The 56,068-nt window shown below is 69.9% G+C and carries 52 protein-coding genes (1 of these 52 running past the window's edge); 30 read left to right on the top strand and 22 right to left on the bottom strand.

Translation table 11 applies throughout. The features are described from left to right. Positions 1-2,732: the 5' portion of an Ig-like domain-containing protein gene (locus tag QRN40_RS03805; RefSeq protein WP_285114151.1), read on the bottom strand. It extends 1 nt beyond the left edge of the window; 2,732 of the gene's 2,733 nt are visible here — the first part of the coding sequence; the start codon lies at positions 2,730-2,732; the stop codon is cut by the window's left edge — 2 of its three bases fall inside, at positions 1-2. Between the two features lie 110 nt (positions 2,733-2,842). On the opposite strand from QRN40_RS03805, the gene QRN40_RS03800 reads away from it, so the two are divergent. The 3 genes from QRN40_RS03800 (at position 2,843) to QRN40_RS03790 (ending at position 5,965) form a co-directional block, all read left to right on the top strand. Then, complete coding sequence (locus QRN40_RS03800; RefSeq protein ID WP_285114150.1) at positions 2,843-3,694, top strand: SDR family NAD(P)-dependent oxidoreductase; 852 nt, start codon at positions 2,843-2,845, stop codon at positions 3,692-3,694. 67 nt (positions 3,695-3,761) lie between these two features. Then, a complete protein-coding gene (locus QRN40_RS03795) occupies positions 3,762-4,184 on the top strand; it encodes a RidA family protein (RefSeq protein ID WP_285114149.1) in 423 nt (140 codons plus the stop codon). Beyond that, entirely contained in the window at positions 4,181-5,965 is a 1,785-nt protein-coding gene (locus QRN40_RS03790) for a DEAD/DEAH box helicase (protein ID WP_285114148.1), read from the top strand. Before QRN40_RS03795 ends, QRN40_RS03790 begins: the two co-directional genes overlap by 4 nt. A 58-nt stretch (positions 5,966-6,023) precedes the next feature. On the opposite strand, the gene QRN40_RS03785 is transcribed toward QRN40_RS03790, so the two are convergent. Next, the gene (locus QRN40_RS03785; protein WP_285114147.1) at positions 6,024-7,571 is read right to left on the bottom strand and encodes an MFS transporter; all 1,548 of its coding nucleotides are present in this window, start codon (positions 7,569-7,571) and stop codon (positions 6,024-6,026) included. Between the two features lie 70 nt (positions 7,572-7,641). Here QRN40_RS03785 and QRN40_RS03780 point away from each other — a divergent pair, with 70 nt between their 5' ends. The 6 genes from QRN40_RS03780 to QRN40_RS03755 all read left to right on the top strand — a co-directional run bounded on the left by QRN40_RS03780 (position 7,642) and on the right by QRN40_RS03755 (position 11,675). After that, entirely contained in the window at positions 7,642-8,268 is a 627-nt protein-coding gene (locus QRN40_RS03780) for a TetR/AcrR family transcriptional regulator (RefSeq protein ID WP_285114146.1), read from the top strand. A gap of 32 nt (positions 8,269-8,300) precedes the next feature. Next, positions 8,301-8,786, top strand: a complete 486-nt coding sequence (locus tag QRN40_RS03775; RefSeq protein ID WP_285114145.1) for an MSMEG_6728 family protein — start codon at positions 8,301-8,303, stop codon at positions 8,784-8,786. Between the two features lie 86 nt (positions 8,787-8,872). Continuing rightward, positions 8,873-9,883 (top strand): aldo/keto reductase family protein, encoded by a 1,011-nt coding sequence (locus QRN40_RS03770; protein WP_285114144.1) that lies wholly within the window; start codon positions 8,873-8,875, stop codon positions 9,881-9,883. Positions 9,884-9,938: 55 nt separating this feature from the next. Continuing rightward, on the top strand, positions 9,939-10,520 hold the full coding sequence (locus QRN40_RS03765; protein WP_285117435.1) for a DUF1349 domain-containing protein: 582 nt from the start codon (positions 9,939-9,941) through the stop codon (positions 10,518-10,520). Next, on the top strand, positions 10,484-10,849 hold the full coding sequence (locus QRN40_RS03760; protein ID WP_285114143.1) for a hypothetical protein: 366 nt from the start codon (positions 10,484-10,486) through the stop codon (positions 10,847-10,849). Before QRN40_RS03765 ends, QRN40_RS03760 begins: the two co-directional genes overlap by 37 nt. Before the next feature lie 52 nt (positions 10,850-10,901). After that, on the top strand, positions 10,902-11,675 hold the full coding sequence (locus QRN40_RS03755) for an SDR family NAD(P)-dependent oxidoreductase (RefSeq protein ID WP_285114142.1): 774 nt from the start codon (positions 10,902-10,904) through the stop codon (positions 11,673-11,675). 6 nt (positions 11,676-11,681) lie between these two features. Here the strand turns inward: QRN40_RS03755 and QRN40_RS03750 are convergent, their stop codons facing one another. Beyond that, on the bottom strand, positions 11,682-12,524 hold the full coding sequence (locus QRN40_RS03750) for a helix-turn-helix transcriptional regulator (protein ID WP_285114141.1): 843 nt from the start codon (positions 12,522-12,524) through the stop codon (positions 11,682-11,684). 103 nt (positions 12,525-12,627) lie between these two features. Between QRN40_RS03750 and QRN40_RS03745 the strand changes: the two genes are divergently transcribed. Together QRN40_RS03745 and QRN40_RS03740 are read left to right on the top strand one after the other, a co-directional pair. After that, positions 12,628-13,311: an SDR family NAD(P)-dependent oxidoreductase gene (locus QRN40_RS03745; protein WP_285114140.1), complete on the top strand. Its 684-nt coding sequence runs from the start codon at positions 12,628-12,630 to the stop codon at positions 13,309-13,311. A gap of 65 nt (positions 13,312-13,376) precedes the next feature. After that, on the top strand, positions 13,377-13,940 hold the full coding sequence (locus QRN40_RS03740; protein WP_285114139.1) for a GNAT family N-acetyltransferase: 564 nt from the start codon (positions 13,377-13,379) through the stop codon (positions 13,938-13,940). A gap of 39 nt (positions 13,941-13,979) precedes the next feature. Here QRN40_RS03740 and QRN40_RS03735 read toward each other — a convergent pair whose 3' ends face one another. Then, positions 13,980-14,546, bottom strand: coding sequence for a TetR family transcriptional regulator (locus tag QRN40_RS03735; protein ID WP_350224751.1), 567 nt, complete (start codon positions 14,544-14,546; stop codon positions 13,980-13,982). A 147-nt stretch (positions 14,547-14,693) separates the two neighbouring features. On the opposite strand from QRN40_RS03735, the gene QRN40_RS03730 reads away from it, so the two are divergent. After that, positions 14,694-16,124: a purine-cytosine permease family protein gene (locus tag QRN40_RS03730; RefSeq protein ID WP_285114137.1), complete on the top strand. Its 1,431-nt coding sequence runs from the start codon at positions 14,694-14,696 to the stop codon at positions 16,122-16,124. Continuing rightward, entirely contained in the window at positions 16,121-17,749 is a 1,629-nt protein-coding gene (locus tag QRN40_RS03725; RefSeq protein ID WP_285114136.1) for an amidohydrolase, read from the top strand. Before QRN40_RS03730 ends, QRN40_RS03725 begins: the two co-directional genes overlap by 4 nt. Here QRN40_RS03725 and QRN40_RS03720 read toward each other — a convergent pair. After that, a complete protein-coding gene (locus QRN40_RS03720; RefSeq protein WP_285114135.1) occupies positions 17,746-18,249 on the bottom strand; it encodes a MarR family winged helix-turn-helix transcriptional regulator in 504 nt (167 codons plus the stop codon). The genes QRN40_RS03725 and QRN40_RS03720 overlap by 4 nt on opposite strands. 89 nt (positions 18,250-18,338) lie before the next feature. On the opposite strand from QRN40_RS03720, the gene QRN40_RS03715 reads away from it, so the two are divergent. Next, a complete protein-coding gene (locus QRN40_RS03715; RefSeq protein WP_285114134.1) occupies positions 18,339-19,274 on the top strand; it encodes an NADP-dependent oxidoreductase in 936 nt (311 codons plus the stop codon). Between the two features lie 5 nt (positions 19,275-19,279). Here the strand turns inward: QRN40_RS03715 and QRN40_RS03710 are convergent, their stop codons facing one another. Continuing rightward, on the bottom strand, positions 19,280-21,154 hold the full coding sequence (locus QRN40_RS03710) for a potassium transporter Kup (RefSeq protein WP_285114133.1): 1,875 nt from the start codon (positions 21,152-21,154) through the stop codon (positions 19,280-19,282). A gap of 136 nt (positions 21,155-21,290) precedes the next feature. Further along, positions 21,291-22,319 (bottom strand): LacI family DNA-binding transcriptional regulator, encoded by a 1,029-nt coding sequence (locus tag QRN40_RS03705; protein WP_285114132.1) that lies wholly within the window; start codon positions 22,317-22,319, stop codon positions 21,291-21,293. A 316-nt stretch (positions 22,320-22,635) separates the two neighbouring features. Between QRN40_RS03705 and chvE the strand changes: the two genes are divergently transcribed. The 4 genes from chvE to QRN40_RS03685 all read left to right on the top strand — a co-directional run bounded on the left by chvE (position 22,636) and on the right by QRN40_RS03685 (position 27,556). Next, complete coding sequence (chvE, locus tag QRN40_RS03700) at positions 22,636-23,760, top strand: multiple monosaccharide ABC transporter substrate-binding protein (protein ID WP_285114131.1); 1,125 nt, start codon at positions 22,636-22,638, stop codon at positions 23,758-23,760. A 69-nt stretch (positions 23,761-23,829) separates the two neighbouring features. Continuing rightward, the gene (gene mmsA / locus QRN40_RS03695; RefSeq protein ID WP_285114129.1) at positions 23,830-25,374 is read left to right on the top strand and encodes a multiple monosaccharide ABC transporter ATP-binding protein; all 1,545 of its coding nucleotides are present in this window, start codon (positions 23,830-23,832) and stop codon (positions 25,372-25,374) included. Further along, positions 25,371-26,546 carry a multiple monosaccharide ABC transporter permease gene (gene mmsB, locus QRN40_RS03690; protein WP_285114128.1) on the top strand — a complete coding sequence of 392 codons (1,176 nt, stop codon included), beginning with the start codon at positions 25,371-25,373 and terminating at the stop codon, positions 26,544-26,546. Before mmsA ends, mmsB begins: the two co-directional genes overlap by 4 nt. Positions 26,547-26,632: 86 nt before the next feature. Continuing rightward, the gene (locus QRN40_RS03685; RefSeq protein WP_285114127.1) at positions 26,633-27,556 is read left to right on the top strand and encodes an NADP-dependent oxidoreductase; all 924 of its coding nucleotides are present in this window, start codon (positions 26,633-26,635) and stop codon (positions 27,554-27,556) included. Positions 27,557-27,569: 13 nt separating this feature from the next. Here the strand turns inward: QRN40_RS03685 and QRN40_RS03680 are convergent, their stop codons facing one another. From QRN40_RS03680 to QRN40_RS03670, 3 genes are read right to left on the bottom strand one after another with little or no spacing between them, the layout of a single operon-like run. Then, on the bottom strand, positions 27,570-27,899 hold the full coding sequence (locus QRN40_RS03680) for a carboxymuconolactone decarboxylase family protein (protein ID WP_285114126.1): 330 nt from the start codon (positions 27,897-27,899) through the stop codon (positions 27,570-27,572). Next, a complete protein-coding gene (locus QRN40_RS03675) occupies positions 27,896-28,303 on the bottom strand; it encodes a (R)-mandelonitrile lyase (protein ID WP_285114125.1) in 408 nt (135 codons plus the stop codon). Before QRN40_RS03675 ends, QRN40_RS03680 begins: the two co-directional genes overlap by 4 nt. 23 nt (positions 28,304-28,326) lie before the next feature. Continuing rightward, positions 28,327-29,349 (bottom strand): zinc-dependent alcohol dehydrogenase family protein, encoded by a 1,023-nt coding sequence (locus QRN40_RS03670; RefSeq protein WP_285114124.1) that lies wholly within the window; start codon positions 29,347-29,349, stop codon positions 28,327-28,329. A gap of 125 nt (positions 29,350-29,474) precedes the next feature. Here QRN40_RS03670 and QRN40_RS03665 point away from each other — a divergent pair, with 125 nt between their 5' ends. After that, positions 29,475-30,362 carry a helix-turn-helix transcriptional regulator gene (locus QRN40_RS03665; RefSeq protein ID WP_285114123.1) on the top strand — a complete coding sequence of 296 codons (888 nt, stop codon included), beginning with the start codon at positions 29,475-29,477 and terminating at the stop codon, positions 30,360-30,362. Here the strand turns inward: QRN40_RS03665 and QRN40_RS03660 are convergent. After that, positions 30,331-31,356, bottom strand: coding sequence for a LacI family DNA-binding transcriptional regulator (locus QRN40_RS03660; protein WP_285114122.1), 1,026 nt, complete (start codon positions 31,354-31,356; stop codon positions 30,331-30,333). The genes QRN40_RS03665 and QRN40_RS03660 overlap by 32 nt on opposite strands. Positions 31,357-31,576: 220 nt before the next feature. Between QRN40_RS03660 and QRN40_RS03655 the strand changes: the two genes are divergently transcribed. From QRN40_RS03655 to QRN40_RS03635, 5 genes are all read left to right on the top strand, one after another. Beyond that, positions 31,577-32,866, top strand: coding sequence for an ABC transporter substrate-binding protein (locus QRN40_RS03655; protein ID WP_285114121.1), 1,290 nt, complete (start codon positions 31,577-31,579; stop codon positions 32,864-32,866). Between the two features lie 87 nt (positions 32,867-32,953). Beyond that, a complete protein-coding gene (locus tag QRN40_RS03650) occupies positions 32,954-33,877 on the top strand; it encodes a carbohydrate ABC transporter permease (protein ID WP_285114120.1) in 924 nt (307 codons plus the stop codon). After that, complete coding sequence (locus tag QRN40_RS03645) at positions 33,874-34,773, top strand: carbohydrate ABC transporter permease (RefSeq protein ID WP_285114119.1); 900 nt, start codon at positions 33,874-33,876, stop codon at positions 34,771-34,773. Before QRN40_RS03650 ends, QRN40_RS03645 begins: the two co-directional genes overlap by 4 nt. A 2-nt stretch (positions 34,774-34,775) precedes the next feature. Further along, entirely contained in the window at positions 34,776-36,704 is a 1,929-nt protein-coding gene (locus tag QRN40_RS03640) for a glycoside hydrolase family 127 protein (protein ID WP_285114118.1), read from the top strand. Positions 36,705-36,783: 79 nt separating this feature from the next. Beyond that, positions 36,784-38,388 (top strand): alpha-amylase family glycosyl hydrolase, encoded by a 1,605-nt coding sequence (locus QRN40_RS03635; RefSeq protein ID WP_285114117.1) that lies wholly within the window; start codon positions 36,784-36,786, stop codon positions 38,386-38,388. Positions 38,389-38,573: 185 nt separating this feature from the next. Here QRN40_RS03635 and QRN40_RS03630 read toward each other — a convergent pair whose 3' ends face one another. Both QRN40_RS03630 and QRN40_RS03625 read right to left on the bottom strand, forming a co-directional pair. Then, a complete protein-coding gene (locus tag QRN40_RS03630) occupies positions 38,574-39,497 on the bottom strand; it encodes an aldose 1-epimerase family protein (protein ID WP_285114116.1) in 924 nt (307 codons plus the stop codon). A gap of 74 nt (positions 39,498-39,571) precedes the next feature. After that, positions 39,572-41,023 (bottom strand): PucR family transcriptional regulator, encoded by a 1,452-nt coding sequence (locus tag QRN40_RS03625; protein WP_285114115.1) that lies wholly within the window; start codon positions 41,021-41,023, stop codon positions 39,572-39,574. A gap of 91 nt (positions 41,024-41,114) precedes the next feature. On the opposite strand from QRN40_RS03625, the gene gabT reads away from it, so the two are divergent. Together gabT and QRN40_RS03615 are read left to right on the top strand one after the other, a co-directional pair. Further along, the gene (gabT, locus tag QRN40_RS03620; RefSeq protein WP_285114114.1) at positions 41,115-42,476 is read left to right on the top strand and encodes a 4-aminobutyrate--2-oxoglutarate transaminase; all 1,362 of its coding nucleotides are present in this window, start codon (positions 41,115-41,117) and stop codon (positions 42,474-42,476) included. Beyond that, positions 42,473-43,957, top strand: coding sequence for an NAD-dependent succinate-semialdehyde dehydrogenase (locus QRN40_RS03615; RefSeq protein ID WP_285114113.1), 1,485 nt, complete (start codon positions 42,473-42,475; stop codon positions 43,955-43,957). Before gabT ends, QRN40_RS03615 begins: the two co-directional genes overlap by 4 nt. A 45-nt stretch (positions 43,958-44,002) precedes the next feature. Here the strand turns inward: QRN40_RS03615 and QRN40_RS03610 are convergent, their stop codons facing one another. Continuing rightward, positions 44,003-44,227 carry a three-helix bundle dimerization domain-containing protein gene (locus QRN40_RS03610; RefSeq protein WP_285114112.1) on the bottom strand — a complete coding sequence of 75 codons (225 nt, stop codon included), beginning with the start codon at positions 44,225-44,227 and terminating at the stop codon, positions 44,003-44,005. Between the two features lie 58 nt (positions 44,228-44,285). Between QRN40_RS03610 and QRN40_RS03605 the strand changes: the two genes are divergently transcribed. Further along, positions 44,286-44,978, top strand: coding sequence for a PhzF family phenazine biosynthesis protein (locus QRN40_RS03605; protein WP_285114111.1), 693 nt, complete (start codon positions 44,286-44,288; stop codon positions 44,976-44,978). Positions 44,979-45,211: 233 nt separating this feature from the next. Here the strand turns inward: QRN40_RS03605 and QRN40_RS03600 are convergent, their stop codons facing one another. From QRN40_RS03600 to QRN40_RS03580, 5 genes are all read right to left on the bottom strand, one after another. Then, positions 45,212-46,705, bottom strand: coding sequence for a catalase (locus QRN40_RS03600; RefSeq protein WP_285114110.1), 1,494 nt, complete (start codon positions 46,703-46,705; stop codon positions 45,212-45,214). Between the two features lie 41 nt (positions 46,706-46,746). Then, positions 46,747-47,187, bottom strand: a complete 441-nt coding sequence (locus QRN40_RS03595) for a Fur family transcriptional regulator (RefSeq protein ID WP_285114109.1) — start codon at positions 47,185-47,187, stop codon at positions 46,747-46,749. A gap of 30 nt (positions 47,188-47,217) precedes the next feature. Continuing rightward, a complete protein-coding gene (locus QRN40_RS03590) occupies positions 47,218-47,412 on the bottom strand; it encodes a hypothetical protein (RefSeq protein WP_285114108.1) in 195 nt (64 codons plus the stop codon). Positions 47,413-47,667: 255 nt separating this feature from the next. After that, positions 47,668-49,395 (bottom strand): cation:proton antiporter, encoded by a 1,728-nt coding sequence (locus tag QRN40_RS03585; RefSeq protein WP_285114107.1) that lies wholly within the window; start codon positions 49,393-49,395, stop codon positions 47,668-47,670. A gap of 40 nt (positions 49,396-49,435) precedes the next feature. Next, a complete protein-coding gene (locus QRN40_RS03580; protein ID WP_285114106.1) occupies positions 49,436-50,002 on the bottom strand; it encodes a TetR/AcrR family transcriptional regulator in 567 nt (188 codons plus the stop codon). 155 nt (positions 50,003-50,157) lie between these two features. Between QRN40_RS03580 and QRN40_RS03575 the strand changes: the two genes are divergently transcribed. Continuing rightward, complete coding sequence (locus QRN40_RS03575) at positions 50,158-51,726, top strand: MFS transporter (RefSeq protein ID WP_285114105.1); 1,569 nt, start codon at positions 50,158-50,160, stop codon at positions 51,724-51,726. A gap of 81 nt (positions 51,727-51,807) precedes the next feature. Here QRN40_RS03575 and QRN40_RS03570 read toward each other — a convergent pair whose 3' ends face one another. Next, the gene (locus QRN40_RS03570; protein ID WP_285114104.1) at positions 51,808-52,350 is read right to left on the bottom strand and encodes a GIY-YIG nuclease family protein; all 543 of its coding nucleotides are present in this window, start codon (positions 52,348-52,350) and stop codon (positions 51,808-51,810) included. Between the two features lie 138 nt (positions 52,351-52,488). Between QRN40_RS03570 and QRN40_RS03565 the strand changes: the two genes are divergently transcribed. After that, entirely contained in the window at positions 52,489-52,788 is a 300-nt protein-coding gene (locus tag QRN40_RS03565; RefSeq protein WP_285114103.1) for a WXG100 family type VII secretion target, read from the top strand. Between the two features lie 15 nt (positions 52,789-52,803). Here the strand turns inward: QRN40_RS03565 and QRN40_RS03560 are convergent, their stop codons facing one another. After that, complete coding sequence (locus QRN40_RS03560; RefSeq protein WP_285114102.1) at positions 52,804-53,802, bottom strand: hypothetical protein; 999 nt, start codon at positions 53,800-53,802, stop codon at positions 52,804-52,806. Positions 53,803-53,848: 46 nt separating this feature from the next. Then, positions 53,849-54,529 (bottom strand): YoaK family protein, encoded by a 681-nt coding sequence (locus QRN40_RS03555; protein ID WP_285114101.1) that lies wholly within the window; start codon positions 54,527-54,529, stop codon positions 53,849-53,851. A 148-nt stretch (positions 54,530-54,677) separates the two neighbouring features. On the opposite strand from QRN40_RS03555, the gene QRN40_RS03550 reads away from it, so the two are divergent. Further along, positions 54,678-55,568 carry a DUF5996 family protein gene (locus QRN40_RS03550; protein ID WP_285114100.1) on the top strand — a complete coding sequence of 297 codons (891 nt, stop codon included), beginning with the start codon at positions 54,678-54,680 and terminating at the stop codon, positions 55,566-55,568. The last annotated feature ends 500 nt before the right edge of the window (positions 55,569-56,068 follow it).

The following is a 56,068-nucleotide window of genomic DNA, read 5'->3' as shown; positions in this document are numbered from 1 at the left end:
CAGCGCGTGCCGCGCGGCCGGCGGCGACCGACCAGGGTGGCGGCGACGCCGGTGAGAACGGCGAGAAGGGCCAGTACGAGGGCAGGCAGCACGTCGGACCCCGTCCCCGCGAGGCCGGTGTCCGATCCTCCGCTGTCCGTCCCGCCGCCGTCAGCAGGCGGCGGTGTCGGTGTCGGCGTCGGAACCACCGAGCCGCCGGCCTCGACCGTGACGGTGACCGTCGTCGTCGCGCACAGGTCCGGCTCGCCGACGGCGCAGATCGTGTACTCGAAGACGTCGTCGCCGGTGAAGCCGGCGTCGGGGACGTACGTGGCGACACCGCCCGTGAACGACACCGTCCCGTGCGCGGGCGCCGAGGTCACTACCGGCGGGTCGACGCTGCCCGCGTCGTTCCCGGTGACCTCGATCGCGACCGGGGTGCCCTCGGTCGTGGTGGCCGCGTCGGGCCGGGCGATCGGGAGGACCTCCACCTGCACGACACCGGTGGTGCAGAGCATCGGGTCCCCGTCGTCGCAGACGATCACCGTGTACTGATCCCGTCCGGCGAAGCCCGGCCGCGGAAGGTAGACGACGGTCCCGTCCTGGTCGACCCGCACGGTCCCGGAACGCGGGGGGATGCCGGCGAAGTGCCGGAGAGTATCACCGGCGTTCGGGTCGCTCGTCTGGAGGACGTCGGTGGCCGGCTGCCCGACGGTGGTCGTCTGCGTGAGCGGTTCGACGACCGGCGGGTCGTTTCCGGGCAGCACCGTGACGGTGACCAGAGCCGAGTCGCACAGGGAGGGCGCGGTGGGCGAGCAGATCCGGTATTGGAAGGTGTCCGTCCCGGTGAAGCCCGGAGCCGGCGTGTACACCGCTGTACCGGTCGCGGGGTCGAGCGTCACGTTCCCGTTCGCCGGGGGGCTGACGACGGCCGCGTCGAGCGTTGCCCCTGCTGTGTCGTTGTCGAGCAGGGGGATGGCGACGGCCTGCCCGGCACGAGTCTCCGCGGAGTCGTCGACCGCACGGGGACGGACGTTGATGATCACGTCGGCCGTGTCGCAGAGCACGGGCGACCCGTTGTCGCAGGCTCGGTACGAGAACGTGTCCACGCCGCTGAAGTCGTCGTCGGCGCGGTAGACGAAGACACCGCCTGCACTGAAGTACAGAGTCCCGTGGGCGGGACGAGTGAGCGCGCGGTAGGTCAGCTCCTGTCCCGCGTCCGGGTCGGTCGCCTGCACCCGGCCCACGGCGAGACCGCCGGTGGTGGTGTCTTTGACGAGGTCCGCGGCGACGGGCGGCCGGTTGATCGGGACGGGCGCCGGCACGACCTGCGTGTCGACGGTGCTCTCGCCCGAGGAGCCGTCGTTGTTCGACGGGTCCGGGTCGGGCGTCGAGGTCGTCCCCCTGACGACGTTGTGCAGGACGCTGCCGACGGGAGCGGTCGCCGTTCCCGAGAATGTGAGGTCGACCGAAGCGTCCGGCGCCATAGTGCCCAGCTGCCAGGTCAGTACTCCGCCGGCGACGGTGGCGGTGGTGGATGCGGGGTCGAGGGTGAAGCCGGCGGGGAGGGTGTCGGCGATCACCACGTCCTCGGCGGCGGACGGTCCGTGGTTCGTCGCGGTCACCGTGTACGTGACGGTGCCGCCGGCGGCGACCGCGGCGGGGCCGGCCTTGCTCACCTCGATGTCGGCGGCGTCGCCGGGGTTCGGGTCGGGCACGCATCCAGGAGAGGAGTCGGGGAGGGTGACGGTACCGCGGACGGTGTTCTGCACCGTTCCCGTCTGAACGTCGAAGATCTGTCCGGCAGGCGCCGTGGACTGGACGACGATCGGATCGTCGGCGGAGTCGCCGATGAACGACCCTTGCACGCTCGTCGGGCCGGTGAACCGGTAGCGCCCCAGCCCGGTCACGATGCCATCGTCGCGGAAACCGGCGGCACCGACGACGCCCGAGGAGGACTGCATCCACGCGCCATTGTTGATGAGCGTCCCGGTCGCGATGACCACTCCGCTGTTGCTCGAGGCCGAACCGGTGTTGGTGATGTCGCCGGTGGTGTTGATGATGCATTCGTTCTCCACCACGCCTGAGCCGTTGACAGTGGCCCCGGCAGAGAAGTTCGCCGTCCCCGTATTACTGAAGAACCCGTTGACGGTGGCGCTGCCGAGAACATCCAGTGTGCCCGAATTGGTGAACGAGACGTCGCTGTTCTCGTTGAGGACGCCGTTCACCCGGAACGTCCCCTCGTTCACGAAGACGCCCGCCGCCGAAGACAGCGAGCCGCTCACGGTGAAGACGCCGCTGGGGGCGATGTGCACGCTGCCATTGCCGTTCATCCCGAACCCGGCGGCCGTGACCGTGCCCTCGGCCTGAAGCGAGAAGCCCGTGTTGACGGTGACGGACGGGAGAGCGAGGGTTGCGCCTGCGGCGACGAGCAGCGCACCTGCCGCATTATTGAGGTAGCTGACGCTGAGCGTGGCACCGGATGCGACGCAGAGAGTGCCTCCGGCGGGCAGCGCATCGACCCCGCCCGTGTAGTCGGAGGCGACGAGTACGGTCTCGCCCGCCGTCACCCGGATGGCGGGGTCGCCGGTGTTCACCGTGCGGGTGGGTGTGGAGCACTGCGACGCGAAGTCCGCGTGGGCGGGCGCAGGGACGGGTTCGGCGAGGGTCAGCGCCGCGGCACCGACCAGGATGGCGACGGCGCCCGCGGCCCAGCGCGCCCGAGCCGGGCCAGCCGTCCTCGTGCCGTTCATCTCCCGCCTCCTCCCGGGCTGACCCGGCCACCCTAACCCTCCGCTCCCCGCTGGGAGAAGAGGGAAAAGCCGAGGGCATGGCGGCGCGAACGCGGTGCCACAATGGCGCCATGACCACACCTGTCCTCCTCATCACCGGAACCTCGTCGGGCATCGGCCTCGCCAGTGCCATCGCTGCCGCGCGGGCCGGCTTCTCCGTCGTCGCGACCATGCGGGACACCGCGAAGGCGGGCCCGCTCCGCGAGGCGGCGGCCGCCGCGGGGGTCGAGCTCGACATCCAGGCCCTCGACGTGACGGTCCCCGCCTCCATCGAGGCCGGTCTGGCGCATGTGGTCTCTCAGTACGGCCGGCTGGATGCGCTGCTCAACAACGCAGGAGCAGGACACGTCGGCACGATCGAAGTCGAGGGCGTGGATGCCGTCCGGGCCGTGATGGAGGTCAACTTCTTCGGGGTCGTCGCGCTGACCGAAGCGGCGATGCCCCTGCTCCGGGAGAGCGGCGGCCGACTGGTGACGGTCTCCAGCGTCGGCGGCGTCGTGGGGCAGCCGTTCAATGAGGCGTACTGCGCGGCGAAGTTCGCCGTCGAAGGGTTCATGGAGTCCCTCACCCCGGTCGCCGGGACCGTCGGGGTGGGTGTCACCGTGATCGAGCCGGGCGCGGTCTCGACCGAGTTCGTCGCCAACGTCGGACTGGACGGGCCGCAGCCGATCGAGCAGACGCCCTACGCCCCGGCGTTCGCGGCCTACCTGCGCCGCACCGCCGCGGCCTTCGACCCCGCGAACGCCCAGCGGCCGGAGCAGGTGGCCGAGGTCATCGTCGCGGCGCTGACCGACGACGAGCCGGCGGCGCGCATCCAGACCTCGGAGGCCGCCCGCCGGTTCACAGGTGTCAAGCTCGCCGACCTGGACGGCAGCGCGGTGCAGAACCTCACCTCCGGATGGGTCGCGACGCCGAGCGAGTGACCGCTGCGTCGCCGGGGCGGCATCCTCACGCTGGACGCGACAGTGTCTCCGGAGTCAGGATGCGTGCATGCGTGAAGTCATCTCCACCGGCGACGCCCCGGGCTCGCCGCTGTTCAGCCAGGCGGTCCGGGTCGGCGATCAGATCTTCGTCTCCGGCATGGCCGGGATCGACGTGGGCACGGGCCGCCCGCCCGGGCCGACCATCCAGGAGCAGACACGTCAGTCGCTCGCGAACTGCCGGGCCGTTCTCGAGGCGGCCGGTGCCGGGCTCGACGATGTGGTCGAGGTGGGAATCCTGCTGGCCGACCCGGACGACTTCGCCGGCATGAACGAGGAGTGGGTCCGTTGGTTCCCCACCGACCCTCCCGCCCGCTACGCGGCGCGGCTCGGCCCCGTGCTCCCCGGCGTGCTCATCTCGATCCGGATGACCGCCGTGCGTTCCTCCTCCGGCTCACGCCCGCAGGCCGCAGGGGCTACCGTTGAGGAATGACCCCGCCTGATTCCGTGGACAGCGAGACCGACACCGCCGAGAACGCGACCACCTTCTCCGACCTGGGGCTGGACGCCGCCGTCCTGAAGGCTCTGAAGGACGTCGGCTACGAGACGCCGTCCGCCATCCAGGCGGCGACCATCCCGCTGCTGCTGGGCGGCCGCGACGTCGTCGGCCTGGCCCAGACCGGAACCGGCAAGACGGCAGCGTTCGCCCTGCCCATCCTGTCCCGCCTCGACCTGTCCCAGAAGAGCCCGCAGGCCCTCGTGCTCGCGCCGACGCGTGAGCTGGCCCTGCAGGTGGCGGAGGCCTTCGAGAGCTACGCCGCGCACCTGAAGGGTGTGCACCTCCTGCCGGTCTACGGCGGCCAGGGGTACGGCGTGCAGCTGTCGGCGCTCCGTCGCGGCGTCCACATCGTGGTCGGAACGCCGGGCCGGATCATGGACCACCTCGACAAGGGGACGCTCGACCTCTCCGAGCTCAAGTACCTCGTCCTCGACGAGGCCGACGAGATGCTCAAGATGGGGTTCGCGGAGGATGTGGAGACGATCCTCGCCGACACCCCCGACGACAAGCAGGTCGCCCTGTTCTCGGCGACGATGCCCGCGCAGATCCGCCGGATCTCGAAGAAGTACCTCAAGGATCCCGAAGAGATCACCGTCAAGACCAAGACGACGACCTCGGCCAACACCACCCAGCGCTACCTCGTGGTGTCGTACCCGCAGAAGGTCGATGCGCTCACGCGCATCCTCGAGGTGGAGAACTTCGAGGGCATGATCATCTTCGTCCGGACCAAGAACGAGACGGAGACGCTGGCCGAGCGGCTCCGCGCCCGTGGCTACTCCGCGGCCGCCATCAACGGCGACGTCGCCCAGGCCCAGCGCGAGCGCACGGTCGACCAGCTCAAATCGGGCAAGCTCGACATCCTGGTCGCCACCGATGTCGCGGCGCGCGGACTCGATGTCGAGCGCATCAGCCACGTCGTGAACTTCGACATCCCGGTCGACACGGAGTCGTACGTCCACCGCATCGGCCGCACCGGACGTGCCGGACGCAGCGGCGCCGCCATCAGCTTCGTCACTCCGCGCGAACGCCGCCTGCTCACCGCGATCGAGAAGGCCACGCGGCAGCCGCTCACCCAGATGCAGCTGCCGAGCATCGACGACGTCAACGTCACGCGGCTCGCCCGCTTCGACGACGCGATCACCGAAGCGCTCGGCCAGGAGGACCGCATCTCGCGCTTCCGCGACATCATCGGCCACTACGTGGAGCACCACGATGTGCCGGAGGCGGATGTGGCCGCTGCGCTCGCCGTCGTGGCCCAGGGCGAGGAGCCGCTGCTCCTGAGCGCCGACGACGCGCTCTCCCAGCGGGTCGAGCGCGACTCCCGCGACGACCGCTCCAGCCGTTCGGATCGCGTAGGCCGTGACGACCGCGTCGGCCGCGGAGACCGCGCAGGGCGGCGGGAGCGGAGCGACAAGCCGATGTCGGCGTACCGCATCGAGGTGGGCAAGCGCCAGAAGGTGGAGCCGCGCCAGATCGTCGGTGCGCTGGCCAACGAGGGCGGCCTGAGCCGCGAAGACTTCGGCCACATCCGTATCATGCCCGACTTCTCGATCGTCGAGCTTCCGGCTGACCTGCCGGGTGACACGCTCTCTCGGCTCTCGGGCACCCGCATCAGCGGGAAGCTGATCGAGCTGCGCCCCGACCGCGGGGCCGGCGCTCGCCGCGAGAACTGGTCCCGCGACGACCGCCCGGCGCGGAAGCCGCGCCACAGCTGACTCAGCGAGACAGACGCGGCCGCCGACGCGTGTCGGCGGCCGCGTCTCGTTCCGTGTGTCAGTGCGCGACCACGGGCTCCGGCGCGGGTGACGCGTCGGCCACCCCGTCGCCGCCCGCGGAGCCTGCCGCGGCCGCCCCGTTCTGGAGCGCTCCGCGACGCCGGTACAGCAGCGCCGTCAGCACGGCGCCGAAGCCGAAGAAGGCGGCGCCCCACCAGTACGCGGTCGCGTAGCTGTGCACGGCGGCCTCCGCCGCCACCTGCGGGGTGGGCGGCAGGTGCGCAGCGAGGTAGTCGGCTGCGGCCGTCGCCGCGAGCGTGTTGAGCAGCGCCGTCCCGATGGAGCCGCCCACCTGCTGGCTCGTGTTGACCATCGCCGACGCCACCCCGGCGAACCGGCGGTCGACGCCGAGCGTCGCCGTCTGGATCGCCGCCGGCATCGTGGAGCCCATCCCGAACCCGAGGATCATGAGCGGTGGCAGCAGGTCGACCGCGTAGTTCGCGGTGACACCGAGATGCGTCAGGTAGAGCATCCCGCTCCCGGCGATCGTCATGCCGATCGGGACCATGACCTTCGGCCCGAACCGCGGAACGAGGATGTTGGTGGAGAGCTGCGCGGCGAGCACCAGCATCACGATCATCGGCAGGAAGCCGAGGCCGGTCTGGATGGGCGTGAACTTCAGCGTGGACTGCAGGTAGTAGGTCACGAACAGGAAGATGCCGAACATCCCGGCGCCGGCGATGAGGATGGCGCTGTAGGAGGCGCCGCGGTTGCGGTCGAGCACGATGGGCAGCGGCAGCAGGGGATGGGCGGCCCGTCGCTGCCAGATCACGAAGGCGATCAGGAGCACCCCCGCGGCGGCGAGGAAGCCCCACGAGAGCGGCGAGTCCCAGCCGTGCGACTCCGCGTTCGAGAAGCCGTACACCAGCGAGAACAGGGCTGCGGAGACCAGGATGGTGCCCGGCACGTCGAGCTTCGGACGCGGCCCGGTGCGCGGCACCGTGGTGACGAAGAAGACCGCGCCGACGATCGCGATGATGGCGATGACGACGTTGATGTAGAGGTTCCAGCGCCAGTCGAGCTGCTCGGTGAGCACACCGCCGAGGAGCAGGCCGACCGCGCCGCCGGCGCCGGCGATCGCGCCGAAGATGCCGAAGGCGCGCGCCCGCTCCTTCGGGACGGTGAAGGTCGTGGTCAGGACGGCGAGGGCCGTCGGGGCGAGGAGTGCGCCGAAGGCGCCCTGGAGCGCGCGGGCTCCGACCAGCAGTCCGAAGGTGCCGGCCGCGCCGCCGAGTGCGGAAGCGCCGGCGAATCCGATGAGGCCGATGATGAAGGCGCGCTTGCGGCCGATCAGGTCGGAGAGGCGGCCGCCGAAGAGCAGGAGGCTGCCGAAGGCGAGCGAGTAGGCGGTCACGATCCACTGGCGGTCGGCGTTCGAGAAGCCGAGGTCGGCCTGTGCCGACGGCAGGGCGATGTTCACGACAGTCGAGTCGAGGACGACCATCAGCTGCGCCAGGGCGACGGTGACGAGGGTCCACCAGCGGCGCGAGGAGGGCGCTGCGGCGTCGGGGGCGACGCTCGAAGGGGAGGGGTTGGTCTGAGGCATGGGGGCAGCCTATACGAAACTCAGCAGTTCCGGATCTCTTTTGTTCAGGAATTAACCTAGACTGTCACTGATGGAAACTTCAGCCCTCGCACCGAAGCTCGGGCGCAAACGGGATCACACCCGCGACCCGGAGATCCTCGAGGCCGCCCTCGAGGTCCTCGCCGAGGCCGGCTACGACCGCATGACCATGGACATGGTGGCCGCGCGGGCCAAGGCCGGTAAGGCGACGGTCTACCGCCGCTGGCCGTCCAAAGCGGAACTCGTCGTGGAGGCCGTGGCCTGCATGAAGAAGGTCGACGTCTCTCCCGAGAACCTGCCCGACACCGGCACGCTCCGCGGCGACCTGATCGCGATGATGAAGCCGCACACCATCGTCGACGCCGAGAAGAAGCTCCGGGTCATGGCGGGTCTCGTCTCGATGCTGGCCGAGAACCCTGACCTTGCCGAGGCCGTGAACGCCGCGATCGTCGAGCCGCGCGCCTCCATCAACCGGATGTTCCTGCGCCGCGCGGTCGAGCGCGGTGAGATCCCCGCCGACTGCGACATCGAGCAGCTCGCGCTGGTCGCGCCCTCGATGGCGGCCTACCGCGTTCTCGTACTGCGCACGCCGGTCGACCGCGAGTTCCTGCTCACGATCATCGACGGCATCCTGCTCCCGGCCGTCGGCATCCGGCGGTCGGAGACGACCCCGGCGTAAGGCGGGCAGACCCCGCGGGTACGGTGTGGGAGGTGCAGACCTTCCTGCCCTACCCGTCCTTCGCGGAAAGCGTCCGCATCCTGGACCGAGCCCGCATGGGCAAGCAGCGGGTGGAGGCCCTGCAGGTGCTGCGAGCCGTGACGGTGCCGGGATACGGATGGCGCAACCACCCGGTGGCGAAGATGTGGCGCGGCTACCTTCCCGCGCTGACCAAGTACGCGCTCGAGTCTGCCGACGCGTGGATCGAGCTGGGCCACGCCGACACCGTGAGACCGCAGGTGCTCGAGTTCGCGCCGGAGGTCGCTGACCTCCCTCAGGACGAGCTGGACCTGCCGCCGTGGATCGGCGACCCCGACTTCCACCGCAGCCACCAGTCGAACCTGGTGCGCAAGGACCCGGAGTTCTACGGAAAGCTGTTCCCGGACGTGCCGGACGACCTCCCGTACCTGTGGCCGGGACCCACCCGGGAGGCGGACGGGACGCCGCTTTCCGCCGCCATTGATCGCCCTGACGTGTGAATCCCACAACACATTGCTGTTGGAGTTGCTGAATGGATGGCGCCTACCATCGCGTTGACACGACAACGGCGTGAAAGGGAAAGACTGTGCACTTCAGGTACCTGGGCGACTCCGGCTTCAAGATCTCCGAGATCACTTACGGCAATTGGCTGACACACGGCTCCCAGGTCGAGAACGACACCGCCGCCGCGTGCGTCCGGGCCGCGCTGGATGCGGGGATCACCACCTTCGACACCGCCGACGTCTATGCGAACACGGCTGCTGAGACGGTCCTCGGCGAGGCACTGAAGGGCGAGCGCCGGCAGTCGCTCGAGATCTTCACGAAGGTGTTCGGGCCGACCGGCCCCAAGGGCCACAACGACGTCGGGCTGTCGCGCAAGCACATCCTCGAGTCGATCGACGGCTCGCTCTCCCGCCTGCAGACCGACTATGTCGACCTCTACCAGGCCCACCGCTTCGACTTCGAGACCCCGCTCGAGGAGACCATGCAGGCGTTCGCCGATGTGGTCCGCTCGGGCAAGGCGCTCTACATCGGCGTCAGCGAGTGGACGTCGGAGCAGCTGCGCGCCGGAGCGGCCCTCGCGAAGGAGCTCAAGATCCAGCTCATCTCGAACCAGCCCGAGTACTCGGCGCTGTGGCGTGTGATCGAGGCGGAGGTCGTCCCGACCTCGAAGGAGCTCGGCATCTCGCAGATCGTCTGGTCCCCCGTCGCGCAGGGTGTGCTCAGCGGCAAGTACCGCCCGGGTGCGCCGCTCCCGGAGGGCAGCCGCGCCACGGACCAGAAGGGCGGCGCCGGCGCCGTCAAGCGCTGGCTCACGGATGACGTGCTCACCCGCGTGCAGGAGCTCACGCCGATCGCCCAGGAGCTGAGCCTCACCCCGGCGCAGCTCGCCGTCGCGTGGGTGCTGCAGAACGACAACGTCGCCGCCGCCATCATCGGTGCGTCGCGTCCGGAGCAGGTCGAGGAGAACGTCAAGGCGTCCGGCGTGACGATCCCGGCCGAACTGCTCGGCCGTATCGACGAGGTGCTGGGCGGCGCCATCGAGAAGGACCCGTCGCACACCGCGACCCGTTCGCCGCAGACCCGGGAGGCGTAGCCGGAAGGCATGACGAAGGCGTGACCCTCCGCGCAGCCCATACGATGGCCCGGTGATCGATATCGACGTTCCCTGGTCCGCCGGTCGCTGGACCACCCCTCCGGCCCGCATCGACGAGCAGGACGACCGGCTGGTCGTCACCGCCGTCGAGGGGAGCGACGCGTGGCGGGAGACGTACTACGGGTTCGTCCACGACACCGAGCACGCGCTGCTCGCGCCGTTCGCGGTGGGGACGGCCGTCGAAGTGGAGTTCACGGCTCCCTTCGGCGAGCAGTTCGACCAGGCCGGCGTGTTCGTCCGGGCCGCCGACGACCGGTGGGTGAAGGCCGGCGTCGAGTTCGCCGACGGCATCCTGCAGCTGGGTGCGGTCGTCACCGACGGCCGGTCGGACTGGTCGGTCGCGCCCGTGCCCGAGTGGCTCGACGGCCGCATCCTCGTCCGGGTCAGCCGCGCCGAGGACGCGCTCGTCGTCCGCGCGAGCGTGAACGGGGGACCGCTGCAGTTCGTGCGCCTGCTCCCGTTCGACGGCGCGCTCACTGCAGAGGCCGGTCCGCTCGTGGCCGCGCCGAGCCGCCCGGGCTTCGCGGTGACGTTCACCGCGTGGCGGACGACCGACGCCGACGGAACACTCCACTGACCTCGACCGTGCGCTTCTGCCCCAGCCGCAGCTCCGGCCGGCGGTGCACCGAGCCGCTGGGCCACGCGGGTCTGCACCGCAAGGACGGTCTGATGTGGTCCGACCTGACGGCCGATCCGCCGCGGTGCGACGGCTCCGGTGCGGCAGGATCACCGGCCGCCACCCTGCCGGACGGCTTCCCGGGCGGCCGCGCACTCTGCCCGGTCTGCCTGCGCTTCGTCGGGCTCGACGCGGAGGGTCGCCTCGTCGAGCACGACACGAGCGACGCCTCCGAGTCCGAGCTCGAGGCCGCCCAGGCGCGGGAGTGGTTCAACACCCACGGCTGGTGACGCCCGCCCGCACCCCTAGCCGTGGCCCGGCGGTGTCCCATACCCTCCAGCTGTGGATCTTCACCTCAGCAGCACGCACGCCGTCGTCACCGGAGCGAGCAGGGGGATCGGGCTCGCCATCGTCCAAGCCCTCCTCGCGGAGGGAGCGACGGTCACCGGAATCGCCCGGAAAAGCACGCCCGAGACGGCCGCGCTGCACGAGCAGGGCGGGTTCCGCCTGGTGGAGGCGGACCTGAGCACCGACGACGGCATCCTCGCCGCGGCAGCGCAGCTCGAGGGGCCGGTGGACATCCTCGTCAACAACGTCGGTTCGGCCCCGCCGCGTCCGGGCGGCTTCCCCAGCATCACCGACGAGCAGTGGTCGAACACCTACCAGCTGAACGCGCTCGCCGCGGTGCGGACCACCCGCGCTCTGTTCGACCGCATCCCCGACGGCGGGTCCATCGTCAACATCGCGTCGGAGAACGCCATCCTCGCCGACCCGCTCGTCATGGACTACAGCGCGGCGAAGGCCGCGCTCCTCAGCTTCACCAAGTCGCTCTCGAAGGAGGTCGGCCACCGCGGCATCCGGGTCAACTCCATCAGCCCCGGCCCGGTGGCGACGGACCTCTGGCTCGGCACCGGCGGCGTCGCCCAGACGGTGGGTGCGGCCACCGGAGCCGACCCCGATCAGGTGCGCAAGGGCGCGGAGGACTCCATGGTGACCGGGCGCTTCACCCGGCCGGAGGAGGTGGCCGCTCTCGCCGTCATGCTCGCCAGCCCGTTGCTCGGCAACCTCACCGGCGCAGACGTCGTCATCGACGGAGGACTCCGCCAGACGATGTGACCGCCCTCACGGCTGCACGATCGGGAACCGCTCGACGCCCGTCACGCGCAGCAGGTCGAGCTTCGCCGCATCCTCGCTTCCGGGCACAGCCGTGTAGACGACGATGCGGAGGTCGCCGTCGGGCACCGTGAGGACGTCGCAGTCGACGGTGATCGGCCCGACCACGGTATCCGTCATCGTCTTGCGGCTGGACCGGTGGGCGGCGACGCGTGCGTCGGCCCACCGTCGTTCGAACTCCGGAGAGTCCGCGCGCAGTCGGGCGATGAGGCGGGCGAGGTCCGGGTCGTCCGGGTACCGGCCGTGGGCCTGGCGCAGGTCGGCGACGAGATCGCTGGAGAACTCCTCCTGGTGGATGTCATCGAACTCGACCGTCGAGTGGCCGCGCACGAAGTGCCGCCAGACCAGGTTGCGTTCCAAGCCTGTCAGTTCGGACGGGTCTTTCAGGAGGGCAGCCCACAGCGGGTTCCAGAGCAGGAAGTCCCACGAGGCGCTGAAGACCGCGAGCGGCACATCCCCGATCCGGTCCAGGATGCGCTGAACACCGGGCGTGAGATGGCGCGGCATGCGGGCATCGGGCGACGGCAGGGCGCCCGCGACGCGGAAGAAGTGGTCCCGCTCTTCGCGGGTCAGCCGCAGCGCCCGGGCGAGCGCGCCCAGGAGTTGAGGCGACGGATTCGTGGCCCGGCCCTGCTCCAGCCGCACGATGTAGTCGACGCTCACGCCGGCGAGCGCGGCGAGCTCTTCGCGGCGCAGGCCCGACGCCCGACGCCCGGGGCCCGCGGGCAGGCCCACCTCGACCGGGTCGACACGGTCGCGCCACGACCGCAGCACCGCTCCGAATTCGTTCACGCGCCTCATCGTACGTCCGCGCGCGGCGCCCATCCTGGTACTGCCGGTACCCCCGTCGGCCGGAGCCTGGGCGTTCCAGCGGCCCACGGGGAGGATCGAAGACATGACCACGACACTCATCACCGGAGCCAACCGCAGTCTGGGCCTCGAGACGGCCCGACGACTCCTCGAAGCGGGCCACACCGTCTACGCCGGGATGCGCGACCCCGCCACCGGCGACGCCGCGCGCGAACTCGGGGCCATCCCCGTCGCGCTCGATGTCACCGACCAGCAGAGCGTGGAGGCGGCGATGGCGTCGCTTCCCGCGCTCGACGTCCTCGTGAACAACGCCGGGATCCTCGGGGATGCGCTCCATGGTGTCGACGACCTGGATGCGCAGGCCATGCTGCGAACGCTCGATACGAACGTGCTCGGGGTGGTCCGGGTCACCCAGGCCGCGCTTCCGCTGCTGCGGCGGTCCGGCAGCCCGGTCATCGTGAACGTCGCCTCCGGCGTCGGCTGGCCGCGGTGGCTGTCCGCACCCGGTCACGACGAGTACCCGGTGCGGGGGATCCCGTACGCGACCTCCAAGGCTGCGGTCATCGCGCTGACGGTGCAGTACGCGAAGAACCTGCCCGAGTTCCGCGTGAACGCCAGCGACCCCGGTTACACCTCCACCGAGTTCAACGGGTTCAACGGGCACCAGACCGTCGAGCAGGGGACCGACGCCACCGTGCGGCTCGCCACGATCGGCCCCGACGGGCCGACCGGGGAGTTCCACAACCGCGACGGGCGCATCGAGTACTGAGCCGGCGCCCGAGACGCACCGGATTCACCGGACCCGAAGTCGGAGGCTCCGGGTACGATGCCCGCATGTCCATCGAGGTGCTGCCCGCCACCGGCCGCTGGGACGACTTCGCATCGTTCATGGTCCCGCGGAAACCCGGGGGAGGCGGCTGCGTCTGCATGTCGTACCGGCAGGCACGGCTGGGGATGCCGGAGCGCATCCAGTACATGCACGACGAGTGCACGCGCGAACCGGGGCCGGGCGTCCTCGCGTACGTCGACGACCGAGTCGCGGGTTGGTGCTCGGTCGCGCCCAAGGCGACCTACGCCCGGCTCCTGCGGTCGCGCACCATCCCGCACCTGGACGAGGATCGCGACCCGTGGTCGATCGTCTGCTTCGTGGTGCGCGCGGGCTTCCGCGGGCGCGGTCTCATGCACGAACTGTTGGACGGTGCGGTCGAGCACGCCCGCGAATCCGGCGCGACCATGGTCGAGGGGTATCCGGTCGACACCGACGGGCGGGTGGATGTCATCAGCGGCTACGTGGGGACCGTGTCCCTCTTCGAGTCGCACGGCTTCGCCCGCCGCACGATCACGGAGGCGCACTCCGGCGGGGCGACCCGCTGGCTGATGCGGCGCGAGCTGGGCTGAGGCGACCGCCGCGGTCGTCCGCCTGTCGTCAGCCCGTCGTCAGCGGGCGGAGATCGCCCTCAGCGTCCCCGGCGGGAGGCCGAGCGTCCACTCGCAGACGTCGGCGACGAAGTGCGCGTGCGCCGGGTGGGTCAGGTCGTCGCCGCTGTTGACGTACGAGCCGCCGCCGTCGACGGCCATCAGGATGCGGATGCTCGCGGCCTCGGGGTCCACCGCCGCGAACTCTCCCGCGGCCACGCCGTCCTCGATGATCGTCCGGAGCCGCGCGCGGTCGAGCCTGTCCTGCGAGGTGAGGGTGACATCCAGCGACGGGGTGAAGCGCGAGAGGTGGCGGGCGTTCAGCCACAACCGCGCGAGCGGCAGCGATGCGCCGGTCTCGATGTGGTGGACGAAGTGCGCCAGCCGTTCGACCGGCGGTCCCGAGGTGGGGAAGAACCGCTCGCGCTCGATGGTGGCGGCCCGGACGAACGCCTCGTCCACGAGGTCCTCGGCGGCGGGGAAGTAGTGCGAGATCAGGCCGGGGCGCACGCCGAGCCGGGTGGCGACGGCGCGCAGAGTGATGCGCTCGAGGCCCTCGCCGATCGCGATCGCCGCGGCTGCGGACACGATCTCCTCCCGCCGCTCCCCGGGTGGTTTCCGGGAACGGGGAGGCGGCACGCTTGACTCCATGGGTCCCATGCTATTGAATGACTGACCAACAGCCTATTGGCCGCATGACCAACAGCGAGGGAGCTGGGTCAGGAGAGGAACCCCATGTCCGAAGCGCGGACCGGCACCGAACACTTCGTGGACGCGTCGACGCAGCCCGAGACCCGTGGCATCGAGGTGATCAGCGACAGCGAGCGGCACGGCCGTGCGCGCGACCTGTTCTTCGTGTGGGCGGCGCCGGGCGTCAGCATCCTGAACTTCACGATCGGTGCCACCCTCATCCTGCTCGGCCTCGAGATCTGGCAGGCCTTCGCGGTGATCGTCGTCGCCTCGCTGCTCTGGGTCTTCCCCGGGCTCATCGCGGGGAGCGGGCCGGCCGCCGGCACGTCCGGCTCGGTCGTGACGCGCGCGATGTACGGCATCATCGGCAACAAGCTCTTCGTCGCCTTCGTCGGCTGGTTCATCGGAGCGGTCTTCCTGTCGCTGACCTGGCTCGCCTCATCGTTCATGGGTGCGGACCTGCTGCGCCGTATCGGGCTCGACGACCCGGTGTGGGTGCCGATCGGTGTGACCATCGTCGTCTCCGCCATCACGATCCTGGTCGCGATCTTCGGGCACGGGCTCATCCTGCGCATCTACCCGGTGATGGCCATCGTGCTGTTCGCGATCTTCGTGCTGGTGTCAGCGTTCATCCTCCCCACGGTCAACTGGCAGTACACGGCGCCCGAGCCGCTCGGGGGAGTGCCGCTCTGGTCGGCCCTCTCGATCGGCTTCACGATCCTCGCCTCCACGCCCCTGTCGTTCATCAACAGCCCGGACATCGCGCGCTACCTGCCGCGGTCGACGAAGCCATCGCACATCGCGGCCGCGACGGCGTTCGGCGGCGCCATCCCGTTCGTCGTCTTCACCGCGGTGGGAGTGCTCCTCGCGACCGGGCTGAAGGCCTCCGCCTTCGACGCCGGAATCGATGTGGCGCTGTTCGACCTGCTGCCGGGCTGGCTCGGCCCGCTGCTCGTCATCGGCGTGGTCGTCAACACGATCGCGCTCAACGCGATGACCACGTACACGTCCAGCATGGCGCTGCAGGCGATCGGCTTCCGGCTCAAGCGCATCCCGGCGGCGATCATCGTCGGACTGGTCGGCACCGCTCTGACCATCTACCTCGTGCTCTCCTCGAGCCTGCTCGAAGCGGCGAACCTGATGCTGCAGTTCCTCGTCATCGTGTCCGGGCCGGCGATGGCCATCTATGCGGTGGACGTGATCCAGCGCCGGTACGTCTACGACAGCGTCGACCTGTTCGATACCGGTCGCGGCGGACGGTACTGGTTCACAGGCGGCTGGAGCATTCCCGGGATCGTCGCGCTCCTCCTGGGAGGGCTCGTCACGGCGCTCTGCCTCTCGACCGACGTCTGGACCGGCCCGATCGGGCAGGCGCTCGGCCACGTCGATCTCTCCGTGCCGGCAGGGATGACGGTCTCCGCCGCCGTGTACGCACTGTTGAGCCGCACCCGGCTCGGAAAGGAGGGGCGGCTGTGACCGACCTCGACCAGACGACCCTTTACCGGAACGGCCGCGTCTTCACGGCCGACGCGAATCCCGAGCGGGCGTGGGCGACGGCGTTCGCCGTCACCGGAGACCGCATCGTCTGGGTGGGCCGGGACGGCGACGACGCGCCGGCCGCCGACCGGGTCGTCGAGCTGGAGGGACGTCTCGTCCTGCCCGGGTTCACGGACGCGCACACGCACCTGCTGATGATGGGAGCCGCGCTCGGGCAGGTGTACCTCACCGGGGCACGGAACCTCGAGGACATTCAGCGGCTGCTCCTCGAGGCCCGGGAGGCCGACCCGGCCGCGACGGTGCTGCGCGGGCGGGGCTGGCTGTTCGACGCGGTGCCGGACGGCGCGCCGACTGCCGCCATGATCGATGCGGTGATCTCCGACATCCCCGTCTACCTGGATGCGAACGACTACCACTCGTGCTGGGTGAATGCCGCAGCCCTCACCGAGCTCGGCATCACGCGCGACACCCCCGACCCGATCGGCGGCGAGATCGTGCGCGACGCCGACGGTGAGCCGACCGGGCTCCTGCTGGAGACCGCGGCCACCCAGTACGCGTGGGCGCAGCGCGACGCCGCCACCACCGACGCGGACCGGGATGCGCAGGTCGAGCGAACGCTCGCCGCGTACCTGGCGACCGGTGTCACCGGCGCGGTCGACATGGCGATGGACGAGTTCGGCCTGGCCGCGCTGCAGCGTGCGCAGGACCGCCGCGGCGGAGTGCTGCCCATCCGCGTGGCGGCGCACTGGCTGATCACGAACACCGGCGACGACGAGCAGAACCTGGCGCAGGTCGCCGAGGCCGCGCGACGTGCTGCCGATCCGTCGACCCCGTGGCTCCGCGTCGTCGGGATCAAGCTCATCCTCGACGGGGTGATCGACGCGTGCACCGCCGCCATGCGGCAGCCGTACGCGAACGGTTCGAACGCGGACCCGATCTGGCCGCTGGAGCGGCTCGCCCCCGTCGTGGCCGCCGCCGATGCGGCCGGCCTGCAGATCGCGCAGCACGCCATCGGCGACTTCGCGAGCCAGCTCGCACTGGATGCGATCGAGCAGGCCGTCGCGCAGAACGGCGACCGTCCCCGCCGGCACCGGATCGAGCACCTCGAGTACGCGGCGCCGGGAACAGCGGAGCGGATGGCCCGGCTGGGCGTCACGGCGTCGATGCAGCCCGTCCATGCCGATCCCGCGATCTTCGACAACTGGGTCGCGATGCTGGGCGACGACCGGGTCGAGCGGGCGTTCCCGTGGCCGGAGTATGAAGACGCCGGCGCGCTCCTCGCGTTCTCGACCGACTCGCCCACAGCGCCGCATCAGGCCCTCGCGAACATGTACGTCGCGTCGACGCGGGCCTCGGCGCTGGTGCCCTCGGTGGCCGCGGTGCAGCCGCAGTTCGCTCTGCCGCTGGAGCGCGCGATCGCCCACGCGACCCGGGATGCGGCCGCCTCCGTCGGCGACGGAGGATGGCGCGGACGGATCGCGCCAGGATACGCGGCGGATGCGGCCATCCTCGACGCCGACGTCTTCGAGCGCGGTCCCGCCTCCCTGCTCGACGCCCGGGTGGTCGAGACGATCGTCGCGGGGCGGACGGCGTACCGGGCCTAGGAGCCGGACTTCCGCCGCCGCGGGGCCGCCGAACGCGGCGGGTTCGCCCGCATGTGGTCCCTGACCTTCGCCAGCACGCGTTCCAGGTCGACGATGTCGGCGCGGGTCAGGGAGGCGAAGAGGAGGTCGTCGAGCACCGCGATGTGGCCGGGGAACACGGTCGCGAGCACCGCTCGGCCGGCGTCGGTGATCGTCACGACGACACTGCGTTCGTCGTCGCGCGAGGGTGCCCGGGTGACCAGGCCGCGCTGCTCCAGCACCTGCGCCTGATACGTGAGTCCGCTTCGGCTGTAGACGACGCCGTCGGCCAGGTCGGTCATGCGGTGGCTGCCCGTGGGGGAGTCGCCGAGCCGTGCCAGCAGTTGGAACTGCACGTAGCTGAGGTCGCCGGCGTCGCGCAGCTGCTGCTCGACGGTGTGCTTCAGCAGGCTGCTCGTCTCGATCAGCGCGAAGTAGGCGCCGAGTTGGACGGGATCGAGGGGCGGCGGCTTCGCAGGCATGCGTCCATCCTAGTTGCTTCGAACTCGAAGCAGTGCTACCGTCATGCGCAGATGCTTCGAATTCGAAGCACGCGACGGAAGAGGACATGATGAAGGCAGTACGTTTCCACGAGCACGGCGGTCCCGAGGTCCTGCACTACGAGGAGGCCGAGCAGCCGGTCCCCGGCGCCGGGGAGGTGCGGCTGCGCGTAGCCGCCTCGGCGTTCAACGCGGCCGACAACGGCATCCGGGCCGGCAGCCTGCCGCTCCCGGTGACGCTTCCGCACATCCCGGGCTACGACGTCTCGGGCACGGTCGACGCCCTCGGCGACGGAGTGGAGAACTTCTCCGTCGGGGACGCGGTCGTCGGGTTCCTCCCGATGACCGCCGACGGGGGAGCGGCCGAGTACGTCGTCGCTCCGGCCTCGGTGCTGGCTGCCGCGCCGACGAGCATTCCGCTGGTCGACTCCGCCGCGCTCCCGTCGGTCGGGCTCACCGCCTGGCAGGCGCTCTTCGAGCAGGCCGGCCTCGAGTCGGGACAGCGGCTGCTGGTCGTCGGCGCCGGGGGAGCCGTGGGCGGTTACGCCGTGCAACTCGCCAAGCGGGCGGGCGCCGTCGTCGTCGCGACCGCGAGCCCCCGCAGCCGCGACAGCGTGGCGGCCGCCGGGGCGGACCAGGTCATCGACCACACGACGACCGCACTGCGGGATGCTGTGACCGAGCCCGTCGACGTCCTGCTCAACCTCGCCCCGCTCGAGCCCGAGGAGTTCGCCTCCCTCCTCGACCTGGTCCGCGACGGCGGTGTGATCGTCAGCACCACGGCGTGGATGCCCGCGCCGAGCGACGAGGCCCGCGGCGTCCGCGGCATCGTCCTCTTCGTCCGCAGCGACGCTGGCCAGCTCGCGCAGCTCGTCTCCCTGGTCGACGCGGGGGAGCTGCGGGTGCAGACCGCGGAGCAGGTGCCGCTCAGCGACCTCGCCGCGGTGCACGAGCGGGCAGCGGCGGGCACGCTGCGTGGAAAGGTCCTGGTGGTCCCGGCGGCCTGACGCCGCTAGATCTCGACGTCACTCCCCATCGTGACCGTCCGGAGCGCCGGCAGCCCGAACCGGGCTGCCGGGTCCGCGGCGTTGTGGGCGAGGGCGACGAACAGCGACCGGCGCCAGCGCACCATCCCGTTCGTCCGCGTGGTGCGGATGGCGCCACGGGAGATGAAGTACGACGCCTTCGTGAAGCCGGCCGGGTCGATCGGCAGCACTCCGGCCCGGCATGCGGCGCGCAGGGCGCGCGGGATGTCCGGCTTGTCGGAGAAGCCGAAGCGGATGCTGAGGTGCTCGATCCCGTCGTCCGCGTAGCCGAGGTCGTCGTACGTGAACGCCTCGCTCGGCGGCACGTGCGGCACCTGCGCCGTGCTGATCGACACGATGACGACGTGCTCGTGCAGGACGTGGTTGTGCTTGACGTTCGCCCGGAGCGCGAGCGGCGTCGTGTCCTTGTTGGGGTGCGGGAACACCGCGATGCCCGGAACGCGCGGCAGATTCTGCACCCGCACGTCCTCGATGAACTCGGAGAGGGAGCCCTCCTTGCGACGGCGGTCGTCCTGCACCAGCTGGCGTCCGCGCCGCCAGGTCGTCATCACGAGGATCACCGCTGCGGCGATGAGCAGCGGCACCCAGCCGCCGTTGATCACCTTGAAGAGGTTGCCCGCGAGGAACGCCAGCTCGAGCCCGCCGAACGCGACCGCCGCGAGCACGATCTTCCAGGGCGCCCAATTCCAGAGGGGCCGCGCGACCAGCAGCAGAAGCAGGGTGTCGACGACGAGTGCTCCGGTCACGGAGATCCCGTACGCCGTCGAGAGACGGTCGGAGGAGCCGAACGCGAGCATGACCGCGATCACGCCGATGAACAGCAGGAAGTTGATCGCCGGGAGGTAGATCTGGCCGCCCTCCCGTTTCGACGTCTGCCGGATGGTGAGCGGAGGCAGCAGTCCGAGCGAGATGGCCTGCCGCGAGAGCGAGAAGGCACCGGAGATGACGGCCTGGCTGGCGATCACGGTGGCCACGGTGGCGAGGATGACGACCGGCAGGCGGCCCCATTCCGGGATCATCAGGAAGAACGGGTTCGCCTTCGCAGCGGGGTTGTGCAGGATGAGCGCCGCCTGCCCCAGGTAGTTGAGCGTGAGGGCGGGGAACACGAGGACGAACCAGGCGCGGCGGATCGGCGACCGGCCGAAGTGGCCCATGTCGGCGTAGAGCGCCTCCGCTCCGGTGATGACGAGCACCACCGCTCCGAGCGCGATGAACGACACCGCCGGGTGGGCGATGATGAACGCTATCGCGTAGGTGGGGGACAGGCCGAGAAGGACCGACGGGTACTGCACGACCATCGTCAGACCCGCAACGGCCAGCACGGCGAACCACAGCACCATGACCGGTCCGAAGAGCACCCCGACCTTGCCCGTCCCGAACCGCTGCCCGGCGAAGAGGACGACCAGGATGACGACCGAGATCGGGATGACGAGGTGCGAGATCGCCGGGACGGTGACGTGGAGGCCTTCGACCGCCGACAGGACACTGATCGCGGGGGTGATGATCGAGTCGCCGTAGAACAGCGCGACGCCGACGATCCCGATGAGCAGCAGCACTCCCGCCTTGCTGGCGCGGTTCGCATACAGCCGCTGGGCCAGCGCAGCCAGCGCCATCACGCCGCCCTCGCCGTCGTTGTCGGCGCGCATCAGGATGCCGAGGTACTTGATCGACACGATGATCGTGACGCTCCAGAACATCATCGAGATCACGCCGTAGACGTCGTCCTGCTGCGCTCCGACCACGCCGCCGTCGAGCAGGAACACCGTCTTCAGCGCATAGAGCGGGCTCGTGCCGATGTCGCCGAAGACGACACCCAGTGCGGCCAGCGCGGCCGCCGCCATGACGGGGTGACGGTGGTGACCGGCCGGAGGTGTGCCGGCGACTCCTCCGTGAGAGGAGCGCGTTCCGCCTCGCTCGGCCGACACCTTCATTCGGGGACTCGCATAGGGGCTACGGTACGCCTCGCAGCGCCCGTCATCAGGCCTGGGCGCGCGGCGGAGCGGTGCTCGCACGCACGACGAGCTCGGGGACGGGGTAGTCCGTCGACCCGGACGGCTCGTCTCCCTCGATCTGCGACACCAGTACGTCGATCGCGTGGGCGCCCAGCCAGGCGAAGTCCTGCCGGATCGTGGTCAGCGGCGGGGAGAAGTGCTTCGCCTCGGGGATGTCGTCGAACCCCACAATGCTCAGGTCGCCCGGCACGGACAGGCCGCAGTCGGCGGCCGCGTGGATGAGTCCGAGCGCCATCTGGTCGTTGGAGGCGAACACCGCAGTGAAGTCGGGATGGTCGAACAGCTTCATCCCGACCTCGTACCCGAGGTCCGCGGTCCAGTCGCCGAGCAGCGGCGCAGTCACGGGGAGATCGTGATCGTTGAGTTCGGCGAGGAAGCCGTTCATCCGGTCCTCCGCCTCGTTCCAGTCCTGGGGCCCGGCGAGATGGCGGATGCGGGTGTGGCCGAGTTCGATCAGGTGCCGGGTCGCCAGGCGCGCGCCCGCCTCCTGGTCGAAGGCCGCCACCCGACCGTCGCTGTCGTCCTTCCAGTGCATGCTGACGAACGGCACGCGGATGGCGACCCGCTGCAGCGCTTCATGTGCGCGTTGCTGCGGCGCGATGACCACCACGCCCTCGACGCCCTGCGCGGCGAAGGCGTCGAGCGCCTCGGAGATCGTGGCGTCGTCCTCCCGCGCCACGGTGGCCGACAGGATGGCGTACCCGCGCGCCCTGGCGGCCTCGTCGATCGCCGTCGCCGCCGAGAACGGGCCGTAGTGCGAGCGGGCCGACACCAGCAGCCCGATCGTCTTCGACCGCGCGGTCGCCAAGGCGCGGGCGGCGCTGTTGGGGCGCCAGGCATGCTCCTCGATGACGGCGCGCACCTGCGCCTCGGTCGACGGCTTGATGTAGCGCTCGCCGTTGAGCACGCGGGACACCGTCTGGCGCGACACTCCGGCCAGCCGGGCGATGTCCCGGATGGAGAGGGCGCGCTGCTCGTCGGCGGGCTTGTCCATGCAACTCGTCTCGTACGGCGAGGGCGGCTTCACTGCCGCCCTCGGTGAACGTGCTCATCATATTTTTCCGCGAACCACTTGACTGACGTGGTGCTCAGGTCATAGCGTCTAACCCGTTCTGGGACCGGTCACATATATCGCGTACCGCCCAGCATACGACGAGGGAGTCGCACATGACAGCAGCCGGATCGCACAGCCGCGATCGCTCCTGCTGCACCCCGTCGAACGCTGGCCGACGGACGCGTGACAGTTCCGAGCTCGGCGAGCCCGTGCGCAGTGGGCGCGCCGGTCGCCACAACGCTCGAAGGGAATCACAGTGAAGTTCAGGAAAGTCGCACTGGCCGCCGCCGCACTCGGCGTCGCGGTCGCACTCGCCGCCTGCTCGGGAGGGGGCCGCGGTGGCGGCACCGGCTCGAGCACGGACAACAAGGGCGCGCTCGTCGGCGTCGCGATGCCGACCAAGGTGTCGGAGCGGTGGATCGCCGACGGCAACGCCGTCAAGTCCGACCTGCAGAAGAACGGCTACAAGGTCGATCTCGAATACGCCAACAACGACATCCCGACGCAGGTACAGCAGGTGAACACGATGATCACCAAGGGCGCAAAGGTCCTGATCATCGCGTCCATCGACGGCGGATCGCTCACCGACCAGCTGGATGCGGCAGCGAAGGCCGGCATCAAGGTCATCTCGTACGACCGCCTCCTCACCGGCGACAAGAACGTCGACTACTACGTCTCGTTCGACAACTACAAGGTCGGCGTCTACCAGGCGAACTCGCTGCTGACCGGCCTGGGCGTGCTCGACGCCGACGGCAAGAAGACCGGCCAGAAGGGCCCCTTCAACATCGAGGTGTTCGCCGGCAGCCCGGACGACAACAACGCCACGTTCTTCTACAACGGCGCGATGGACACGCTGAAGCCGTACATCGCGGACGGGACCCTCGTGGTCAAGAGCGGCCAGACGAACTTCAACCAGGTGGCCATCCTGCGCTGGGACCCGGCGACCGCCAAGGCCCGCATGCAGGACCTCGTCGCGAAGTCGTACTCGACCGGCGCGGACGTCCAGGGCGTGCTCTCCCCGTACGACGGCCTCTCGGACGGCATCCTCAGCGCGCTCGAGGGCGCGGGCTACGGCTCCGGCGGCAAGAAGCTCCCGATCATCACCGGTCAGGACGCCGAGGTCGCCAGCGTGAAGCAGATCATCGCCGGCACGCAGTACTCGACCATCTACAAGGACACCCGTCAGCTTGCGAACGAGGCCGCGAAGATGGCCAACGACGTGCTGTCGGGCAAGAAGCCCGAGGTCAACGACACGAAGAGCTACGACAACAAGGTCAAGGTGGTCCCGAGCTACCTCTTCCAGCCCGTCGTCGTGACCAAGGACAACTACCAGAAGGTCCTGGTCGACAGCGGCTACTACAAGGAATCCGACCTCAAGTAGCGCCGGCCTGACGGTCCGGGCGGGTGCGCAACCGCGTGCCCGCCCGGATCACTGCGAGCAAGGGAGACCATGGCCAACACGATTCTCGAGATGCGGAACATCTCGAAATCCTTCCCCGGCGTGAAGGCGCTGCAGGACGTCTCGATCAGCATCGAGGAAGGATCCGTCCACGCGATCTGCGGCGAGAACGGCGCGGGCAAATCCACGCTGATGAAGGTGCTGTCGGGCGTCTACCCGCACGGCACCTTCGAGGGCGAGATCGTCATGAACGGCGAACCCGTCGAGTTCCGGTCGATCAACGACTCGGAGGCGGCGGGCATCGTCATCATCCACCAGGAGCTGGCGCTATCGCCGTACCTGTCGATCGCCGAGAACATCTACCTCGGCAACGAGCGCCAGAAGCGCGGCTTCATCGACTGGAACGAGACCAACCTCGAGGCGGCGAAGCTGCTCGCCCGGGTGGGGCTCCACGACAATCCGATCACCAAGATCAAGGACATCGGCGTCGGCAAGCAGCAGCTGGTGGAGATCGCCAAGGCATTGTCCAAAGAGGTCAAGATCCTCATCCTCGACGAGCCCACCGCGGCGCTCAACGACGACGACTCGGCGCACCTGCTCGACCTGATCCGCCAGCTGCAGTCGCACGGCATCACGTCGATCATCATCAGCCACAAGCTGAACGAGATCAAAGCGATCGCCGACCGGGTGACCATCATCCGCGACGGCCGCACGATCGAGACGCTGGAGATGGGCAACGCGGGCACCAGCGAGGAGCGCATCATCAAGGGGATGGTGGGCCGGGATGTCGCCAGCCGCTTCCCCGACCACGTGCCCCACATCGGCGAGGAGCTGCTCCGGGTCGAGGACTGGACCGTCCACCACCCGCTCGACCGCACCCGCACGGTCGTCGACAACGTGAGCTTCCACGTCCGCGCCGGCGAGATCGTCGGCATCGCGGGCCTCATGGGCGCCGGACGCACCGAACTCGCGATGAGCATCTTCGGCAAGAGCTACGGCGTCGGGATCAGCGGCCGCGTCTACAAGCGCGGCGAGCAGATCTCCGTCAACACGGTGTCGAAGGCCATCGCGAACGGCATCGCCTACTCGACGGAGGACCGCAAGCACTTCGGCCTCAACCTGATCGACAACATCCAGCGCAACATCTCCATCGCGGCGCTCGACAAGCTGGCGAACTGGTTCCGCTTCATCAACGAGCAGCGGGAGTCGCTGGTCGCGGAGCAATACCGCAAGAGCATGAACATCAAGACGCCGAACGTCCTGACGCTCACCGGCAAGCTCTCCGGCGGCAACCAGCAGAAGGTCGTGCTGTCGAAGTGGATGTACTCCGACCCGGAGGTGCTGATCCTCGACGAGCCCACCCGCGGCATCGACGTCGGCGCCAAGTACGAGATCTACACGATCATCGACCGGCTGGCCGACCAGGGCAAAGGCATCGTCGTCATCTCTTCCGAGCTGCCCGAGCTGCTCGGGATCTGCGACCGCATCTACACCCTCAGCGAGGGCCGGATCACCGCCGATGTGCCGCGCGAGAAGGCCACCGCCGAATACCTCATGCAATTCATGACCCAGGAACGCGAGAAGAACACCGCATGAAACCGCTTACCAAGGCCCTCAACTACCTGACCGGGCAGCTGCGTCAGATCGGCCTGTTCATCACCCTGATCGCTATCGTCGTCTTCTTTCAGGTGGCGACGGGCGGCATCACCCTGGCGCCGATCAACGTGTCGAACCTGATCGTGCAGAACAGCTACATCCTGATCCTCGCGATCGGCATGGTGATGGTGATCATCGCCGGGCACATCGACCTGTCGGTCGGAAGTGTGGTGGCGTTCATCGGCGCCATGGCCGGCGTGTTCATCTCGCAATGGCATCTGCCGTGGCCGCTCGCGATCGTGTTCTGCCTGGTGCTCGGCGCCCTGGTGGGAGCGTGGCAGGGGTTCTGGATCGCGTACTTCGGCATCCCGGCGTTCATCGTCACGCTGGCGGGCATGCTGGCGTTCCGCGGCGCGGCGCAGATCGCACTGGGCAACCAGCAGATCTCGTTCTTCCCGAAGGAGTTCCGCGCCATCGGATCCGGCTTCCTGCCCGCATTCGGGACGACCGGTTACGAGCCGCTCACGATGATCCTGGGTCTGCTGGCGAGCATCGCCATCCTGGCGTCGTCGCTCCGCCAGCGTGCGGTGCGCCGCAAGTACGACCTCGAGGACGAGCCGCTCTGGTGGTTCATCGTCAAGCTGGTGTTCCTCATCCTGCTGGTGCTGGTGATGACCGTCCTGCTCGCCAGCTACAACGGCACCCCGATCGTCCTGATCATCCTGGCGGTGCTGGTGGTCGGCTACTCGGCGATCATGAACCGCTCGGTGTTCGGCCGTCACATCTACGCGATCGGCGGCAACCTGGCTGCCGCGGCGCTGTCGGGCGTGAAGACGAAGCGCGTCACGTTCCTGCTGTTCGTGAACATGGGTGTGCTGTCCGCTGTGGCCGGTCTGGTGTTCACCGCGGGCCTGAACCTGGCGAGTCCGAGCGCCGGGACGAGCTTCGAACTGGACGCGATCTCGGCCGTCTTCATCGGTGGAGCAGCGGTGACGGGAGGCATCGGCACGGTCACCGGCGCGATCATCGGTGGTCTCATCATCGGTGTGCTCAACAACGGCATGTCCATCCTCGGCATCGACAGCGACTACCAGCTCCTCATCAAGGGCCTGGTGCTGCTCGCAGCGGTCGCGTTCGACGTGTACAACAAGCGCCGGTCGGTGGGCCAGTAAGGCGGGGCTCGTGATGCGGGCGCGCGTCGACCGCTTGTACCGACCGCACCGCTGTTGCTATGCCTGGGGCTGAACGAGGAGGCCTCATGAAAGCGATCACGGTGAGGGATGCCGCGGCCGGAGCGGACGGTATGACGATCGACGAGCGCCCGCTTCCGCATGCGTCGGAGAACGATGTGATCGTGCGGGTGCACGCGGCCGGGTTCACGCCGGGCGAGCTGTCGTGGCCGGCGACCTGGACCGACAGGGCCGGCCGCGACCGCACTCCCACGGTTCCCGGCCATGAACTCGCCGGAGTCGTGACCGAGCTGGGCTACGGGACGACCGGACTGACGGTCGGCCAGCGCGTGTTCGGTCTGGCCGACTGGACGCGCGACGGCACGCTCGCCGAGTATGTCGCGGTCGAGGCCCGCAACCTGGCGCCGCTTCCCGCCGACGTCGACTTCGTGACCGGCGCGAGCCTCCCGATCTCGGGCCTCACCGCGTGGCAGGGACTGTTCCTGCACGGCGGCCTGCAGGCCGGGCAGACCGTCCTCGTGACCGGCGTGGCCGGCGGTGTGGGTTCCGTGGTGGTGCAGCTGGCGCGGGCTGCGGGCGCTCGGGTGATCGGCACGGGCCGCGCCGGTCACCGGAAGCGGGCCGAGGAGGCCGGCGCGCACGCCTTCGCCGACATCGATCGGGGCGAATTGGATGCGGTCGGCGACGTCGACCTCGTGTTCGACGTGCTCGGCGGGGAACCCGGCGCGCGAGCCGCTGCCCTCGTGCGTCCCGGTGGGACTCTCATCTCGATCGCCGCACCGCCGGAGTCCGAGCGCGTCGGCATCCGGTCGGTGTTCTTCGTGGTCGAGCCGAGCCGCACAGAACTCGTCGACCTGGCGGCGCGCGTCCTGGGCGGCACGCTCCGCACATTCGTCGGAGACGTCGTCACGCTGGACGAGGCGGCGACCGCGTTCCGGGCGGGCGCGTCGAAGGGCGGCGGCAAGACCATCGTGAGGGTTGTGGCGGACTAGCGCGCCGTACGACTCAGTCCGTCGCGAAGACCTCCTTCGCGACCGCCATCGCCGACATGGCCTTCGGCCATCCCGCGTAGAACGCGAGGTGTGTGATCGCCTCGATGAGTTCCGCTTCCGTCGCCCCGTTGTCCCGGGCGAACGCGAGGTGGAACCGGAGCTGCTCGACGTTCCCGCCCGTCAGCAGCGCGGCGACGGTCACGAGGCTGCGGTCCCGCTTCGAGAGTTCGGGGCGCTCCCACACCTCGTCGAAGAGCACGCGATCGGTGTAGTGGACCAGTCCCGGCGCGAAGTCGCCGAACGCGCGCTGTCCTCCCGTCCATCCGGTGGTCTCGTCGCTCATGCCGTGCGCCCTTCGTACTCGTCGTCCGTGATGTGCTCTTTCCAGTCGGTCGTGTCGGCTGCGTCGTCCGCCGACTCCAGCATCGCGATGTGCTCCATGAAGCACCCGGGCGCGGCCGCATGCCAGTGGTCCTGACCAGGCGGCGTGTACAGGGTCTCGCCCGGATGGACCTCGATGACGTTGCCGTCGCGGTCGCCGAAGCGTGCGACGCCGGCCGTCACGCGGAGGTACTGTCCGCGCGCGTGGCTGTGCCACGCGGTGCGCGCACCCGGCGCGAACCGGACGAGCGCGACGGTCATCCGCTGGTCGCCCTCGTGCGGCCCGGCGATCGGGTCGACCCAGACGTCGCCGGCGAACTGCTCCGGCGGGTTCTTGACGGTGGGGATGCGGGGCTCGATGTTCATCGCCTGTCCTTTCTCGATAGTGCTCACAGGGTCAGGAGGACCTTGGTGGCTCGGCGCTCGTCCATGGCCTTGTAGCCTTCGGCCGCATCCTCCAGCGGGAGTGTCAGGTCGAAGACCGCGCCGGGGTCGATCTCGCCGTCCATGATGAGCGCGATCAGCTCCGGGAGGAACCGGCGAACGGGAGCAGGTCCGCCGTGCAGGTGGACGCCGGAGAAGAACAGTTCGAGTCCGGGCAGCTCGACGTCGTGCGAGACGCCGACGTATCCGACGTGTCCGCCCGGCCGGGTCGCACGGATGGCCTGCATCATCGACTCCTGCGTGCCGACGGCTTCGATGACGGAGTGGGCGCCGAGTCCTCCGGTGAGTTCCTTGATCCTCTCCACGCCCGCGTCGCCGCGCTCCTCGACGATGTCGGTGGCGCCGAAGCGACGGGCGAGCGCCTGCCGGTCGGCGTGACGGCTCATGGCGATGATGCGTTCAGCGCCGAGCTGGTGTGCGGCGAGGACGCCGAGGAGTCCGACCGCCCCGTCGCCGACGACCGCGACCGTCTTGCCCGGGCCCGCTTCGGCGGCGACGGCGGCGAACCAGCCGGTGCCGAGCACGTCGGAGGCGGCCAGCAGACCGCGGACCTGATCCGGAGTGGGCGCGCTCGGGGTGGCCACGAGGGTTCCGTGGGCCAGCGGCACCCGCAGCTTCTCGGCCTGCGTGCCGAGGGATCCCATCGGCACCGCGTGGATGCAGCGCGACTGGTAGCCGGCCGCGCAGATCTCGCACGTGTTGTCGGACGCGAAGAACGACCCCACGACGAAATCGCCCACGGCCACGTTCGTCACCGCGTCGCCGACCTGCTCCACGACGCCGACGTATTCGTGGCCCATGGGGGTCGGGCCGTCCACCGGGTCCGTGCCGCGGTAGGGCCACAGGTCCGAGCCGCAGATGCAGGCGGCCTCGACCCGGATGATGGCGTCCGTCGGCTCCTGGATGGTCGGGTCGGCGCGTTCCTCGACGCGCACGTCCCGGGGTGCGTACATCACTACTCCACGCATGTGAGTGATCCTTCCGTTGGGTACGTCTCCATGACACCTCCCCGCGCGACCGGCAGGGAGTCCCTGCGGAGAGGTGTACCCGCAGGGCATCCCTGAGCCCGCGCCGGAGACGTACTCTCGATGGCATGGACAACCGAGCAGAGGTCCGCGAGTTCCTCATGAGCCGCCGTGCCCGGCTGAGCCCCGAGCTGGCCGGCCTCGCAGCGGGCTCCGGCCGCCGCGTGAGCGGGCTGCGCCGCTCCGAGGTCGCCACACTGGCGGGGGTGAGCGTCGAGTACTACGCGAAGCTGGAGCGCGGCGCGATCGCAGGCGCGTCCGCCTCCGTCCTCGACGCCGTCTCGCAGGCGCTGCAGCTGGATGAGGCCGAGCGCGCACACCTGCTGGACCTCGCCCGGGCAGCGGACGGCATCCCGACCTCCGGTCGCGCGCGGCGGCGGCCGACGCGCAGCCCAGCAGCCCGCCCGAGCCTCCATTGGATGCTGGACGCGGTCACCGACGGGATAGCCGTCGTGCGCAACGCGCAGTCGGACGTCCTCGCCTTCAACCCGCTGGCCCGCGCCTTCTACGCCCCGATGATCGGCGACGGCGGCCGAACGCCGAACTTCGCCCGCTTCCAGTTCCTCGACCCGGCGTCGCGCGACTTCTATCCGGACTGGGACCTCTTCGCTGACATGTGCGTCGCCAACCTGCGGGCCGAGGCGGGACGCGACCCGCACAACCCGGCGATGCAGGAGCTCGTGGGCGAGCTCTCCACGCGAAGCGAGACGTTCCGTCAGCTGTGGGGAGCCCACAACGTCCGGACCCACGGCGCGGGCGTCAAGCGTTTCCATCATCCCGTCGTCGGCGACCTCACCCTCGCCTTCGAGGAGCTCGCTATCACCGCTGACCCGGGTCACGCCGTCCTGGTGTACACGGCCGAACCGGGGTCGGAGTCGGCTCAGCGGCTGCGCCTGCTCGCCTCCTGGGCGGCAGACGCCTCCTTCACTCGGTCAGAGCCGTCGACTCGCGCGTGACCAGGCGGCACGGCACCTCGTGCACGCCGGGAGCGGCGTCTCCGTCGATCGCGCGGAACAGCAGCTGGGCGGCCACACGGCCGAGCTCTTTGAGGTTCATGTCGATGGTCGACAGCGGCGGCCGCGACTGGGTCGCCAGCGGCTCCCAATTGTCGTGCCCCATGACCGAGATGTCGGCCGGGATGTCACGGCCCTCCTCGCGCAGAGCATCGATGACGCCGCGCGCGATCTGGTCGGATCCGCAGAGGAACCCGTCCACGTCGGGGTAGCGGGCCAGGACGGCGCGCGCTCCTCCCCGGCCCCAGTGCTCGCTCCAGGCCCCGTACATCGCCTCACCGCCCAGGAGCTCGAGGCCCGCGTCGGCCAGCGCCTGGCTCGCACCGGCGACCCGGTCACGCGCCGCGCTGTAGCTGATCTCGCCAGAGATGTAGGCGATGCGTCGGCGACCGCACTCGATGAGGTGTTCGGCGGCCAGCCGTCCTCCGCCGACGTTGTCGCTGGCGACGGAGATGTCGGCGGGGTCGGAGGAGGGCGCGTAGGCGTAGACGACCGGGACGGGCAGGTCGTTCGGCAGGGGAGCCCGCGGGTTGGTGGTCTCGCCGACGACGATCAGGCCGTCGATGCGGCGTGACAGCAGGGCGCGGATGTGGTGCTGCTCGCGGATCGCGTCGCCCCGGGCGTCGCACAGGAAGATGGACGCGCTGCCGGCGCCGAACGCATCCTCGGCCCCCATCAGGATCGGGATCGAGAACCGGCCCTCGAGGTCGCCGGTGATCAGCCCGACCGTCCCTGTCCGCCCGGCGATGAGGCTCTGGGCGACGGCGTTGGGCGTGAAACCGACCTTCTCGGCGGCGGCGAACACCCGCCCCCGCGTCCGCTGCGCAACCTCGGCCTTGCCGTTGAGCGCTTTCGAGGCCGTCGCCAGGGAGACGCCCGCGAGTCTTGCCACGTCGCCGAGGGTGGGCGCCTTGGGTGTGACGGGTTCGCTGGCCATTCGCCCTCCGGGTTTCAGTAGTTTCGAAAGATTAGCCGGAAAATTTCGGCGGGTCAATCTGCGGTTAGCGCTTGACGGCTTGCGGATACTCGCGCTTTACTTACCGAAAGCCCTTTCGGGATATTCGAAATACGGCTGCACAGAGGCATACACAGCCCGACTCAGTGACGAGTTCAGCTCCCCGCGAGCTGCTGCTCGATGGAGAGCAAGAGGAGATGCGATGACCACATTCCGTTCCCGCTCGCGACGTATCGTCGCGGCGGTGGCAGCAGGCGCGCTGGCGATAACGCTGGCAGCCTGCTCAGGCGGCACAGCCTCGACCGGCACCCAGACCATCAGCAAAGACGGGACCGACGACGGTTCCAAGTTGACGCTCTGGACCCGCGCACCGCTCGAGAAGCAGGCCAAGCTGCTCGTGGAGGCATACAACAAGAGTCACAAGAACCAGGTCGAACTCACCGTCGTACCCAACGACGACTACGTTGCGAAGGTCGGCGCAGCCGCCGGATCCAACGGCCTGCCCGACCTCTTCGCCGCGGACATCGTGTATGTGCCGAACTGGGTGAAGCAGGGACTGTTCCAGGACATCAGCAAGCAGGTGGACGGTCTCTCCTACAAGGATGAGATCAACAAAGGACACCTGAAGGCCGGGACGATGGACGGCAAGGAGCACGTGCTCCCGTTCGTGCTCGACCTGTCCATGCTGTTTTGGAACAAGGAGCTCTTCACCCAGGCCGGCCTGGACCCGGATAAGGCCCCGGCGAACCTCGCGGAGTTCGCGGCCGACGCCAAGAAGATCCAGGCGCTCAACAAGCCGGACACCTACGGCACCGCGACGGGCCTCAACTGCGGCGGCTGCCTGGTGTTCACCTGGTTCCCGAGCGTCTGGGCGGACGGCCAGCAGGTGATGAACGAGGAGGGCTCGAAGTCGCTCCTCGCGAGCGACACCGCCAAGGACGTCTACAGCACATGGCAGGACCTCTGGAAGTCGGGCGCCGTGCTCCCGTCGTCCAAGGACGAGGCCGGTCCCACCTGGACCGCCGGCTTCACCGAGGGCAAGGTCGGCCTGATGTTCTACCCGGCGACCCTGCTCTCGTCGACGCCGTTCGACGCGGGCGTCGCCGGCATCCCCGGCCCGAAGGGCGGCGGATCGACGTTCGTCGGCGGTGACGGTATCGGCATCTCGAAGGACTCCAAGAAGGCCGCACAGGCGTGGAACTTCCTCAACTGGATGATGTCCGAGGACGCGCAGGTCGGCGTGCTGGCCAAGGACAAGGACGTCGTCTCGCGCTCGGATCTGGCCAACAACAAGTACTCGTCGCAGGACCCGCGCCTGGTCACCATCAACGAGGTCGCAGGCAAGGGCGAGACGCCGTTCTCGCTCAACTTCCAGCAGGCGTTCAACGCACCGAACAGCCCCTGGCTGACGCTCGTGCGCAACGCGGTGCTGGGCGACGGCAAGTCGGTCGACGCCGACAACAAGGAGATCACCTCGGTGCTCTCGCAGTAAAACGGGTCGCTCGCGACCGCTTCCGGATCCGCGGGTGGATGCGCACAGCATCCACCCGCGGCCCTCCTCCGACGAAAGGCTTCACACATGACCGCGAGCATGACGGCGGGCTCTGCCTCCGCCCGCTCCGTTCGCCGCAGGAGCAGACGCCCGCGCGGACGCCTGCTCGGCTGGGCGTACGCCGCCCCGACGGCACTGTTCGTCGCACTGCTGTTCCTGCTGCCGCTTCTCCTGGTCCTGCAGATGTCCGCCTCGAACTGGCCTCTGCTCGGCGGCAACCAGGGCATCAACTTCCCCAAGAACTACGTGGACGCGGTCAACAACCGCTTCTTCACCGACTCCATCGTCTTCACCGTCACCTATACGGTCATCACGACGGTCATCCTCCTGGCACTGGCGCTGGGTCTCGCCCTGCTGGTCCAGGAGTCGACGCGGTGGAAGGGCGTCCTCCGGACTGCGATCCTGGTCCCGAGCGCGCTCGGGCTCGCGTCGGCCTCGCTGCTGTTCTACGTGCTCTATTCGCCCATCGCCGGACCCTTCGCCGAGCTGATGAAGGCGTGGGGCTTCACCTTCCTCGGCACCCCGGCCGGCGCTCTGTGGTCGACCGTCTTCCTCATCGTCTGGCGGTACGCCGGCTTCTACATGCTGTTGATGCTGGTCGGCCTGCAGGGAATTCCGGAGGAGGTCTACGAGGCGGCCAGGATCGACGGGGCCAGCCGGTTCCAGATCTTCCGGTCGGTCACCCTTCCGCTGCTGCGGCCGACGCTGGCGCTGACCACCGTGCTGTGCGTCACCGGCTCCCTGCTCGCGTTCGAGCAGTTCTACATCCTGACCAAGGGCGGCCCGGACAACAGCACCATCACGGTGGTGCAACTCATCTACAGCGTCGCGTTCCAAGGGCCGAACAACCTCGGCGTCGCCGGAGCGCTCTCGGTGATCGTGCTCCTCGCGCTCATCGTCGTGAACGTCGCCCAGATCCGGGCCTTCGGCGAGAAGGAGGGCGCGGCATGAGCGCACAGTTGATGGACCCCACCACGGTCGACGCGGAGCGTCCCGGCGGAGGCAGCAGGCGCCGACCGGTCTCCCGTCTGGCAGGCGTGGCGGTCCGCACGCCGTACTGGGTGCTGACGGGCGGCCTCGCGCTCATCTTCCTGTATCCGCTGATCTGGACGGCCGTGTCTTCGTTCGCGCCGCGCGCGGGGACCAGCCAGACGCAGGGATGGGGCCTCGGGAACTACGCCTCCCTCGCCAACTACCAGGCGGGAATCTGGGTCTATATCGGCAATTCGCTGTTCGTCTCGCTGCTGACCGTGCTGCTGACGCTCACCGTGTCCCTGTTCGGCGGCTACGCGTTCGCGCGGTTCCGGTTCCCGGGCCGCAACGTGCTCTTCATGGCGACGCTGGCCATCCTCATGGTCCCGTATGCGACGCTGTTGATCCCGCTCTACGTGCTGCTCAACCTCGTCGGGCTGTCGAACTCGCTGGTCGGCGTCGCCCTCGTGCTCACGATGTTCCAACTCCCGTTCGCAACCTTCATGATGCGGATCTCGTTCGAGTCCGTGCCGCGCGAGCTCGACGAAGCGGCGATGGTGGACGGCTGCTCCAGCTTCCGCGTGCTCTGGCGGGTGCTGCTCCCGGCCGTCAAGCCCGGCCTCATCACGGTCGGACTGTTCGCCTTCCTCGCGGCCTGGAACGACTTCATCGCTCCGCTGATCCTGATCAACGACAGCAACCGGATGACCCTCCCGCTGGCGATCTCGAACCTGCGCGGGCAAGTGCAGGGCGTCGTCGACTACGGCGCCACCGAGGCCGGCGTCGTGGTGCTCGCCGTGCCGTGCATCCTGCTGTTCCTCGTCCTCCAACGTCACTACGTCCGGGGCTTCATGTCCGGCGCTTTCAAAGGATGATCATGACCCTCACCGACACCGATCGAACCGTCCACTCGCCCGTCGGGCCGACTGTGCCCAGCCGGGGTGCCCTGCGCCCGCTGGGCCTCGACGAGGTGCGGATAACCGGCGGGTTCTGGGCCGATCGGCAACGCGTGAACGCGGACGGTACTCTGCCGCACATCCAGCACTGGCTGGAGCGGGAGGGCTGGCTCGGCAATTTCGATGCCGCCGCCGCCGGGACGTTGACGGCGGACAACCGACGAGGTCGCGAGTTCGCCGACTCCGAGGTCTACAAGTTCCTGGAAGCCGTGGCCTGGCAGCTGGGGCGGGAGCCCGACGCGGGGCTGGAGGAGCGCTTCCGGAAGGTGGTCGCCCGGGTGGCGGCCGCGCAGGAGCCCGACGGCTACCTCAACACGAACTTCGGGCGCCGGGGCCAGGGCGCGCGCTGGTCCGATCTCGAGTGGGGGCACGAGCTCTACTGCGCCGGGCACCTGTTCCAGGCGGCCGTGGCGCGGGCCCGGACGCATCCGGACGCCGGCGACGGACTGCTTGCGGTCGCGACGAGATTCGCGGACCTGATCTGCGACGTCTTCGGTCCGGGCGGGATCGAATCGGTCTGCGGCCACGCCGAGGTCGAGACCGCTCTCGTGGAGCTGGGCCGGGCGACCGGCGAACGGCGTTACATCGAGCAGGCGCGCCTGTTCGTCGAACGCCGGGGGACGGGCGTGCTCCGTGACATCGAGTGGGGCCGCTCCTACTATCAGGACGATATGCCCGTGCGCGAGGCGGACGTGCTGCGCGGCCACGCCGTGCGGGCGAACTACCTGGCGTCGGGGGCGACGGACGTCGCGGTCGAGACCCGAGATGAGGGCCTCCTCTCGGCCCTCCGTCGTCAGTGGGCGAACACAGTGGCCCGGCGGACGTACATCACCGGGGGGCAGGGATCCCATCACCAGGACGAGGCGTTCGGCGACGACTTCGAACTGCCGCCGGACCGGGCCTACTCGGAGACCTGCGCGGCCATCGCGTCCGTGCAGTTCAGCTGGCGGCTGCTGCTCGCCCAGGGCGACCCGCAGTACGCCGACCTGATCGAGCGCACCCTCTACAACGTCGTCGCGACCTCGCCGTCGGCCGACGGGCGGGCCTTCTACTACGCGAACACACTGCACCGGCGGATGCCCGGCGAGCCGGCCGACCCGGACACCGTGTCGCCGCGCGCTGAAGCGTCGCTGCGCGCGCCATGGTTCGAGGTCTCCTGCTGCCCGCCGAACGTCGCACGGACGCTGGCCAGCCTCGACTCCTACATCGCAACGGCCGGAGGCGACTCCCTGCAACTGCACCAGTTCGCGCCGTCGCGCATCAGCACCATCCTGCCCAACGGCGAGCCGGTCGAGCTGGCGGTGGAGACCGGTTATCCCGTGGAGGGTCGCGTGACGGTCCGAATCCTGAGGGACGCGCGCGAGCCCTGGTCCCTGCAGCTGCGAGTGCCGGCGTGGGCGCGGGGTGCGACGGTCACGGTCGACGGGGATGCCGCGACGGCCGATCCGGGAACCGCGACAGTGCGGCGGCTTTTCCGGGCCGGCGACACCGTCGTCCTGGACCTGCCCGTCGCGCCGCGCTTCTCGGCCGCGGACCCGCGGGTGGATGCCGTGCGTGACAGCGTCGCGGTCGAGCGCGGGCCGGTGGTGTACGCCCTCGAGTCCAACGACCTGCCTGACGGCTGGGCCGACGTCGCCGACGCGGTGGTCGACGTGAGCCGGCCGCCGGCGGACACGGATGGATCGGTCACCGTGAGGATGTCCCGGCGCGCGGAGCGCGACCTGCCCTGGCCGTACGGCCCGGCAGAGCCTGGGGCCCCGCAGGCGGAGGCCGAGGTTCCGCTCGTCCCGTACCACGATTGGGCGGAGCGGGGCCCATCGACGATGCGGGTCTGGATCCCGGCGAGCTGAGCCGATCCGTCCGGGGGCGGGAGACGTGAAGCCCTCCCGCCTCCGGCGCTCCCCACGCGGGTGGCGTATTAGTGGAGCCGTGGAGAATACTGCGAGCAACGCTGCGACCGATACCGACGGATGGTCGAACGGCTGGGCGGGGGACCCCGGCGAGCTCGTGTACGGACTCGACCTCTCGCGGTTCGCGGACGGCGACGGTGACGGCTTCGGAGACTTCGCCGGGGCGATCGAGCATTTGGAGTACGTCGCTTCGCTCGGCGTGACCTGGATCTGGCTGCTGCCGTTCTATCCGAGCGCCCGGCGCGACAACGGGTACGATGTCGACGACCACGTCGCGGTCGACTCGCGCTTCGGCGACGTGGATGCCCTGCGGGCGTTCCTGGCCCGAGCCCACGAGCTGGGGATGCGCGTCCTCATCGACGCCGTCCTCCACCACACCTCCGACCGGCATGCCTGGTTCCTCGCCGCGCGCGAGGACCCGCACGGCCGGGCCGGCCGCTTCTTCGTGTGGAGCGACGACGACTCGGTCGAGCAGGGCGACCATCCGATGTTCCCGGGCGAGGACGACCACGTGTGGAAGTTCGAGGAGCGGGCCGGCAAGTACTACCACCACCAGTTCTACGAGTTCCAGCCGGACCTCAACGCCACCGACCCGGACGTGTTCGAGGAGATCGTCCGCGTGCTCAGCTTCTGGCTGGAGGTCGGCGTCGACGGCTTCCGCATCGACGCGGCGCTGTTGATCGTCCAGGGTAAAGGCCGCCCGGACACGGACGTCGCGGACGGCGAGTTCTTCGACCGCCTCCGCGCCCGCCTCCGTGAGGTGCGGCACGATGTCGCGCTGATCGCCGAGGCGGACGAGTCGCCGGAACTGATGGCGTCGCTGGTGGAGCGCGGACGCTTCGAGGCGGTCATCGACTTCACCCTCAACAACTCGGTCGTCCTCGCGCTCACGCGGGGTGAGGCTCGCCCGATCCGGGAGGCGTTGCGCCGCCTGGACGACAACATCCCCCCGGTCGCCCGGCTCAACTTCCTGCACAACGCCGACGAGATCGACCTCCAGCAGTTGAGCGAGGATGAACGGAAAGAGGCCTTCGAGCATTTCGCCCCCGAGCCCGACATGCTGATCTACGGGCGCGGGATCCGGCGTGGGTGGGCGCCGATGATGCAGCCGGCGCAGCGCGTGCGGATGACGGTCAGCCTGCTGTACGCACTCCCCGGGGTTCCGTTGCTGCTGGCCGGGCAGGAACTCGGCGTGGGCGACGACCTCGGGGTGGAGGGGCGCGGCGCGGCGCGGACGACCATGCAGTGGGACGACGCGCGCTGGGGCGGATTCACGACGGCCGACGCGTCACCGCTCACGCTTCCCGCCCAGGCGGACGGGCCGTTCGGGTGGCCCGCGGTCAACGTGCGGGCGCAGGAGGCGGACCCCGGCTCGCTTCTCTCGCTGGTCCGGCGCATCTCGGCGGTGCGGAGGGAGAAGAACGCCGACGCGGGCGGATGGACGGCTGTCGACGTCGGGCAGCCCCAGGTGCTCGCCCTGCAGCGCGACGGCCTGATCACCCTGCACAACCTGTCGGGAGACGCGGTCGACGTCACCCTCGACGGCGACTACGACAGTGCGCTCTCCGAGCAGTGGGACGGCCGGACGCTCGGCGCCTACGGCTTCGCCTGGCTGTCCGCCTGACCTACCGATGCCGCAGGAGGCCGTCATCCGACCCCGTGTCGAGCCCGTCCCGCCGTGTTCGACACGGCGTATACGGTGCCGCCCTTCCGCGGGGCCCTAGCATCGCAGTGCGCGCGGCCCGTCGTGGAAGGCCGCGCGCATCCTCTTTTCCCGGGGCGGCTCTTCCCGGGGCGGTTCCTCGCGGGCTAGATCGCCCGGATGGTCCAGGATGCGGTCGACGAGGCTCCCGGCTCCAGCACGATGAGGTCGTTGCCGGAGTTGAACGCGTCCGGCGGGCAGGTCATCGGCTCGACCGCGAGCCCGAGCCGGTTGAGCTCGGGAATCGGCTGGTCTGCCGTATGGAGCTGCACCCACGGGCAGCTCTCGTCCCAGACCATGGCCACTCCGGTGCCGTCTGCGGTGGTGAGCCGCACGGTCGCCGCGCCGTCGGCGGTGCGCTCCAGGCCCGTGAAGGCGTGGTCGATGAACGTGTCGCCGATGCGGCGCGGTGAGCGGAAGTCCCAGCTGCCGCCGTTCTCGGAGGCCACATCCGCCAGCGCGATCGGGATGAGGCGGTCCTCGGTGACGGTCAGCACCTGATCGGCCGGGAGCGTCAGCGTCCAGTCGTCCACGGTGCCGTCGCCGGCTACCAGGTACGGGTGCGGCCCGGTGCCCCACGGGGCGCGGGACGGGCCGGTGTTCGTCCCCGTCACGGTCGTGTGGAGCCCCTCTTCGTCGAGCAGGAACGCGACGCTGACCTCCACCCGGTGCGGGTAGCCCTGCTGCGCCTCGATCGTCGCCGAGAACGTGGCGCTGTCCGCGGCGCGGTCCACTGCGGCGAAGTCGAGCCAGGCGGCGAGGCCGTGCAGGGCGTGCCCGCGCGAAGGCTCGGTGAGCGCCAGCTGCTGCTCGATGCCCTCAAACGCGTACCGGCCGTCGACGACCCGGTTCGGCCACGGCGCGAGCGTGGCGCCGCGGAACGCGGGACGCACCTCGTCGGCGCCGAACGGGACGACGAGGTCGCGCCCGTCGAACTCGAGCGTCCGCAGCGTCGCGCCCACGGACGCGATGGTCGCGTGGTAGTCGCCGGCGCTGAGACCGAAGTGGGTTCCGGAGATGGGGATGTTCATCCGCCCATTCTCTCCGACCCACCACCCACCGTCGAGCCCGCGAAGAATACGCGCTCTCGTCGATGCGCGAGCGGCTAGGCGGCCGCGCGGAGCGCTGCGTAGAGGTCGGCGCGCGCCGGGAACGAGCCGAGGTCGCGGCCGAGCAGCCGTTCCGCCTCCGCGACACGGGCGCGCAGGGTGTGACGGTGCATCCCGAGCTGACGGGCGGCGACGTCGTAGACGCCGTCCGCATCCAGCCAGGTGCGGAGGACGCCCGGCAGCGTCGGGTCCGCCGCCACCAGCGGCTGGAGCGCGGTGACCGCGACCGCTCGCGCGTCCGGCGTGTGGAGGAGGGCGAGCATCCCCGCCGAAGCGACCTCGTCGAAGGAGGGGACCGGATCGTCCGCCGAGGCCCGGCTGCGCGCGGCGTGCGCCTGCTCGAGCGCCGCGGGCAGCGCATCCAGTCCGGCGTTGGACGACAGCCCGCCGCGGAGGTCGAAGCGCATGGCGAGGGCGAGCGCCGCCGCATCGTCGCCGAGGACGACGAGGTCCGAGCCGTCGCGTGCGAAGAACCCGTCGGCGTTCGCCTCGAGCCAGTCGAGCGCGGCGGCGACCGTGGCACCGGTGAGCACCGCGACGCGGAGAGGGGATGCGGGCAGCGCTCCCAGCACCGGTTCGGCGATGGAGGCGGCGACCGCCGTGTCGCCCGCGAGCAGCGCGCGCCAGACCGCGGTCCGCAGGCGCGCCCGCGCCGCATCCGCCGCGCGCGTCTGCTCGAGGGCCAGGCCGGCGAGGGCGACGACCCCGGTCACGACCTGCTGCGCGGCCGCATCCAGTGCCTCCGACCCGACGGCCAGCACGCCGCGGAGGCGTCCGGCGGCGCCCAGGGTCTGCAGGGCGAACGGGCCCGCGTCCGTGCCGACCGTCCCGGCTGCCCGGCGTCCGCTCCGCAGCAGCGGATCGGCGGCCTCCGCGAGCGCGCGGCGGGCCCGCGCATCCAAGCCCCCCGAGGGGTAGCTGCGGCTGACGGCGCCGTCGCTTCCGACCAGGGCGACGGGCCGTTCGATCTGGCGCGACAGCTCCGACAGCACGGCGCCGAGCGCGTCCGGGCGGAGAGCGGCGAGCGAGATGGCGCGGGAGGCCCGCAACGCCCACGTGCTGCGGGCGTACGCATCGGCGGCCACCCGGTCGGCGACGAAGCGGACGACGGCGATGAAGGGCGTCCGGTACGGCACCTCGAAGAGCGGGAGCCCGTGCCGCGTGCACGCCTCGACGAGACTGGCGGGCGTCCCGTCGCGCACGACCTCTGTCCCGAAGCCGAGCGCCGCGATCCCGTGCTCCGCCAGCCGGCGCACGTACGGCTCCGCGTCCTCGGGCGGCTCCGTCACGAGCAGCACCTGACCCGGCGACAGGAACGGCGTCGGGTCGGGGAGGTCCGAGCTGTGCGCCCACGCAAGCGGGGCGTCCGGGTCGCCGACGCTGCTCGGCGTGAGCAGCCGCAGGCCCAGCTCGGGGCGCGCCAGGAGCTGGGTGAGAGTCGCGGGCATGAGGCTCCATCCGCCAGGGTGTCGATCCCCGGCGGAGCGATTGTACGTCGTGTCCAGGCGTCTTCGCGCGCCGACTTCCTACATTCGACACATGACCATCCTCGACACCGCCATCGACACTCCCGTCGGCGGACCCTCGCTCCCGCAGGAGCGCCGGCTCGTCACCCCGATCCCCGGCCCCGAGTCGCGCAAGCGCGCGGAGCGCAAGGCTAAGGCCGTCGCCGCGGGCGTCGGCGCCACCATCCCCGTGTACACGGTCGCTGCCGGAGGCGGCGTGCTGGTGGATGTGGATGGCAACTCGCTCATCGACTTCGGCTCCGGCATCGCCGTGACCGGCGTCGGCAACTCCGCCCCGCGCATCGTCGAGGCCGTCACCGCGCAGGTCGCCGCGTTCACGCACACCTGCTTCACGGTCGCTCCTTACGACTCCTACGTCGACGTCGCGGAGGCGCTCAACCGGCTCACCCCCGGCGACTTCGACAAGCGCAGCGCCCTGTTCAACTCGGGCGCCGAGGCCGTCGAGAACGCGGTGAAGATCGCGCGCCACTACACGGGCAAGCAGGCGGTCGTCGCGTTCGACCACGCCTACCACGGCCGCACCAACCTCACGATGGGCCTCACCGCGAAGAACCAGCCATACAAGAACGGCTTCGGCCCGTTCGCCCCCGAGATCTACCGCGCACCCCTGAGCTACCCGCTGCGCGACGGCGGACTCTCCGGCGCGGAGGCGGCCAAGCGGGCCATCTCCATGATCGAGAAGCAGATCGGCGCCGCCAACCTGGCCGCCCTGATCATCGAGCCCATCCAGGGCGAGGGCGGCTTCATCGTCCCCGCCGACGGCTTCCTCCCGGCGCTCCAGCGGTGGGCGAACGCGAACGGCGTCGTCTTCATCGCCGATGAGGTGCAGACCGGCTTCGCCCGCACCGGCACCATGTTCGCCTCCGAGCAGTTCGGCATCGAGCCCGACCTGATCGTCACCGCCAAGGGCATCGCGGGCGGCCTGCCGCTCTCCGCGGTCACCGGCCGCGCCGAGATCATGGACGCCCCGCAGGTCGGCGGTCTCGGCGGCACCTACGGCGGCAACCCGCTCGCCTGTGTCGCAGCGCTCGCCGCCATTGAGACGTACGAGCAGGAGGACCTCGCTGCTCGCGCCCGCCAGATCGGCGACATCCTGTTCGAGAAGCTCGGCGCCCTCCGCGACGCCGACGCCCGGGTCGCCGAGGTGCGCGGCCGCGGCGCCATGGTCGCGATCGAGCTCGTCGACGCCGAGACCGGCGAGCCGGACGCTGCGCTGACCGCCAAGGTCGCCGCCGCGGCACACGCCGCCGGTGTCGTGCTGCTCACCTGCGGCACCTACGGCAACGTGATCCGCTTCCTCCCGCCGCTGAGCATCCCGGACCACCTGCTCATCGAGGGTCTCGACGTCGTCGCGGAGGCGGTGGCGGGCGCATGACCATCGTCGACACCACCGCCGAGCTCACTGCACGCGAGTCCGAGCTGCTCGCCCGCGTCCCCGACGGCCTGTTCATCGGCGGCCGGTGGGAGGCGGGCACCCGCGAGCAGATCCAGGTGCAGGACCCCGCGACCGGGCGCGTCATCAAGCGCATCGCGAACGCCTCCCCTGAGGACGGGATGCGAGCGCTGGATGCCGCGGTCGCCGCCGCCGACGAGTGGGCCGCCACCGCGCCCCGCGTCCGCGGCGAGATCCTCCGCCGCGCATTCGACCTGCTGCAGGAGCGCCGCGACGACTTCGCGCTGCTGATGACCCTCGAGATGGGCAAGCCGCTCGCCGAGGCCAACGGCGAGGTCACCTACGGCGGCGAGTTCCTGCGCTGGTTCTCCGAGGAGGCGGTCCGCATCTCCGGCCGCTTCGGGCAGAACCCCGAGGGCACCGGCACCATGGTCGTCTCGCACCGTCCGGTCGGGCCGTCCTTCCTGATCACGCCGTGGAACTTCCCGCTCGCGATGGCGACCCGGAAGATCGCCCCCGCGCTGGCGGCCGGCTGCACCGTCGTGGTGAAGCCCGCCGAGCTGACGCCGCTCACCACGCTGTTCTTCGCGCAGCTGCTGACCGACGCCGGTGTGGCCGAGGGCGTCGTCAACGTCATCCCGACCAGCACGGCGCGTACGGTGTCCGAGCCGATCATCGCCGATCCGCGCCTCCGGAAGCTGTCGTTCACGGGCTCGACGCCGGTCGGCCGCTCGCTGCTCGCGCAGGCCGGTCAGAACGTCCTCCGCACCTCGATGGAGCTCGGCGGCAACGCGCCGTTCGTCGTGTTCGAGGACGCCGACCTGGACAAGGCGGTCGAGGGTGCGATGCTCGCGAAGTTCCGCAACATCGGCCAGGCCTGCACCGCCGCGAACCGCTTCATCGTCCACGAGTCGGTGGCCGAGGAGTTCGCGCGCCGCGTCACCGCGAAGGTGGAGGCGCTCCGGATCGGTCGCGGAACAGACGACGGGATCACCATCGGCCCGCTGATCGACGACCGGGCGGTCGCCTCCATGTCCGCGCTGGTCGAGGACGCGGTGACGCGCGGAGCACGGGTGCTCACGGGCGGCAACGCTCCCGAGGGCGACGGGTTCTTCTTCGAGCCGACCGTGATCGTGGATGTGCAGCCCGGCAGCGAGCTGCTCCGCGAGGAGATCTTCGGGCCGATCCTCGCGATCAGCACCTTCTCCACCGAGGACGAGGCGGTCGCCGCGGCGAACTCCACCGAGTACGGGCTCGTCGGCTACGTGTTCACCCGCGACCTCGCCCGCGGTCAGCGGATGATCGACCGGATCGACACGGGCATGATGGGGCTCAACACCGGACTCGTCTCCAACGCGGCTGCGCCGTTCGGCGGGGTCAAGCAGTCCGGTCTGGGCCGCGAGGGCGGTCTCGAGGGCATCAACGAGTACCTGAGCACCAAGTACACGCTCATCCCCGCCTGATCGGGGAACCGCCGAGAGAACCGCCGAGGAGCGCGCCGCTGGATGTCAGTCGGCGCGCTCTTCCGCGTTCAGCTCCTGCTTGACGTCGTGCTCGATCAGCACCGGCACGAAGTCGCGGACGGGGGCGCCGTCGAACTCCTCGTAGTGCTTCTCGACGAGTTCGTCGATGCGCTCGCGCGGAACCTCGGGGTAGCGGTCGGCGAGCCGCTCGGCGGCGTGCTCGACGGCGAGGTCCTCTTCATCGGGGGTCTGGCGGTCGTCGGTCGTCATGCCGCGATTATGCACCCCAGTGGTTAACGCGCGGTATGGCTTCTGCCAGGCTGGGGCCATGGACGAGACAATCGAGGTAGTCGTAGTACGGGTATTCACCAACGAGAGCGGACGCAACGGCAACGAGCTCGGCATCGTGCGGAGCTCCGAGGCGACCGCCTCGCGCGAACAGGAGATCGCCTCCGCCCTGGGCTTCAGCGAGACCGTCTTCCTCGACGGCGTGGACGAGAGCACACGGGATGCGGCCCTCCGCATCTTCACGCCGGCGAAGGAGCTCCCGTTCGCCGGGCACCCCAGCGTCGGAACCGCGTGGTGGCTGTCGGATCAGCACACCCCCGTCGACGTGCTCATCGAGCGCGCCGGCGACGTCGAGGTCACGGTCGACGACGACACCGCGTGGATCACCGCGCGTCCCGAATGGACGCCCGAGTTCGAGTGGCACCTGCTCGCGTCGCCCGCGGACGTGGACGCCCTCGACCCCTTCGCGTTCCCGTCCGGACAGCACTACGCGTACGCGTGGATCGACGAGGCGGCCGGAACCATCCGCTCGCGTATGTTCGCACCCGAGATGGGCATCATCGAGGACGAGGCGACGGGAGCTGCGGCCATCGCGCTGACCGCCCGCCTCGGTCGCGACCTGAGCATCTCCCAGGGGGAGGGGTCGGAGCTGGCCACCGAGCTGCTCGACGACGGCCGCGTGCGCGTCGGCGGAACGACGGTCTACGACCGCACGATCGAGGCGACACTCTAGGTACGGTCCCGGTGCCGGAAACGGAGCTATTCCCTCCCTTCCGGCCCCAAACTTCCTCCGTTGCCCGCGATTTCGGGGTCTGACAGCAGAAACTCCTCCCTTTCCCGACGCCCGGGGGCGCCCCGAAAAGGGAGGAGTGTCGCCGGGACATGCCGGCGAAAAGGCGGAAAGGGAGGAGCCGGCGGCCGTTGAGACCGCCGACTCCTCCCTTTCGTGCAGCGTGCGGGAGAGGCCTACTCGGCGACGCCCACGTACTCGGCGGACTCGTCCGGCGTGTGGATGCCCGACTCGAGACGGTCGCGCAGCGCGCGGCCGAGCGACGCATCCACGTTCGTCCAGTACTGGATGGCGCGCTCGCGGATGCTCTCGCGCTTCACGCCGCCGACGGCCCCCGCGATTGTGTCGAGGAAGCGCTCGCGCGCGGCGTCGTCGAACACCTCGCGGTAGAGCGTCCCGGCCTGACCGAAGTCGTCGTCCTCGGAGTGGAGCGCCGCGGCCGCGCGCACCAAGGCGCCGTCGGACTCCCACGAGCCCTCGCCTGCCCGCTCCGGCTGGGCGACCGGCCCGCCGAACGAGTTGGGGGCGTAGACCGGGGCGTCGGCCGGCTTGAAGCCGTGACGGGCGGCGCCGTCCTGCGAGTAGTTGTGCACAGGAGCGATCGGCCGGTTGACCGGCAGCTCGTTGTAGTTGGTGCCGACGCGGTAGCGCTGGGCGTCCGGGTACGAGAAGACGCGGGCCATCAGCATCTTGTCGGGGCTGATGTCGATCCCGGGAACGGTGTTCGCGGGCGAGAAGGCCGCCTGCTCGATCTCCGCGAAGAAGTTCTGCGGGTTCTCGTTGAGCGTGTGGATGCCCACCTCGATCAGCGGGTAGTCGGTGTGCGGCCACACCTTGGTCAGGTCGAACGGGTTGAAGCGGTAGGTCTTCGCGTCCTCGTACGGCATGACCTGGACGGACACGCGCCAGGAGGGGAGGTCGCCGCGCTCGATCGCCTCGTAGAGGTCGCGGCGGTAGTAGTCGGCGTCCGCGCCGGCCAGCTGCTCCGCCTCGACGCCGCCGATCTCCTCGTTGCCCTGCAGCGAGTGGAAGTGGTACTTCACCCAGAACCGCTCGCCCGCCGCGTTGATCCACTGGTAGGTGTGCGAACCGTAGCCCGGCATGGTCCGCCACGAGCGGGGGAGGCCGCGGTCACCCATGAGGTACGTCACCTGGTGCGCCGACTCCGGCGACAGCGTCCAGAAGTCCCACTGCATGTCGGCGTCGCGCAGGCCGGATCCCGGGAGGCGCTTCTGCGAGTGGATGAAGTCGGGGAACTTGATGCCGTCGCGGATGAAGAACACCGGGGTGTTGTTGCCGACGATGTCGTAGTTGCCCTCGGTCGTGTAGAACTTCACCGAGAACCCGCGGACGTCGCGCCAGGTGTCGGGGGAGCCCTGCTCGCCGGCCACCGAGGAGAAGCGCTGGAGGGTGCGCGTCGTGGCCCCCGGCTGGAAGACGGCCGCCTTGGTGTACGCCGTCACGTCCCCCGTCACGACGAACTCACCGAACGCTCCACCGCCCTTCGCGTGCACGATGCGCTCCGGGATCCGCTCGCGGTTGAACTGGGCGAGCTTCTCCACGAGGTACCGGTCGTGCAGCGCGGTCGCGCCGTCCCGGCCCGCGGTGAGCGAGTGGGCGTCGCTGGCGACCGGGGTCCCGGTCTGGGTGGTGGTGTAGTCGTCGGACATACTTCTCCCATTGTTTGTGAACGACCGCTGGTGCGGGGCGTTCAGGATTGCTCAGCGGGCGCAGCCCGCTTCTGGCAGGACGGGCACAGGCCCCAGAACGTGACCTCGGCCGTGTCGATCGCGAACCCTGCTGCATCGGACGGATGCAGGCAGGGCGCGTGACCGACGACGCAGTCCACGTCGGCGACCGCACCGCAACCGGTGCAGACCACGTGGTGGTGGTTGTCGCCGATCCGTCGCTCGTAGAGCGCCGGCGAACCGGCCGGCTCGATGCGTCGCAGAAGGCCCGCCGCGGTCAGATCGCCCAGCACGTTGTGCACGTTCTGGATCGATGTGCCGGGCACCGTCGAGAGCAGCGACCGGAAGACGGTCTCGGCGTCCGCGTGCGGACGGACCGTCAGCGCGTCGAGCACCGCGACCCGGCCCCGCGTCGCCTTGAGTCCTGCTTCGCGGAGCGCCGTCTCGAGTCGTGCCGCGTCCATGACTCGACCCTAGCGACTTGTTTTGAATAACTAAAAATACCGGGATACCCGGGCGTGGCGCTCCGCGACTTCGCCCCGGGCTTTCCGGCCGGTGAGCTCTTCTCGCGCCATGGACACCGGACCGATGGCGTTGACGATCGTGCGAAGCGCCTCTGCCTCGGTCGCCGCATCGACGGCGACGACCATCCGGCGTTGATCCTGGTCGCGGATCACCGTGATCTCCATGACTCCCCTTCCTCTCGCCCCTGCACGGGCCCTCACCAGAGATAGACGGGGGCGTCCACCCCTTCGTGACGAGGAAGCGGCGCATCGATCGCCGTCATGATGCGTGCCCCGTTCCGTCTTCGTTGACGTGAGGTCTCCTTCCACGCCTGCGCCCGCGGGGCGCCGCCACGCCGCGATCGCTGTTCGGATCGGCGGCGCCGAGACCGGGGATGCCTCGTGAGCGGGTATGAGCGCGGCGGCGGCGGTCGGCTCGCGTCAGCGTGCGCGGGAGCGCAGCCGCGTCTCTTCCAGGTCGAGCAGGGACTGCGCCTCCGTGAGCACTCGCGACGGGTACGACCCCCGGGCGCGCTCGAGCAGCAGCCGCGTCCGCTCCGCCTCCACGACGGCCAGGCGCAGGGTCCGGTAGACGTGATGCGGCCGGCTCTCCTGGGGAGTGTCACTGAGCAGCGCCCGCTCCCAGGCCGACTCGGCACGGAGGTACGACGACTGGCGCACACGCTCCACCACCTCGGGATCGATCGGGGTGGCCGTGTCGGCGGCGGCTTCCGGGTCGTCGAGAACGGCGAGTCCCGCTTCGCTGAGATCGTCGAGCAGCTTGGCGAGCAGGCGTCGGTCCTCGCGGGCGTCGGCGCCCTGCAGACTGAGGGCCCGGATCAACCACGGCAGCGTACCGCCCTGCAGCACGATGCTGACGAAAGCGACGGTGAACGCGATCAGGATCAGCTGCGGCCGGTAGGGGATGGACCCGGGCAACGACTGCGCGGCGGCGAGGGTGACGACTCCGCGCATCCCGGCCCAGCCGAGCACGATGCCGCTCTTCCAGCCGATCGCCTCCTGGCGGTACTCCTCGAGGTCGCCGCGATGTCGTTCGTAGCGCTGCTCCGCTCGCTGTTTGCGTACCGCCTGCCAGCGGTAGCGCACGGGATGGTCGCGGTAGTAGCTGATCATCAGCCACTCGCGGAGCACCGAGCGTTCGGCATGCTCGGCACGTCTTCGGAGGCCCAGTATGAGCGGCACGATGAGGATGAACCGGATGATGATGAGCGCGAACACGGCGATGAGGCCGAGTCCGATCGCGTTCCAGACGCTCAGCACTTCCGGGTGCTCGACGTCGCCGACCAGGGTCCGCAGCTCGAGCCCGATCAGCAGGAACACGCCGTTCTCGAGCAGGAACTGGATCGTGCGCCAGTTGATCTGATCGCTGATCCGCGCTTGGGCGCTGAACTGCCGAGGCGCCGCGTGCCCCGTGTAGAGACCGGTGACGACGACGGCCAGCACGCCAGAACCGTGCAGCGCCTCCGTCGGGGCGAACGCCGCGAACGGCACGACGACCGATAGAGCGGTGTCGAGCACCGGGTCGTTGAGCTTGGATCGCACCCACACGGAGACGAAGCCGACGACCAGACCCACGACCAGGGCGATGATGACGGCCGACACGAAATCCACGACGCCGGCCCAGGGCGTCACGAGCGCGCCGAGCGCAGCCGCGAGTGCCGTGCGGAGCAGCACGAGGGCGGTCGCATCGTTGACCAGGCCCTCGCCTTCGAGCACGGTGAGCACGCGAGGAGGCAGCCCGAGCTTGCGCCCGATCGACGTCGCGGCGACCGCATCCGGTGGGCTGATGATGGCGCCGAGGGCGATCGCGGCCGCCAGATTCAGGTCCGGGAGCATCGTGTACAGCAGGAATCCCGAGGCGAAGGCCGTGATGATGACGAGCACGAACGACAGGCCGGCTATCGGGGCCAGGTTGCGCCGGAAGTCGGTGAGCGGGACGCTGATCGCCGCCGCGTAGAGGATGGGCGGCAGCAGACCGTCCAGGATGATCTCCGGTGGGATCTGGATCTCGGGCACGCCCGGCAGGAATGAGAGCGTCACTCCGACGATCACCAGGATGATCGGAGCCGCGACGCCGAGTCTGCGAGCGAAGGCGGCCACGCCGACGATGACCGCGACAGCGATCACCGCATAGACGCCCAGCTCCATCTACTCAGCGTACGGGGCGGGTGCGGGCGCGGCGGCCGGGTCAGCGGGTGCGGAGGCCGTCGATGGCCATCGCGATCACGCGGTCGCGCTGTTGCTCGTCATCGAAGGCGACGCCCGCAATGCCCGAGACCATCCGGATGACGTCGCCGATGCTGGCGTCGGTGCGGAGTTCTCCCGCAGCCTGGGCGCGCTCGACCAGCGGTTCGCCGGCGTCGTACAGCGACGTCCGGCAGCTGAGCAGGACCGGCGACTCCTTGTTCAGGCCCTCGACCAGCGCGCGCTTGGTGCCGACGTACGTGACGAACCGGCGGAGCCACGCCTCGACGGCCTCCCACGGCTCCAGCGTCCCCGCTTCTTCCGCGGCGCGCACGACGGCAGCGACCTCGTCGATGTAGACGGCCTCGACGAGGGCGTCACGCGTGGGGAAGTTGCGGTACAGCGTCCCGATTCCGACGCCGGCACGGCGGGCGATGTCTTCGAGCGGGGCGCTGGGACCGTGCGCGGCGAACGCCTCGCGAGCGGCGATGAGGAGCGCGTCGAAGTTGCGGCGCGCGTCGGCCCGTTGGGGTCGGACGACGCCCACGACGGGTGTCTCGGTGCCGGTCACGGCGAAGGTCCTTTCGGGTCGGCCAAATTCGGGCTTGCTAAGCGGAGGCTGCCTCCGGTAATGTAGCAGCTAACCGGAGGAACCCTCCGAACGGAGCCTCCCTCCAATTCTACCGCCATTTCGGCATCATCTCGAGAAACGGAAACATCCCGACAATGTCTCGATCCCACCCCGGACTGACCTTCGCCATCCTGGCGCTCAGCGTCGGCTCCTTCGCGACCCTCCAGTCGCTCGTCGTCCCCGTCCTCCCCGTCATCCAGTCCGACCTGCACACCACGACCGCAGGCGTCACCTGGACCATGACCGCCTGGCTCATCGCCGCGGCGGTCGCCACCCCGCTCCTCGGCCGCGTCGGCGACATCGTCGGCAAACGCCGCATCCTGGTGCTCGCTCTCCTGGCCGTCGGCCTGGGGAGCGTCGTCGCCGCCGTCGCGCCCACGATCGGTGTCGTCATCGCGGGCCGCGTCATCCAGGGCCTCGGCGGCGCCATGTTCCCGCTCGCCTTCGGCATCATCCGCGACGAGTTCCCGGCTCGCCGCCTGCCGTCCGCCATCGGCGCCATCGCCTCCATCATCGCGATCGGGAGCGGGCTCGGCACGGTGCTGGCCGGCCCGCTGGCCGACGCGCTCAGCTGGCGCGGACTGTTCCTCCTCCCGGTAGCCCTCACCGTGACCGCCGCTGTGCTCGCCCTGATCTTCATCCCCGAGTCGCCGACGCGTGCGGCCGGGGGAGTGAACCCATGGGCGGGCCTCCTCCTCTCCGGCTGGCTCATCGCGCTGCTGCTCCCGCTCAGCACGGGAGCGCAGTGGGGATGGTCGTCGCCGGGCGTGATCGGACTGTTCGTGCTCGCCGCGCTGCTCCTCGCCTCCTGGGTGCTCGTCGAGCTGCGCTCGCGCCATCCCCTCGTGGACATGCGGCTGATGCGTGAGCCGGGCGTCTGGTCGATGAACGCGGCCGCCGTCTTCATCGGCGCCTCGATGTTCGCGGTGTTCAGTTTCTTCCCGCGCTTCGTGCAGACGCCCGCATCGACGGGCTACGGACTGGGCGCGTCCGTGGCGGAGTCGGGGATGCTGATGCTCCCGATGCTCGTCACCATGGCCGTGACCGGCTTCCTCAGCGGGCCCCTCGCCCGGTGGGTCGGGTTTCGTGCGCAGATCGTCGTCTCCGCGGTCCTCATGGGAGCGGCGAGCCTGTCGCTCGCGTACCTGCACGGCACCCTCCTGGCGGTCGCGACCGCCTCGGGCGTCTTCGGCATCGGCCTCGGCCTCATCTACGCGGCCATCACCAGCGTGGTCGTGCAGAGCGTCCCGGCAACGCAGACCGGGATCGCGAGCGGGATGAATGCCAACCTGCGCACCGTCGGCTCGGCCGTCGGCGCTGCCGTCATGACCGCGCTCGTGACCGGCGCCATCGCACCGGACGGGCTGCCGGCCGAGTCCGGCTACACCGAGGGCTTCGCGACGGCCGGCGTGCTCGCCTTCGCGGCGGGCGCGGTGACGCTGGTCGCCACGGGGATCATGCGGGCATCGCGCCGGGCCACCGAGCGCGAGGCGGAGCGGCTCATCGAATCCGCCGCCGTGGATGTGCTCCCGTTGTCCTCCGCAGAACTCGAGGCGGCCGAGATGGCCCGCCTCGCGTCGAAGGTCGGCGACGAGCTGGCGGACGGATCGGACGGCGGCGCTCGCGGCGACACCCGCGAGCGCGAGCACCTCGAGGTCGCCTGACCGTTGCGAGACGGAGGCCCGAGCCGTTCGCGGTTCGGGCCTTCGCTTTTTTCGTCGGCGCGGTGCTTCTGCCGGCGTTGTTCAGCTGCCGAGGGCCGCCGCTTCGCTCCGCCAGCGGGCGAGCAGCAGCCAGGGCTCGATCCCGTTGTCGCGCAGCTGCTGGACGTGCGCGAGCAGCCCGGCATCGGTCTCGAACCACTCGGTGCCCGGGATGCGCAGCTGCGCGAACTGCTCGTGGCGCCGGTGCTCGAGCATCCGGTCGCCGCGTTCGAAGGCGAGGACCTCGTCGTGCGGCAGGCTGGAGAACCGCTGCGCGGGATTCGCCGTGGTCCCGATCTTGATGCGGTCGCGATAGCGCAGGTAGTAGACCACGTCGACGCGAGCCGTCGCGCGATCATCCGGGGGAGGCTCGCCCACGCGCCACTCGCAGACGGCGCAGAGCCAGCCGGATGGATAGCGCACCCCGAGCCGGGATCCGCAGAACGCGCACGGCGCGGGGAGCAGGTCGGTCGCTCCGAACTCGCCGTCCACCCAGTCGTGCGCCTCCAGCAGGTGCGCCAGGCAGAGCGCGACCGGCGCCCCGTCGTGTGATGGGGCGCCGCACAGGACGCACGGAGTGGACACAGGGCGAGGCTAGCGCCGGCCTCCGACACTGCGCCTCCGCTTCTCTTCTGCATTGCAGACAAAGCATCTGACACTCTGTACTTGGAATTCCACAGCCGTTTACGCTGACTCCATCGACCCGAATCGAAGGAGCACACAGTGACGAATATCACCATCGACTACGGCCAGCTGACGGCGACCGCCGCTCGCCTGGGACACGGCCAGAGCCAGCTCGAGGCCACCCTGCGCGAGCTGAAGGCGACCGTGGACGGACTGGTGGCGAGCGGGTTCACCACGGAGCGCGCCTCGTCGGCGTTCCAACTCGCCTACGACGAGTTCACAACCGGCGCGACTCGCGTGGTCAGCGGGCTGCAGGGCATGGCGCACTTCCTGCACGCCACAGCCGACTCGTTCGGACAGACGGACGCCTCGCTCGCCGGAGCGCTGAGGGGTGCGTGAGCCCGGCGGCGTGGGTCAGCGCGGCGGGCGGCACCGGATGAGGTCGAGGTCGCCGTCGAGCGTGATCGGACCGTCCCCGTGCGAGGTCAAGACCGTCGCGCCGCGGCTCAGGGAGAGCGATCCGCGAGCAGCTTCGAGCGTGCCGATGCCGTCGAGAACCACCAGGACGGAGAACGTCGGCTCGAGCTCCCGCGAACCGGTCACCTGGATGCGCTCGGCGGAGAAGAACGGATCCGCGTCGGCCGGGAAGAGCGTCTCCGCGCCGCGCCTCTGGCGAAGCGACGCGATCCGCTCCTCCGGAGTCGCGTCCAGCGTGAGGCCGCCCAGGGCCGTGTCCAGGTCGAGGCCGAGCAGCGCCTCGGCCTCCGAGAGCGAGCGTCTCTCGATCAGGAGGGAGAGATCCGTCGGCTGCTGCAACTCCACGAGGGTGACACCGGGGCCGACGGCATGCGCGAGGCCTGCGGGCACCAGCAGGGTGTCGCCGGCGGCTAGGGGGAGCCGGTTCATCGCTGCCAGCATCTCGTCCGCATCCTGGCCGGTCCACCAGGTTCGCACTTCCTCCGGGGTGACCGCGCGCCGGAAGCCGAGCGCCGCATACGCGTCGTCGGCGGCGTCGATCACAGCCCACGCCTCGGTCTTGCCCAGCGGGCTGGACAGCTGGCGAGCGGCGAAGGCATCATCCGGGTGGTAGTGGACGAAGAGGCGTTCCGCGGTGTCCAGCAGCTTCACGAGAAGCATCGTGCGGGGACCGAACCGCCTCACGTGCTCCTCGCCGAGGAAGAGTTCGGGATCGGCGGCGACGGCCTCGCGGAGCGTGCGGCCGTCCGGGAGCACTGTGAGTCCGACGCCGCCGCCGGCGAACACCTCGGTGGTGGAGCCGACGAAGTCCTCGGGGGTGAACGGGCTCGGCTGCGGGGTGCCGCGGAACCGGGCGATGCCCGCGCCGCCGCGGTAGGGGCGGTCGAGCGGCTGGTTGGGCCCGAGGAGGAGCGGAGTCGGAATCGTCATCGTCATCGTCACAGAATCTAGTCCCAGGGAGACGAACGCGTCGCCGCCGTCCTCACTGGGTGACGCGCGCCTCGTGCGCGGCCGCGTGGCCGACGACCGCGGCGGCCCCAGTGACCACCGTCGCGAGGCCGAGCGGAACCGCGATGTTCAGCCGGAGGAGCAACGCCCCGACGAGCGCGCCCAGGGCGATCAGGACGACAGCTGCCGCCCGGCGGCGCCAGGGCTGGCCGCTTCCGCCGGCGAGGACGGAGTCGGCGGCGAGCCCGGTGATCGTCGAGGTGACGACCACCGTGGTGACGTCCTTCACCGCGAGGTGCCGGGCCACCGCGGCCTGGAACCCCATGGATGCAGCGAGCAGGGTCGTGATGACGAGTTCCCACGGCTTGGGAGGAACGCCCCCGGCCAGCGTCGTCACGATCGTCAGCACGGCCAGGGCGACGGCGACGGCGGTGAAGGACCAGCTGGTGCGCGTGTTCCAGCCCGTGCTCTCGCGGCGCAGCGTCCGGCCGCCGATGACAGCACCCGCCATGAAGGCTATCAGTGCGATCAGCGGGCCGACCCAGGGCAGTCCCTCGGCGCCGACCAGCGCCATCCCGAGGATCACTACGTTCCCCGTCATATTGCCGGCGAACACCTTGTCGAGGCCGAGATAGCCGACCGCATCCACGATTCCCGTGGAGAAAGTGAGCGCGAGCATGAGCACCAAAGTCATCTCGCGCTGTCGATTGTCCATGTCCGTCATCACGCCTCCCGTGCTGGATAGGATCGCACGCTCCGAGGGCTGGGCCGCTCCGGCGGCGCCGCCCCTGCCGCCCCCGCCGCCTCCGCTCCGCGTGCGCAGTAGCCTGAAGCCGCTGATTCCGACTGGAAGGACGACAACCGTGCCGACCGAACTCACCGTCGCTTCATGGCAGGCCACGCGGGACACCGTCCACCTCTGGACCCAGGTCGTCGGCAAGATCCGGATGGCCCTGAGCCCACCGGTGAATCACTGGTGGCACGTGACGCTCTACGTCAGTGCGCGAGGCCTGGCGACAGGTCCGATCCCCGTCCCCGACGGGATCCTCGACATCGAGTTCGACTTCGTGGACCACGAACTGGTGCTGCGCACCAGCGACGGCGGACGCCGCAGCTTCCCGCTGGCGGGCAGATCGGTCGCGCAGTTCTACGAGGAGACCCTCGCCGCTCTCGGCGAGCTCGGAGTGGAGGTCTCCATCCACCCGGTCCCGAACGAGGTGCCGGTCGCCATCCCCTTCGCGGACGACTCCACGCACTGCACGTACGTCCCCGAGCAGGCGCAGGCATTCTGGCGGCAGCTCATCGACGCCGAGCGGGTGCTGCAGACCTTCCGTTCCCGGTTCACCGGCAAGGTCAGCCCGGTCCACTACTTCTGGGGCGCGATGGACCTGGCGGTCACGCGGTTCTCCGGTCGTCCGGCCCCCGCGCATCCCGGAGGTGTTCCGAACTGCCCGGACGACGTGATGCTGGAGGGCTACTCGCAGGAGATCAGCAGTGCGGGATTCTGGCCAGGAGGTGGCGCGGAGGGCGCGTTCTACTCGTACGCGTACCCCGCGCCGCCCGGATACGCCGATGCGCCGGTCCCCGACGGCGCCTTCTACAGCGCCGAACTAGGTGAGTTCCTGCTCCCCTACGAGACCGTGCGTCAGGCGCCCGACCCGGACGGGCTGGTGCTGGATTTCCTGGAGGCGACGTACCGCGCGGCTGTCCGTCTCGGAGGATGGCCGACGGATGAAGGGGCGCTCGATGCGTGATCCGGTCTCCGCCGGCTTCGACCGTCGCGACACGCCGAGCGACGTCGCAATCCGCCACGGCGGGTGAGCGGCTCGTGTCTCCTTCTGGGCCATCCGCGGGCCCTCCCGGGAGCCTTCTTCTGCGATTTCTCGCGGGTCTCGTGAGTCGCACCCCGGTCGCCTCGCGCGCTCCGATGTCGGTGGTTCCCCCTAATCTGGGGGCAGCGAGAAAAAACTCCCAAAACACAACATGTAGTGGAATGACAATCGTGTCATTCGGGTTATATAGTGGGTGAACACCGCGGGAACGCGGATCACCAAGACTTCTAGGGGAGGCCATCATGGACTACGAAAACGACAGCGTTGGCGGCTACTCGGTTCCCGTCGACCCCATGGACTTGCTGCAGTGCGACAGCTGCCAGTAAGGCGCTAGCACCGAGCACGAAGACCCCGGAGGCCACTGGCCTCCGGGGTCTTCTGTCGTTTGGTGGCTTCGCGCCTCTTCCCTTGCCGGGACCACC

The organism is Leifsonia sp. fls2-241-R2A-40a (assembly GCF_030209575.1).
Lineage (GTDB): Bacteria > Actinomycetota > Actinomycetes > Actinomycetales > Microbacteriaceae > Leifsonia.
This window is presented reverse-complemented; position numbering and strand designations above follow the sequence as displayed.

Coding starts and splice junctions, on each gene's coding strand:
- QRN40_RS03800 (WP_285114150.1), top strand. CDS start 2,843: ATGACCACACCTGTCCTCCTCATCACCGGAACCTCGTCGGGCATCGGC.
- QRN40_RS03795 (WP_285114149.1), top strand. CDS start 3,762: ATGCGTGAAGTCATCTCCACCGGCGACGCCCCGGGCTCGCCGCTGTTC.
- QRN40_RS03790 (WP_285114148.1), top strand. CDS start 4,181: ATGACCCCGCCTGATTCCGTGGACAGCGAGACCGACACCGCCGAGAAC.
- QRN40_RS03785 (WP_285114147.1), bottom strand. CDS start 7,571: ATGCCTCAGACCAACCCCTCCCCTTCGAGCGTCGCCCCCGACGCCGCA.
- QRN40_RS03780 (WP_285114146.1), top strand. CDS start 7,642: ATGGAAACTTCAGCCCTCGCACCGAAGCTCGGGCGCAAACGGGATCAC.
- QRN40_RS03745 (WP_285114140.1), top strand. CDS start 12,628: ATGACCACGACACTCATCACCGGAGCCAACCGCAGTCTGGGCCTCGAG.
- QRN40_RS03740 (WP_285114139.1), top strand. CDS start 13,377: ATGTCCATCGAGGTGCTGCCCGCCACCGGCCGCTGGGACGACTTCGCA.
- QRN40_RS03730 (WP_285114137.1), top strand. CDS start 14,694: ATGTCCGAAGCGCGGACCGGCACCGAACACTTCGTGGACGCGTCGACG.
- QRN40_RS03720 (WP_285114135.1), bottom strand. CDS start 18,249: ATGCCTGCGAAGCCGCCGCCCCTCGATCCCGTCCAACTCGGCGCCTAC.
- QRN40_RS03715 (WP_285114134.1), top strand. CDS start 18,339: ATGAAGGCAGTACGTTTCCACGAGCACGGCGGTCCCGAGGTCCTGCAC.
- QRN40_RS03710 (WP_285114133.1), bottom strand. CDS start 21,154: ATGGCGGCGGCCGCGCTGGCCGCACTGGGTGTCGTCTTCGGCGACATC.
- QRN40_RS03705 (WP_285114132.1), bottom strand. CDS start 22,319: ATGGACAAGCCCGCCGACGAGCAGCGCGCCCTCTCCATCCGGGACATC.
- mmsA (WP_285114129.1), top strand. CDS start 23,830: ATGGCCAACACGATTCTCGAGATGCGGAACATCTCGAAATCCTTCCCC.
- mmsB (WP_285114128.1), top strand. CDS start 25,371: ATGAAACCGCTTACCAAGGCCCTCAACTACCTGACCGGGCAGCTGCGT.
- QRN40_RS03685 (WP_285114127.1), top strand. CDS start 26,633: ATGAAAGCGATCACGGTGAGGGATGCCGCGGCCGGAGCGGACGGTATG.
- QRN40_RS03680 (WP_285114126.1), bottom strand. CDS start 27,899: ATGAGCGACGAGACCACCGGATGGACGGGAGGACAGCGCGCGTTCGGC.
- QRN40_RS03675 (WP_285114125.1), bottom strand. CDS start 28,303: ATGAACATCGAGCCCCGCATCCCCACCGTCAAGAACCCGCCGGAGCAG.
- QRN40_RS03670 (WP_285114124.1), bottom strand. CDS start 29,349: ATGCGTGGAGTAGTGATGTACGCACCCCGGGACGTGCGCGTCGAGGAA.
- QRN40_RS03665 (WP_285114123.1), top strand. CDS start 29,475: ATGGACAACCGAGCAGAGGTCCGCGAGTTCCTCATGAGCCGCCGTGCC.
- QRN40_RS03660 (WP_285114122.1), bottom strand. CDS start 31,356: ATGGCCAGCGAACCCGTCACACCCAAGGCGCCCACCCTCGGCGACGTG.
- QRN40_RS03655 (WP_285114121.1), top strand. CDS start 31,577: ATGACCACATTCCGTTCCCGCTCGCGACGTATCGTCGCGGCGGTGGCA.
- QRN40_RS03650 (WP_285114120.1), top strand. CDS start 32,954: ATGACCGCGAGCATGACGGCGGGCTCTGCCTCCGCCCGCTCCGTTCGC.
- QRN40_RS03645 (WP_285114119.1), top strand. CDS start 33,874: ATGAGCGCACAGTTGATGGACCCCACCACGGTCGACGCGGAGCGTCCC.
- QRN40_RS03640 (WP_285114118.1), top strand. CDS start 34,776: ATGACCCTCACCGACACCGATCGAACCGTCCACTCGCCCGTCGGGCCG.
- QRN40_RS03630 (WP_285114116.1), bottom strand. CDS start 39,497: ATGAACATCCCCATCTCCGGAACCCACTTCGGTCTCAGCGCCGGCGAC.
- QRN40_RS03625 (WP_285114115.1), bottom strand. CDS start 41,023: ATGCCCGCGACTCTCACCCAGCTCCTGGCGCGCCCCGAGCTGGGCCTG.
- gabT (WP_285114114.1), top strand. CDS start 41,115: ATGACCATCCTCGACACCGCCATCGACACTCCCGTCGGCGGACCCTCG.
- QRN40_RS03615 (WP_285114113.1), top strand. CDS start 42,473: ATGACCATCGTCGACACCACCGCCGAGCTCACTGCACGCGAGTCCGAG.
- QRN40_RS03610 (WP_285114112.1), bottom strand. CDS start 44,227: ATGACGACCGACGACCGCCAGACCCCCGATGAAGAGGACCTCGCCGTC.
- QRN40_RS03605 (WP_285114111.1), top strand. CDS start 44,286: ATGGACGAGACAATCGAGGTAGTCGTAGTACGGGTATTCACCAACGAG.
- QRN40_RS03600 (WP_285114110.1), bottom strand. CDS start 46,705: ATGTCCGACGACTACACCACCACCCAGACCGGGACCCCGGTCGCCAGC.
- QRN40_RS03595 (WP_285114109.1), bottom strand. CDS start 47,187: ATGGACGCGGCACGACTCGAGACGGCGCTCCGCGAAGCAGGACTCAAG.
- QRN40_RS03590 (WP_285114108.1), bottom strand. CDS start 47,412: ATGGAGATCACGGTGATCCGCGACCAGGATCAACGCCGGATGGTCGTC.
- QRN40_RS03585 (WP_285114107.1), bottom strand. CDS start 49,395: ATGGAGCTGGGCGTCTATGCGGTGATCGCTGTCGCGGTCATCGTCGGC.
- QRN40_RS03575 (WP_285114105.1), top strand. CDS start 50,158: ATGTCTCGATCCCACCCCGGACTGACCTTCGCCATCCTGGCGCTCAGC.
- QRN40_RS03560 (WP_285114102.1), bottom strand. CDS start 53,802: ATGACGATGACGATTCCGACTCCGCTCCTCCTCGGGCCCAACCAGCCG.
- QRN40_RS03555 (WP_285114101.1), bottom strand. CDS start 54,529: ATGGACAATCGACAGCGCGAGATGACTTTGGTGCTCATGCTCGCGCTC.